We start from the raw sequence: 57671 nt of genomic DNA, 5'->3' as shown, positions 1-57671 counted from the left end.
GGTACCTTACCATGCCATTTTCATGGTTCCTTATCACGGCGGGAAATTATTTTGTACTGTACTTCGGAGGAAAAGGTGTTCTCGGTGAGACCATGAGTCTGGGTCAGCTGGTACAGTTCACTACATATGTTTCCATGCTTTACGGTCCGCTAAGCTGGTTCATATATATTCCAAGAACTTTTGCGGATGCATCAGTTTCGGCGGGAAAAATATTCGAGATACTTGACGAGCGTTCGGAAATTATGGACAAGGAAGATTCGCAGGAGATAGATATAAACGGCGATATCGAATTCAGGGACGTAAGCTTCGGCTATAAAGCCTATGACCCTGTTCTGAAAGAGATATCCTGCAAGATCAAAAAGGGTGAAATGATAGGCATCGTGGGACATTCGGGTGTGGGAAAATCCACCATGATAAACCTTATCATGCGCCTGTATGACTGCACCGAAGGCGAGATAAGCATTGACGGTGTGCCGATAAAAAATATCGCCCAGAACAGTCTGCGTTCGCAGATAGGTGTGGTATTGCAGGAAACTTTCCTGTTTGACGGCAGTGTTTACGACAACATAGCTTACGCCGACCCGACGGCATCTTTCGAGGATATAATCCGTGCAGCCAAGACGGCGAACGCTCACGATTTTATAGTGAAACTACCCGATGGATACAATACAAAAGTCGGAAACAAGGGCTTTCAGCTTTCGGGCGGTGAGCGCCAGCGTATAGCCATCGCAAGGGCTATACTCCGCGACCCGAGGATAATGATACTCGATGAAGCGACAGCTTCGCTTGATACCGGAACAGAAAAACAGATACAGCAGGCACTGGATCGTCTGACCGAGGGCAGAACGACTATCGCCATAGCACACAGGCTTTCAACGCTTTCAAGCGCGGATAGACTTTTTGTACTTGACAAGGGCAGACTTGCTGAAACGGGTACTCACAAAGAGCTTATGAGCCAAAAGGGAGTATACTACAAACTGGTAATGGCACAGCGCGAGACAACAAAGATGAGATCTGCTGTGTAAATAAAAAGCGACCGACGGCACTTTAACGCCGTTGATCGCTTTTTTCTGTATTTCAATGAAGAATGGCCACGTGTTCAGGAGGGTATATGAACTCAAACATATTGTCACATATCTTTTCACCCTTGCTGTCGATCACTGTAAATTCATTTCTGGAGATCTGTACAAATGCGTAGCCATCTGAATAGAATGGTGATGCATACTCGTAGATACCGGGAATATCTGTCTCACCCTTATAATTTATGTAACCGTAGTTACCGTTTAGCTCGTATACCAGATGCTTTTTATCTTCACCGAACATTAACATGTCATACTGGGGTTCAATGATGGTCTTGCCCTTTTTATCGATGACACCGTAAATATCATCATTATCACGTTTGGAATATGTGCTGACGATCGCTACTCCGTTATGGAAGTTTCTTGCGGATTCGTACTGAGGAGATACTACGTATTCGCCCTTTTTGTTGATATATCCGTATTTTATGGAATTCTTGCCTTCAATACCCACAGAAGCAAGGCCTTCAACAAAGGCACCCGCTTTGTCAAACTGGAGATTGATTATACATTCGCCTTTCTTGTTTATGTAGCCGTGCTTCTTACCGATACCTACTGCCGCGATACCGTCAGTGAAATAATCTGCGCTGTCGTACTGAGTTTCAAGAACTGTCTTGCCCCTGCTGTTTATATAGATGTAATTGCCTGTTATGGTCTTCAGGGGGATAGTCTTCCAGTCCACCTTATCCTTATCACTGCCCCATTCTTCATTGTAAAAAGGACAGATGTTAATGAAATCCGGTTCGTCAAATCTTGTATCGTTGATACTCTTGCCCTTTTTATTGCACAGCGTCCAGAAATCGCCGCTGGTATCTTCTATAAGGAACATATCATATCCGATAAAGTAAACAGTTTCTTTCTTGTACTGTGGGTTGATGATATATTTTCCTTTTTTGTCGATGAAACCTACGTGATTGCCTAAAAAAACTTCTGCTATGCCGTCTTTGAAATCTGAGGCTCCGTCGTACTGCATATCTATGACGACCTCGCCCTTTTTGTTGATGAAGCCTGTAAGTTCATCACCTTCTTTTTCTACGCTGACACAGGCAAGACCTTCGGAGAATCCATAGGCACGGTCGTACTGGGGAGCAATAGCTATCTCTCCCTTTTCATTGATGTAGCCGTATTTATCATCGCTTTGGAATGGAAGAAGACCATCATTGAAAAGAGTCCTTTTGTGAGAACCGGCCGATGAGATAAGTGATACAACACCGATGATGGCTGCTGCCGCAACAACTGCCGCACCTGCAATTATGCCTATCTTCTTTTTATCAAATGGCTTTTTAACGGCTGCAACACCTGCCGCCTTAGGAACAGGTGCCTGCTGTGTGAATGCATCCTGTATAGGTGTCTCCTGAATTGGTGCCTGTGGTATAGGCGTATCCTGTATAGGTGCCTGCGGTTCAGGCTGCTGAGATATCACAGGCTGAACGGTTGTCCCACCTGCAAGCTTAGTGCCGCAGCTGGGGCAAAAGCTGAGACCATCAGCTACCTGATGACCGCAATTTGAACAAAACATAGTAAAGATCCTCCTGTCAGATGAACTTGTAGTTTAACAAAAAATTTTATTGTGGCAGAGCAGATACATAATAATGTTAACATCTTCCACAATAATTCTACATCATTATATCATATCCCACCATGTATGTCAAGAAATTTAAGTTAACGAAGTAAATTAAGTAATATTTACAGCGAAAGCATAAAATATCACAAGGAATACTCGATGGGAATTATTGGAAATGTATGTATACAATCGCTTTATACGGTCATTATTCGCGTATTTGCTTAATAATCTCTTTACTTTTGAGGAAAAGTATGTTATTATATAAAGGACACTAAGTTAACACTGAAAGGATGATCGTTTCTTTTATGGACATTGCTTTGATAGCCTTGCTGCTGATACTTTCGGCAGTATGCTCGGCTACCGAGACCGCCTTTTCCTCGTGTAACAGGATAAGGCTGAAAAAAATGGCAGACGGCGGCAGCAAAAGTGCGGCTAAGGCGCTGTACATATGCGAGAACTTCGATAAGGCGCTGACGGCTATACTCATCGGAAACAATGTGGTGAATATTGCTTCATCGGCACTGGCGACTGTGTTTTTCACCGAAAAGTTCGGTTCGGGCAGCGTTGGTATCGCAACGGCGGTAATGACGGTGCTGGTACTTATCTTCGGTGAGATACTGCCGAAAAGTCTGGCTAAGGAGAATGCGGAGAGTTTCTCTGTGCTGATGGCTGCTCCCCTTGCAGCTTTCATGTTCATAACTACCCCGCTGATATGGCTGTTTACAGGTATAAAAAAGGGTGCCGTCAAGCTGGTGGGTTCTAACAACGAATCCCCATCTGTTACCGAGGAAGAGCTGAAATACATCATCGAGGAGATCGAGGACGAGGGCGTGCTGGAAGAACAGGAATCCGACCTTGTGCGTTCTGCGTTGGACTTCGATGAGATAACCATAAGCAGTATTTTCGTGCCCCGTGTTAGTATAGAGGCAGTAGAACTTGAAGACGATATCGAGGATATAAAGGAGCTTTTCTTTAAGACGAGATATTCAAGACTGCCTGTATACGAGAAGGACATCGACCATATCATCGGTGTGATACATCAGGCGGATTTCTTTGAGATGTATGTATCTAAGGGCAAAAAAGACATCACGAAAATACTTGGCGAGCCTATATACATCACAGAGAGCAAAAAGATATCCGAGACACTTAAACTTATGCAGAAAGAAAAGGTGCATATGGCGGTGGTTGTCGATCAGTACGGCGGTACTGCGGGCATATGCACACTTGAAGATATCATCGAGGAACTCGTCGGGGAGATATACGACGAGAGCGATGAGGAGGACACTTCTTTTGTAAAGCTTTCGGATAATTCCTGTGAAGTATCGGCTGAACTTTCCATCTCGGATTTTCTGGAAAGATGGGAGCTTGACGAGAATGCCATCGAAACGGAAAGACATTCTGTGGGTGGCTGGATAATGGAGCTTCTTGACAGGATACCCGAGGAGGGCGAAAGGATATTCTCGCCTCCCTTTGAGATGGAGATACATATGCAGGACGAACAGAAGATAGGTCGGGTAAAAATAACATTTACGGAGGAAAAATAAATGCCTGTCAGGATAAAACGCCCCGAGCTGAAACCTCGGGAAAAGAGCTTTTGTGTGAGCACGCTGGTGTGCATGGTAGTATCGTTTTTATTCACGGTGGAGCTGTTCACGATGCTGAACAGGATAGTGGATACGGGAAGCAAGGTTATGACCTGCGGAGTTTTCGCGGGGTATCTGCTGTTTTTTGCAATGTGCATAGTATGTCTGTGCAAAGGAGCGATGGCTTACAAATATGAGGACAGCATGAGCGCTCTGGGAAAAAGCCTGATATACACGGTACTGGCGGTGATATGTCTGATAAATCTGAGGTTTGCACTATCCATATTATTTTCGGCTTTCGGTGCGGACAAGATAACCGAAAAGATCATCGGCACGGATCAGAAATCCTTCGTTCAGGCGCAGTACACCCCTTGGATGGCTATGCTGGCAGGACTTCTGCTGGCTGACGTTATTGGTATCTTCAGCACACTGAAGCTTGTTAAAAATCAGAAGAGATAAAAGTATCAGCCCTGCGGACGTAAAAGTCAGCAGGGCTTTTGATATGTCAGATCATAAATTGTGATGAATATCAAAAAATGTTCACATTATCCTGCGGCTGTTGTTTAAAAAATTTAAATGTATTTGCAACAATAGCGTTTCTCTTGACTTTTTGAAATATAAATGTTAAAATTTTCTTGTAAGTGCAGAATATCTGCGAAAAAACAAGGAGGTCAAGAAAATGAAAAAGTTTGTTGCAATGATAATGGTTGCAGTAATGTGCTGCTTTATGCTGACAAGCTGCGGCGACAGCAAGTATGTAGGCACATGGAAGTCCGAAGCAGAAGCAGTCGGCATGACCATCACACTGGAAAAGGATCACACTGCTAAGATGGCATTCGGCGGTGAGTCTTCAGACGACGACAAGATCGAATGGGAAGTCAAGGACAAGAAGATAATCCTCAAGGACGCTTCCGGCGATGACGACACTACAATGGAATTCGACATTGTTGACAGCAAGACTATCTCCCTTTCCGAATCTGGCGTGACCGTAAACTTCAAGAAGCAGTAATAATTGCATATACCAAAAGCCTTTCGCAGGACGAAAGGCTTTTTTATTATGCATAAAAAAACGCCCGCGGAGGGTTATTCTCTGCGGGCATTGACCGGTCATTTTTATTATTTTACCTGACGTAAAACGGTTACGAGTTCACGGATTAACCGAACATCACATCAGCTTATTATTCATAATATAATGCGAGTTATATGAGTATGGTCTGGTCTCACCGTAGGTTGCACAAACGAAATACCAGTCGCCGTCGGTGCCGTAGTTGTAGGAATCCATGACGTAGTCCTTGCCGTTTATGGTAACTTCACACCAGAAGTGCTGCCACTTGTTGCCGAGAGATGAACCGCGCCAGCCCTGTACCACTCTTGCATCATAGCCCAGATATCTCATAACGGCACATATTGTGGAATTATACTGTATGCACTGACCTACCTTGTAGTTGAAGCAGTTATCAACATGGCTCCTGTTCCATATAGTGCTGTATGCGGGGCCGTGGTTGCCATCGGCATATGAGATCTTCTTGTTGAGCCACTGAACGGTGTAATCCAGAAATTCTCCATCTGTCATATCTGAGGTATAGTGAGTATCCACAAAGCGCTTGATGGTTGCCATATCAGTATCGCTTATGGTTATGAGGGTCTTTTTCTCGGTATCCCCCTGACGGTTGCACTCGTAGTAGGTATTCTTTTTGGAAGAAACAGTGGCTTTATCAAGTCGGTCGATAAGGTACTGGCTGCTCCTCTTGTAACCGAAATCGGGTTCGGGAGCAGGGATAGCCTTGGTATTGACATTAGCAGCGGATGACCAACTGCTGTATACGGTACTGCCGTTATCTGCTTTTACAAAAGCCCTTACCCTGACGGAATACTTTGTATCGGCTTTGAGTCCTGTGATATCAAGTGAGGTGGAAGCAGAAGAAGTGACCTTCTTAGGAGTGCTCCATGAGCCGCCGCTTTTCATGTAGCTGACTTCGTAGCCGCTGCATTTTACTCTATCCCAGGAAACCGTAAAAGAAGTGGTATCGGCTGAGGTATCAACAATAATCGGAGCCGAGGGCTTGGTGCAGGCTGATATCTCGCCGCTCCTGTTGCTCATGATACGCTTGCTGCCCGACTTTTTAAAAGCAACCACATAGTACTTAAATGATGCAGATGCAGTGACCTTTTTATCGGTATATGAAGATGCTGCCGCTGAGGCGGTGCCTATCCTTACCCATGTGGGGGCAGAGGAGGACCATCTGTATATATAGTATCCCGTTGCTCCGTCTGCTTTATCCCAGTTTATGGTTATCGACTTGGCAGTGGAAGTATATACCGATCTCGCAGTGGGGGCTTTTGATGAAGATATATCATAAGCTGCGGGTGCAGAGGTCTGTACCGCCGCAGACACAGGCATTGCCGACAAGGTGCTTCCGACGGTAACAGCAGCCATAACAAGGGCTGCGGCTTTGGTCTTAAAACTCATTGTTTCATCACTCCGTTTAAAATTAATTGACTTAGTACACAAATATAGTCTATAATATACAACTTTTCCAGAGATTTGTCAAGCACTTTTTGTGAACATATATCGGAGACGGGATATTGTGTAAGATGGAACTTAGTAAAATTTGGAGAATCGTGATGCAAAAAATGCAAGCCATAGTGGTTTAATGGGGATTCTTCGTGAGCAGAGACAGTAATTTTGCAGGAAAAAATAAGAAATATTTCAAGAAATGTCATTTTACCCCTTGAAAAATCAGAGAAAGTGTATTATAATAGATACAGATCAATTTTTAAGAAAGAAGGATCACTATGGAAATCAAAATCGAACTGACCAAAACTCCTAAGGCTAAGCCTACTGACGAGACTAAGCTTGGTTTCGGTCACATATTCACAGACCATATGTTCGTTATGAACTATGATGCCGGCGAGGGTTGGCACGATGCACGCATCGTTCCTTTTGACAACATCTCACTCTCTCCTTCCGCAATGTGCCTGCACTATGGTCAGGAGATATTTGAGGGTCTTAAAGCTTACAGAACTGCTGACGGCAGTGTTCAGCTGTTCAGACCTGACGAAAACTACAAGAGAATGAACGTATCTGCTGAGAGAATGGTAATCCCTCAGATCGACGAGGAATTCATGGTAGAAGCTACCAAGAAGCTGGTCGAGATCGAGAAGGACTGGGTACCTCACACCGATGGTGCTTCACTGTACATCAGACCTTTCATTTTCGCCACCGATCCTTATGTTGGCGTAAGACCCGCAGATCACTATCTGTTCATCATAATCCTTTCGCCTTCCGGCGCTTACTACTCCACAGGTCTGAACCCTGTTAAGATCTATGTTGAGCAGAAGTACGTAAGAGCGGTTCGTGGCGGTACAGGTTTTGCTAAGACTGCTGCTAACTACGCTATCTCCCTGAAGGGTCAGGATGAGGCTCACAATCAGGACTACGAGCAGGTTCTGTGGCTGGATGGCGTTGAGCAGAAGTACATCGAAGAAGTTGGTTCAATGAATATATTCTTCGTTATCGACGGCGAGGTAGTTACACCTAAGCTGACAGGTTCGGTACTGCCTGGCATCACAAGAAAGAGTGCGCTGGAAGTATGTAAGAGCAAGGGTATCCCCTGTAGCGAGAGACGCATTACCATCGAGGAAGTTGCCAAGGCTTACGACGAGGGCAAGCTGGACGAAGTATTCGGCACAGGTACTGCTGCTGTTATCTCCCCTGTTGGCCACCTGAAGTGGGGCGACAAGGTAATGACTATCAACGACAACAAGATAGGCAAGATCTCCCAGATGCTGTATGATACCATGACAGGTATCCAGTGGGGCAAGATCCCCGATACTTTCGGCTGGACCGTTAAGATCGACTGATAATAAACTGAGCGCTTCACTTTTGTGGAGCGCTTTTTATGATATACAATATCAGCCCTCGCGGAGAAAACTCTGCAGGGGCTGTTGGTTTTACTTTATATCGAATACTATTGTTGCCAGCACGAAGAACATAAGGGTGGAACAGGTATCCACGATAGTTGTGATAAGGGGTGCTGCCATTATGGCGGGGTCGAGTTTGAGCTTTTTCGCCGCCATGGGGAGCATTGCCGCTATCAGCTTGGAGAGTATAACCGTAAGAAGTATCGCGCCGCTTACAGTGAACGCCAGCTTATAGCAGTTAACGGTAGTATCGTTATGGTAAACAAGTATTATCCTGCCTGCGTTGACTATTGAAAGTATAATTCCGCAGACGATGGCTATGCGGAATTCCTTGAATATCACCTTGAAGAAATCACGCATATTTATCTCCCCCAGAGCCATACCTCTGATAACGAGGGTGGAGGTCTGGGAACCGCAGTTACCGCCTGTGCCGCTGAGCATTGAAAGGAATGACACCAGCACGGGTACTGCCGCGAAAGCTTCCTGATAATGGTTTACCACCGCGCCTGTAAGGGTAGCGGAAAGCATCAGCACCAGAAGCCACATTATCCTGTTTTTGGCATGGGCGAAAACAGAGGTCTTGAAATATGATTCTTCACTGGGAGCAACGGCTGCCATCTTCGAGAAGTCCTCTGTGGTCTCCTCTTCGATAACGTCCATGGCGTCATCGTAGGTGATGATACCAACAAGTCGCATATCCTTATCCACAACGGGCATGGCTGCAAAGTCGTACTTAGCCATTTTTGAAGCCACAAGCTCTCTGTCCTCAAGAGTGCTCACGGTGATGATATTGGTCTCCATGATATCCTCTATCTTATCGTTCTCATCGGCTGTGATGAGATCGAGGAGGGAAAGAACGCCTATAAGTACACGGCTCTCGGTAACATACAGGGTGTAGACCGTTTCCTTCACAACGCCCACATGGCGTATCCATTCAAAAGCTTCCTTAACGGTATACTCCTTTTTCAGGTAGACATACTCGGTAGTCATTACCGAGCCTGCGCTGTCCTTGGGGTATTTAAGTATCTGGTTTATCTGTTTACGGGTCTCGGTATCAGCCGACCTGATTATCCTCGCCACCACATTGGCGGGCATTTCTTCGATAATATCAACGGTATCATCTACGTAGAGGTCGTCGATGACCTCCTGAAGCTCCTTATCGGAGAAAGCATTGATGAGCATCATCTGCATATCGCTGTCCATATAGGCGAAAACATCGGCGGCGATATCTTTGTTTAAAAGCCTGAAAAGCACGATAAGGTCGCGTTTATCGGCTTCATGGTCATCATGGAACCGCTGGAGCAGAGAAGCCACATCGGCTTCGTTCATCTCAATGAATATCCCGCGGATACTCTTGAAATCACGTTCTGTCAGCAGCTGCAAAACTTTTTCATACATATCTATCCCTCCAAAATGTCAAGGGCTACCATGCACGATCATGCTGCTGCCATGAGTCAGATCATATAAACTGCACAGGCGGAAAACGCCTTATCACGGCAGCACAGCACGTTCGGCAATTATCGGCATCGTCCACTTGTACACACTCCTTCATTAATAATAGTATCCCCTTCCATTTCGGAGGGGTAATGCTGCTTATCGCACATACATATTTATTATACGCTGATATTTTATTTTTGTCAATGATATATGGAAAATTGTACCGAAATTTTAACCATTTGGAGCTGCAAATACGGTTCGAAGAGGGTATTAAGGGCGGGAATAGTGCGTATTATCGGGCTGATACGCTTTTGTAACAAGTATGAAAAAATATTGGGAGATAAGTTACAATTTGTATAAAAATTTCAGGTGTGAAGTCTTGTACTTTTTTATGGATTATGCTATAATATTAAAGAATGTAGAGTTCATTTACTTTTTTGCAAAGGGTGTGGAATATGCTTCAGTCAATACAAGAGACCTTGAATTCTATATGGGGCGTGTTTCTCAATATACGTATAAACGATATTGTTGACATAATCATACTTTATTTTCTTATATACAACGGCATCAAGCTTATCCGTGAGACAAGGGCACAGCAGCTGACAAAGGGTATCGCGGTGCTGCTTGGAAGCTATGCGGTGGCTTACCTGTTCAATCTCAACACTATGCGCTTTCTGCTGAAACTGTGTTTTCAGTGGGGCTTTCTGGCACTTATCATACTTTTCCAGCCCGAGCTTCGGCGTATGCTGGAAAAAGTGGGACGTACAAAGATAGCAGAGCTGAGTTTCCTTAATCCGCAGGACGCGACCTCGGATGAGATGAAATGGAGCGGTGCGATAGAAGCTATATGCGACGCGGCACAGAATCTGTCATCGAGCAAGACGGGTGCGCTGATAATATGTGAACGCAAGACAAAACTGGGTGAGCAGATAGCTACGGGCACAGTACTCAACTGTACGCCGTCTGTTGCTGTATTCGGAAATATCTTTTACCCCAATACTCCGCTGCATGACGGCGCGGTGATAGTCAGGGACGGTATAATACTTGCGGCAGGCTGTTTTCTGCCAAGGCCGCAGAAAGACGAGCTGATAAACAAGCAGCTGGGTTCAAGACACAGAGCTGCTATCGGCATGAGCGAGAATTCGGACGCACTGGTAATAGTTGTATCCGAGGAGACAGGTGCTATATCGGTGGCTGAGAACGGCGAGCTTACAAGGGGATACACCAAAGAATCCCTGAAAAAGCTGCTGACTTCCTCGCTGATAACCGATAAGGAAAGCAGCTCGGGCAAAGAAAAATCTTTAGCAGGAAGGGTGTTCTCAAGATGGAAGAAGTAAAAGATAACGCCAAGAACACTCCGATATCCAAGAAGATCAAGAACATCAAAGACAAGGGCACAGACTTTTCGCTGAGGATACTGGCTTTCATTATCGCGGTGATAAGCTGGTTCATAATGTCAATAACCCAGTTCCCGACCATAAACAAGACTATAACGGGTGTTCATGTTGATTTCAATATGAACGGCACCATAGCTGAGGATAAAGGTCTGGAGGCTCTGAATTACAAGGATATTACCGTAGATGTGGAAATAAAAGGCATGAACTATGAGATAGGAACGTATACGGAAAATGATCTTATCGCTACGGTGAATCTTAAAGATGTGACAAAAGAAGGCATGTATACGCTGGATATCGACGTGAAAAGCAATCATCCCGCGGACAGATGTACGATAGTGTCGGTATCGCCAGATACCATTGATGTAGATTTTGACAGGATAACTCAGAAGACTATCGAGGTAACTGCGGAAGCTCCGCTGGTTTCGGCGGAAGAAGGCTATACTCTTAACAAGACCTCGGTGACACCTGAGGAAATAACTATCAGCGGTCCCAAAAACGAGCTTGACAAGATAGACAGAGTATCGGCAAGGATATCGAAATCCAAAAAGCTTTCGGAAGATAAATCTATGCAGGCGGAGGAACTGGTATTCTACGATGCTGACAGCAACAAGCTGGACAGCTCGAAATTCACTGCAGGAAGTGCTTCGGATTACAATGTAAAGTTCGAGATCTTCAAAAAGAAAGTGCTTAACCTGAAGGTGAATATCACTGGTGTGCCTGAGGGATTTGATACATCTTCGATACCGATGAAGCTCTCTGATGACAAGGTAGCGGTGATAACGCCGCATCTTGACGATCCCGACGAGGAGGATATAGTACTTGGTGATATTCCACTGAGCAGTATCGACCTCAAAAGAAAATTCTCCTTTAAGATACCTCAGAAGAACAAAGGTGAAGTCAATATGAGCGGCAGTGATTCAATAACCGTCAGCTTCGACAAAGAGGGTTACAGCTCTGCAACATTCACCCTAGATTCGGAGAACATAGACCTTGTAGGTACTCCAGCCGTATTCACCAGCGAGATAGAGAATGAAAAGCTGCCGAATGTGGTGCTTTACGGCCCGACCGAAGTGATAGAGAGCCTGACAGACGATGATATCCACGCAAAAGTATCACTCAGTGATATCAAGGAAGTCGGTTCATATACCAAGGAAGCAACTGTATACGCAGAGGGCAAAAAGAACGTCTGGTGCTTCGGTACAAACGAGGTGCAGATCACTGTATCCAAACCGAAAACAAACGAAAGCAGTTCTGCAGACTCTGCGATCTCATAATAAAATGATAAACAGCGGTTCGGCGCGGAAAATGTCGAGCCGCTTTTTTGGAGGTACAAAAATGCCTGTTATAGTAAATATGATAAGTTCCGCACCGGGAACAGATGAGAAAAGTGTAATTGAAACGGCACGAAAAAAGCTCGGGGTATCGCCTGCTGAAATACACGGCGCCCATATATACAAGACTTCTCTCGATGCGAGAAAGAGAAATAATATACACTATGTACATTCGGTGATATTCACCCTTGGAAGCAGTGAAGCAGAAAGACGTGTGGCGGAAAAGAACGCAGCATTTATCTATGCTGCGCCTGCGGGATTCGACCCTGTGATATCGAAGAACAAAGTCAGGGGACGTGTGGTCATCGCAGGTTTCGGTCCTGCAGGAATGTTCTGCGGACTGGCGCTGGCTGAACAGGGATATCGTCCCCTTATACTTGAACGGGGCGAGTGCATTGAAGACCGTGTGGCTTCGGTGGAAAGTTTCATGAGCACGGGAATACTCAATGAAGAATCCAACATACAATTCGGTGAGGGCGGTGCAGGAACATTCTCGGACGGAAAACTCACAACGAGGATAAAAGACCCACTTTGCAGATACGTGCTGGAGAGAATGGTGAACTTTGGAGCTCCCGAGGAGATACTCACAAAGGCTAAGCCCCACATCGGCACGGACAGGCTGAGGGGAGTTGTAAAGGCGATAAGGGAACGCATTATCGAGCTTGGGGGAGAGATAAGGTTCGGTACAGAGCTTAACGATATCGAACTGGATGGCAGGCGTGCCGAGGCTGTAAAATTTACGGAGGGACGAGAAGAAGTCTCCGCTGTTGTACTGGCGATAGGACATTCGGCAAGAAATACATTCGAGATGCTTCACAGGAAAGGGATATTCCTTGAAGCTAAGCCGTTCTCGGTTGGTGCGAGGATAGAGCACAGACAGACGGAGGTTGACAGAAGCCTGTACGGAGAGTATGCGGGAAGTCCCATGCTGCCAAAGGGCGAATATCAGCTTTCTCACCGCGACAAAAGCGGTCGGGCGGCGTACACTTTTTGTATGTGCCCGGGTGGTACGGTAGTGCCAGCTGCTTCGGAAACTAGCGGTACTGTCACCAACGGTATGAGCGTATTCGCCCGAGACGGCGTGAATGCAAATTCGGCGCTGGTGGTATCGGTAACACCAGAAGATTTCGGCAGTAAGCCCCTTGACGGTATGTACTTTGCTCGGGAAATAGAGCAGAAAGCTTACAAGGCTGCGGGCAGTTACAAGGCTTGCGCTTCAAGCGTAAAGGGATTTCTTGATGGCAAAGCAGACCTAGATACGGACATAGAACCAAGCTATTCTCTCGGAGTGACAGCAGTGGATTACGAGAAAATTTTCCCTAAGCAGGTGACAGAAATGATGCGCACGGGGCTGAAAGTTTTTTCAAGAAAGATGAAATGCTTCGGGGACGGAAAAGCACTTCTCTGTGCACCCGAAACGAGGACGAGTTCACCAGTGAGGATAACAAGGGACAAAGACAAAATGACTTCCCTTTCCTGTGAAAATCTTTACCCCTGCGGTGAGGGTGCTGGCTATGCAGGAGGAATAATGAGTGCGGCAGTAGACGGATTGAACACAGCACTGAAGATAATGGCTGAGATAGCGCCATGATATACGGAGGAAGCATGACACCGAAAGAATATCTGGAAATACTGCACACCGCAGAAAAGTTGAAAGACACCACAAGGCACTGTACGACCTCAGGAAGACGTACCGAAAGTGTGGCAGAACACAGCTGGCGGCTAGCGCTGATGGCGATACTCCTTCGCGGAGAATTTTCCGAAGCCGACATAAACAAGCTGACTGCAATGTGCATTATACACGACCTTGGGGAATGTTTCACAGGTGACATACCCACATTCAGCAAAACTGACAAAGACCGTGAGACCGAAGACAGACTTCTGAATAAATGGGTAGGTTCTCTGCCCGCGGAAATTTCTTCTTATTTCAAGGCACTGTATCGGGAGATGGAAGAACAGAAAACGATAGAAGCAAAACTGTTCAAGGCACTTGACAAGCTTGAAGCCCTGATACAGCACAATGAATCACCGCTGGATACATGGTCTGAAAATGAGCGTGAGTTAAATCTGACTTACGGTACAGATACTGTGGCTTTCTCGGAATGGCTGACAGAACTCCGAAAAGTGATACTTGACGAAACACTGGATAAACTCGGAAAATAAAAACGGCGGGGCTACACGCTCCGCCGTTGATTTTTATGAAATTATTCCACAAGACCTTTTTCTTTCAAAACCTTCTTGATAGCCGCATATGTCTCATCGCTGAGGATATGTTCAACACGGCAGGCGTCTTTGGAAGCGGTAGCTTCGCTTACGCCCAATGATACGAACAGCTTGGAAAACAGCTTATGACGCTCATACATTTTTGCAGCTATCTCCATACCTTTATCTGTAAGTGTGATGTAGCCATCCTTATCAACGAGGATATATCCGTTCTCACGAAGATTCTTCATGGCTATGCTGACGCTGGGCTTGGAAAATTCAAGTTCGTTGACTATATCGATGCTTCTTACATCGCCTTTGCGCTCACTGATCATGAGTATGCTTTCAAGATAATTCTCGGCAGATTCCTGTATTTTCAAAGCTGCACCTCCGTTGTAATTAATTATACTATATTATAACACATTTTTTTAAATATTGCAAGTGGTACAAAAGAAATATTTGGCAGAAGATTATAGCCGTCATTTTTTTTGTACTGCGCTCTTCCGATTTTTGTTAGAAATCATTATAGCACAGCGGTTAAGAAATGTCAATAAAAATACCATAGTACTTCTGACAAATGATCGGAAATACTATGGCTTGAAATTTGGATTTTCAGTTTCTGCTGAGTGCACCGATGAACATTTTTGCTGAACGTATCAGCATAGTCACACCCATAACTGCGCAAACCGAACCTATGGCGATGGAATGTTTCAGGATAACATAGATGCCTGCGGCTATCACAAATATGCTTACTGCTATGCAGAGCATGAAAAACATTGCACGGAGGATAATCCTTACCGGACGGGGTACATATCTGCTGTTAAGAAAACCGATAACAAATTCTTCTGCTATATCTATAATGAAATCCATAATGTTGTTCTCCTTTATCTATTATCAGATAAGGCTGCTGTAATAAGCGCTCAGCTTTGCAGCGGCTTTTTTTATGAGCTGTTCAGCTTTGTCATGAGCGTTTATATCTGCAAAAATACCTTGTGTTGAAAGTTCCTGTGCCTTTTTGGCAAGTTCTACTGCCCGCTGAAAAGCTGCTATGTCGTCATTCTCTGTAAGCTGTTCCGCAAGATGCAGGCAAGCACGGGCTTTCAGTGCTGTAAACTCATCGATGTAGCCGTGGGGCGGCTCCGCTTTTACTATCTCCTCATAAACGCCTGCTGCGTAGAGGTTACGAAGTTCGATATAACTCACCATACCTGTATCTGCGGCAGGTGAGGTATCGTAGGCTTCAAGCTGTATATCAAGCACTTTGCAGAGATATTCAAGGGTCTTTACCGACGGCATCGCACTGCCGCTCTCTATCTGGCTCAGCATATTTCTTGTTATGAAATCGCCTACTACCTCGTTCTGTGTCATCTTTTTTGCGAGGCGGGCTTCCTTTATAATACGGCCTATATTCTTTGCGTCCATTTGTTAGCCTCCTTTACGTGTCAATTCTGTTTACGTATACTATACCACACTTTTTATAAAATTGCAAGAGTTTCACAGAAATTTAACATTTAGATTTACATTGATAGAATGAGATATTTACTTTATGCGGATATGTCATTTACCTAAAAGGTAAATCAGAATTGATTTTTCTATATTATAAAGGTATTATATATTATAATACTACGATTCTGTAAAAATTTTTTTGAAAAACCTCTTGACAAAGTAAAAGTTTTGGTGTATACTAAGGTAAATTAAATTTACAAGACAAATTTACCTGCGTAAAAGGAGGCGGGAAATATGATGGAAAGATTTGATATATGGTGGAACGGGCTCAGCGGACTGCTGAAAGTACTTTACTGCATCGCCTTTCCTTCAACAATGTTACTTATACTTCAAACCCTGCTGGCAATGTTCGGAATGCACCACGGTGCTCACGACGTAAGCGATACCTCGGGACTGGATATGCACACCGATGTGGGAGGACACAACTTCGATATCGGCCATGACATCGGCGGACATCACGGATTTGATATCCACCACGATGTTAGCGGCGGACACGGCGATATCGACGCACACCACAGCGGCGACTTCCACGATCATTCTATCAACGATAACGTTACGGACACCTCGATGCACTTCTTCACTTTACAGACGATAGTTGCATTCCTTACAGTGTTCAGCTGGTCATCGATAGTTCTGGTAGGTTCAAGAGTACCCAGTCTTGCGGCTCTTCCGGTAGGAATACTGCTTGGTATCGGTACGATGGCACTGGTAGCAAAGATGGTACAGCTTTCCATGAGACTTGCAGAGAACGGAACTGTTGACCTGAGAAACGCAATTGGCGAGAGTGCAACGGTATATATCCCCTGCCCGCCGAAAAATCAGGGAATGGGAAAGATAACCATGACGCTGCAGGGGCAGATGATGGAGCTTGGTGCTTTCAATGAGGGCGAAGAAATGCTGAAAACAGGAACCAAGGTAGTTGTGGTAGATGTACGCGGTGACGATGTGGTAGTAGAAAAAGATGCTTGATAGATCTCCGTGGTAAAGATAGAAAAAAAGTCAAAATGACACGGGAAATAAATAAAAAACTATAAGACAAGAGAAGAGACAAAAAGAATAAAAGAGACAAAAATATCCATGTGTAGAACAGAAGAAAGAAGACAACAGGACGTATAAAAAACAAAAGAAAGAGACATAAAAAAAGAGACAATAACTTATGTGTAGGACAGAAGAAGGAAGACAACAGGACGTATAAAAATACAAAAGAAAGAGACATAAAAAAGAGACAATAACTTATGTGTAGGACAAAAGAAGGCAGACAACAAGACGGCTTTTGGTTAAGGCAAAAAAAGAGAGAAGAGGTAATTTGAATGAGAACAAAAGCAAAAGCCGCACTGATATCCGCAGCAGCCATTGTGGGTGTTGCAGGTGGGATATGGTTTTCATGGTGCAGCGGAATCAATTACGAGAGAAGATACAAAAAGCTGTTCGACAAGACATTTAAAGGTGACTACAAGATAACCGTTACCGAAAGCGGGTTTTATACCAATAAGGAAGCTCCGATAAAGCTACCTGTCAGATACAAAATATATGATATAGAATATAAAGACAAAAACGGGAACGTGAGAAATACAGAACTTGACAGCAGAGCAAGCTATTACTATTCTTCATTTGACGATCAAAGCATGATCGAGTACATAAAAAAACGTATACAAATATGCCGACATGGAAATGATGGCATTTCTTGATACTGAAATGATGGATATTGTAAAAGCAGATATGTGCCAAAACATCATGCCTAAGTATTTTGATCTCAAGTCTGATTCCGATTTCACTTTTACATCAACAGGTGACGGATATAGTATTTTCCTTATTCCTTCTGATACAGCTGCGGACCATATACATATAGGAGAATCTTATTACAACGATGACAAAGTCAAGGAATATATATCACCGGATAATTGCCTTATCTTGTCTGATATGGACATGAAAACATTTGCAAACACTAAAACTGCTTATATATCGTTATCTTTACAAATTACCGATGAGAGCAAGTTTGATATGAAAGACGAGTATCTAAAAAAAGTTGAAGCTATGATCGATGAATACTCAGCTGCTTCTGACTTTGGCGGAAATTACCACTATATTGTACGCAGAACAAGTGACGGAGATACCGAATTGAAAGATCTTGATGCAACTGAAGTATATGTCATAAACGGTGAAAAAATAACATTTGATCCGAATGAAGAACGTCCATATTCAAGATTCAAAGAAGCGATAGCTGAAAAAGCCGGATATGACATATCCGAAAAATAAAGGAGAAGAACATGAAAAACATACTTCAAAAGTCCGTATACCGATATGAATCGGACGGCAAGCAGTTCACGGGAACATACCGATGTTATCGCCCATTCCCGAAAGAAAGATAAAGAAGATCAGAACAAAGAAAAAAGACAACATCTCACACAAAACAAATTCTTTGACAGATAAAGGAGAATAACTATGGGAACCGAGTCGATCATTATTATTTGCGTTATAGTTGCGGTACTTTTCGCAGCACTTATGGCTATACTTTCAAGATACAGAAAATGCCCCTCTGACAAGGTGCTTGTCATCTACGGTAAAGTTGGTACAGACAAGAACGGTCAGGCAAGGAGTGCCAGATGTATCCACGGCGGTGCGGCATTCATCATGCCTGTAATACAGTCCTATGAGTACATGGACCTGACACCTATATCCATAAACGTTGACCTGAAAAATGCGCTTTCAAAGCAGAATATCCGTATCGATGTTCCTTCAAGATTCACTGTTGGTATCTCTACCGAACCCGGCATCATGCAGAACGCCGCTGAAAGACTTCTCGGTCTGAAGCTGATGGAGATACAGGAACTGGCTAAGGATATCATCTTCGGTCAGCTGAGACTTATCATCGCTACAATGGATATCGAAGAGATCAACTCCGACAGAGACAAGTTCCTGCTGGCAGTATCCAACAACGTTGAGATCGAGCTGAAAAAGATCGGTCTTAAACTGATAAACGTTAACGTTACCGATATCACAGACGAATCCGGATATCTGGAAGCTCTCGGTAAAGAGGCTGCCGCTAAGGCTATCAACGACGCTAAGAAGAGCGTTGCAGAGAAGCACAGAGACGGTGAGATCGGTCAGTCACACGCACAGAAAGAGCAGAGGATCGAAGTTGCAGCTGCAAACGCTGACGCTATCAAGGGTGAGAACGATGCTAAGGTAGCCGTTGCACAGTCCGAGGCTGAGAGAAGAGAAAGAGAAGCAGAATCTCTGCGTAAAGCTACCGCTGCCGAGGCAGTTCAGGCTGCAAAGGCTAAGCAGGAGGCTTACATCGCTCAGCAGGAAGCAGAGCTTACAAGAGCAGAGCTGGAAAAGGCTACCCAGAAGGCTGACGTTATCGTTAAGGCTGAGATCAGCAAGCAGCAGGCTGAGATCCAGGCTGAGGCACAGGCTGAAGTTACAAGACGCAAGGCAAAGGGTGAAGCTGACGCTATCTTCGCTAAGATGGAAGCTGAGGCTAAGGGTAATCAGGAAATACTCACCAAGCAGGCAGAAGGTCTGAAGCAGATAGTTGCTGCTGCAGGCGGCGATGCAGATGCAGCTGTAAGACTTATCATCGCTGACAAGATGGAGCAACTGATAGCTATTCAGGTAGAAGCTATCAAGAACATCAAGATCGACAAGATCACTGTTTGGGACAGCGGCGCTAACGGCGGACAGGGCGGCGGTTCTACCGCTAACTTCCTCAGCGGTCTGATGAAGAGCGTACCCCCTCTGAACGATCTGTTCGAGCAGGCTGGTATGTCACTGCCCGAGTTCCTTGGCAAGGACATGAAGGACGCTCTGGAGAAGTCCCGCGAGGAAGCTATCCAGAGAGTTGCAGAGGAAGAGACAAAGAAGCTCAGCGCCAACGACGTTGAGATAATCGAGCAGTAATTTGCAAAAACACCAAATCACCTCAATAATACGACTTCTGTCGGGTATGGCTCATGCTGTACCCGACAGATACATTATTTCTGATGATCTTGCAAAGGAGAACAAAATGGTCATAAACATAAAAAAATATTTGTCGGCAGCAGCCGCACTTATGCTTACAATGACTGTACCTTCAAGCTGCAATAAAACTTCAAAGTCTCAAAACACTGATAATCTTTCAAGTCAGACGGTGGAAAGTTCCGATGTCGCACAAAACAGCGAGTACAAATTTGAGACAAAGACACATCAGCTTGAGATAGACGGCAGTTTTTATCAGGTATACAACAAGCAGATCAAATTCAATTATCTTGACAAACCATATGAGGAATGGCTTTCATATGTAAGCCCATATGATGAATATGTGCCTATGTTATACAGTGATGACAGCGGATATTACACTGCTCTGGATACTGTGGCTTTTGCTATACGCTACGCCTATGAGAACGGGATCGAGGAACTGGAATTCCCTGTCGAATATGATTCTGCCCTTATTGATCTGGGCTGGCAGTATGCAGGGCTCTCATTTCCCGATGTGCCAATGACGGCAGGTGGCTGTGAATACAAACTTACAGAGAATGGTTATTACCGATTGAAGCTTTCGGATTCGGTGCTGAAATCCGCTTCTCACACGGATGAAGTAATTGCCGCCGCCAGAGAAATAGTTGAAAGCATACCGCCCGAATGCACCACTGATGCGGATAAAGCTTATTATCTTTATGACTGGGTATGCACAAATGTTGCCTACGACGAATACCATGTAAACAGTACCGGTATGGTGAACAACGAACCACAGTCTGTTTACGGCGCCATAGTAAAAAAGAGAGCCGTATGTGATGGTATCGCTAGTGCAATACAGCTTCTGTTCAATATGGCGGATATAGACTGCGGCAAGGTCGATGCAGATGCGATAAGTGCAGATGAATCAGGCCATGTGTGGAATTTTGCCTACATCGGAGATGAGGTCTGGGATTTCGATGCAACATGGGATCTGAGAAACTATTGCGAAACAGAAGGCAATGAACTTACTTCTTTTGAAAATCCGGAATATTACAAATGGTTCGGAACTACACGCAGTACAAAACTTGGAATGACCAATCTTAATGATAACTGCATATACTTCATGCCGCCCACGAAAAAAAAGTTTTCTGCAGATTCTCCCGCGGCAAAGTGTGCGGATATACTGGTGAACATCACCGATGAAAGCGATGACATAGAATATATTTACGACGGAAAATCACACAAGTCGGTTGAAAACGAAAAGCTGAAAGATCTTATCAGCAAAAATGGTAATGCTGTTTTAAAATTCAATGACCCTTACCTTCTTGAAGGTTTTGACCATGAACTTGAACTCTATCGCGACCCAATCTACGAAGGAAAAGAAAACTCCGAGCTGGTTTATGAACTCGATCTTGAAAACTGTCTGCTTGAACTCAGGTAACCAAATAGCTCCCGTATGCGCTGTATTGCGTACGGGAGCTAATAATTTTTCATGTTTTATCTTTTAATTATTATGAATCCGTGTAAAATCGACTAATATATTTATCTTAAACGTTTTCTTGAAAAACTATATTTCAGGAGCAAGTTTCATATCATCATATTTTCTTTTAACTAAAATCAAAATCGATGCAATGATAAATATATTTAACAATCGATTTTCGCGATATACAGGGCGAATTCGGTTACAAAGTTTGTAACAATTTTAGCATCGATAATCCCGAATATAAATTTCTGACACTAAGATGGGCAAAATGTCAAATGCACTTATAAAAATTCGTGAAAAATGCCCACAAATATATAAGAACATATTTTCCTACACTATATATTGTATTTGAGGAATTATATCGCATCTATATAGCCTGTAATTATTTTGTAACCAATGAACAACGCAATTAAATTTAACCAAATATGCCCTACGTTAATAAACACAAAGGTTGACAATGTTATTATTTTACTATATAATATGAATACAACAAAACAAACAGTACGAGTTAAGAACAATAATAAAAATATGTCTCTTTTGTTCACCCGGAGGTGAGTTCGTTGATACTTAAAAGAACAGCGGCTGTGCTCATGGCAGTTGCTATGATGTTTGGAACAGCAGCAGCGACAGGAAGCAATATCATCAATGCTGCAGCAGCACAGGACAGCAACGGTGTATGTTCGTACACATATATAGACGTCAGAAAAGACGCAGATAAAAATTCAGCTGCCAAAGGCTGGCTCGACGGCGGAGATGCAGTAAGCATACTCGGAGAGAAATACGACAGCAACGGCACGCTTTGGTACAAGATACAATTTGAACTTCTTGTGGGATATGTTCCCGCAGATTCTATATCTGTAAGCGGTTCTCAGTCAGCTGATAACAGCAGCGATTTTGAAAGCTATCTGGATTCTCAGGCTTTTCCCGAGAGTTACAGGATTTATCTCAGAGATCTGCATAAGCAGCACCCTAACTGGATATTCAAGGCTCAGCACGTTGGTATCGACTGGGATACAGCAGTTAGCGAGGAGACCGTAGTCGGCAGAAACCTTGTACACAATGGTGCTCCCGATTCATGGAAATCCAGAGCAAAAGGTGCTTACGACCCTAACACTGACAGCTGGTATCAGCTGGATACAGGTTGGGTAGCGGCTTCTGACGGTATAATAAAGTATTATCTCGACCCCAGAAATTTCCTGAGTGAGAATTACATATTCATGTTTGAAAATCTTTCGTATGACCCATCGGTACATACCAGGGACGGCGTTGAGGCTATACTCCGCGGTACTTTCATGGACGGCGGATATACTTGTCCCGACACAGGTGAGTGGTTCTCATATGCAGATACCTTTATGGAGGCTGCTGAAGTATCAGGAGTTTCGCCTTACCATCTGGCTTCAAGATGCCGCAATGAACAGGGCGTTTACGGCGCACCTCAGTCGCTTGGTACAGTTGCGGGATATGAAAACTACTTCAATTTCTTCGATGTAGGTGCTTATGCTACATCTTCGATGACAGCAGGTCAGATGGCTGCAAGATATGCAACTAACTACAACGACAGCTATATGCTGCCTTGGACAAACCAGTATAGGTCCATAGTGGGCGGTTCGATATTCCTTGGCAACGGTTATATCACCAAGGATCAGGATACTCTTTATCTTCAGAAATTTGATATGACCGACGGCGGCAACGGATATTTCGCACACCAGTACATGACCTGTGTATTCGGACAAGCCAATGAAGCTGTCAGCCTTCTGAAGGCATACAGTGACGAAGTGCTTGATTCCGCAATGGAATTCAAGATACCCGTATACAACAATATGCCATCCACACGCTGCCCCAAGCCTGATTCAGAATCGGACAACAACGATTATCTCAGTTCTCTGAGTATTTCAGGTGTAACCATCAGCCCTGCTTTTAACAGCTATACTGACTCCTACACCGCTAAGGTATCAGCTGACACTGACAGCATTAATGTTTCAGCTGAAGCCAGCAGCAGCACTTCGGATGTATACGGTACCGGTGAGATCGCTCTTAAAGACGGCAAAAACACTATCGAGATCTCATGCGTTTCACCTGCAGGAACTACCCGAGTTTACAAGATCACGGTCAGCAAGGCTTCCAAATCAAAAAAGACTGCTGTTAATAAAACAACATTAAAATACGATATCAATGGCGACGGCAAAGTTAATATTACAGATATCGTAGTTGTAATGGCTCATATTTCAGGCAAAAAGCTTATGCTTTCTGCTAATGAAAAGAATGCCGATATCGACGGCAACGGCCGGGTAAATGTCACCGATGCTATGTTGGTGATCAGATTCGTTAAATGCAAGATATAATTATCTTTGCGAAGTATAGTTTTATAGACCGCCTCGTCAGGAAACTGTCGAGACGGTCGCTTTTTTGTTGGATATGACAAATTTCACTTGACATTTAGGCAAATTAATATTATAATTATAATAACCGATTTCATACTGCGGTATAGATTATTTTTACGGCAACGCCCCTCAGGCTTGTCGGGTCAGGAGGATATATGCTGATATGCAATAAATGCGGAAAAACAAGCAAGCGCGGAAAATTCTGCGTGTACTGCGGCGGTGAGCTTTCCGAGTTTTTTAAGCTGAAGACTGCCGAAAACAACAATGCACCCAAGGGTACTTGCCCTCAATGCGGAAAGGAATACACCACGGGTGGATTCTGTGTATTCTGCGGTACAAAGCTTGATAACGATACATACACAGAAGTCGAAGCTGTTATTGAGACTGCGCCTGTTGTTGAAACAGCTGTGGCGGAAGATCCTGTTATCGAAACTGCCCCGATCGTCGAACCCGAGCCTGTTAATATGCCCGAGAATGAGCCTGTTGCCGAGAATAATCCAGTTATTGATAATACTCCTGTTGCTGAAACTTCTGCCGAGGAGGAAAACCGGCTGAAATGCAGCGAATGCGGAAAGCTGCACAGCAAGGGCAAATTCTGCGTGGCTTGCGGAGGTGCTCTTGTTCCTGCCGATGCACCTGTTGTTGAGACGGAAAACGGTAAGCTTGCCTGTGCAGTATGCGGCAAGATACATGATGGAGGAAAGTTCTGCACTGCCTGCGGCGGTGAGCTGAAACCTGTCGGCACAGCTGATGAAACATCTGCTAACGCACCCTCACTGACTAAAGAACCTGAACCCGCTCCTGTTATTGAAAGTATTACAGCTACTGAAACTCCTGCAGGCGGACTTAAATGCGAGGTTTGCGGCAAGCCCCATGATAAAGGCAAGTTCTGCACGGCTTGCGGTGGAAAGCTTGTTCCTGCGGTAAATGATAACGCTCCTGCGGCTGTAGTTGAAAGTGCTCCCGCACCTGCGGTTGAGAGTGCTCCTGCTGCCGAAACCCCAGCGACGGGACTTGTTTGCGAAGTCTGCGGCAAGCCCCATGATAAAGGTAAATTCTGCACCGCTTGCGGTGGAAAGCTTGTTCCTGCGGTAAATGATAACGCTCTTGCTGCTGTAGTTGAAAGTGCTCCTGCACCTGTGCCTGAGAGTGCTCCTGTGGCAGAATGGCTGAAATGCGCAGTCTGCGGCAAACTTCACGACAAAGGCAAGTTCTGCACTGCTTGCGGAGGTCAACTCGTTTCTGCAAGCGCGGCATCTGAAACAGTTTCGGCTATACCCACGCCAGTGGCGCCTGTGACTTCAGTGATACCTACACCTGTATCCGCTCCCCTGCCAAACGAGCCAGCAGCACCTGTTTCTGCTCCCATTGATGCGAGTGCAGAATCATCAGGCAAACTGGTTTGCAAGGTTTGCGGCAAGATACTTGACAAAGGCAAGTTCTGCACTGCCTGCGGCGGTGAACTTGTTCCTATGGGAAGTCAGCCAGCACCTGATCCTGAAAACAGCGGTCTTGTATGCCCTATCTGCGGCAAAACATTTGAGCGCGGTAAATTCTGCACAGTTTGCGGTTCAACACTCGTTTCCCAGACAGCTGCACCATCTGCACCTGTAGACGACGGCAAACTGCACTGCGTACAGTGCGGAGCAGTATTCGATCACGGAAAGTTCTGCACATCATGCGGCGGTCAGCTGGTGACTTCGGATAAGCTGAATGTGTGATATCCCATCAATACAATCAAAGATAAGGTTCGGTTATGACAAACAGACAATGCGGAAAACTCAATATAGGCGGATATGAGTTTCAGGTAAAGGACTGCGACTCGACAAAGCTGTATATATTCGATAACGATGAAGACATCGACGAGGAAAGAGATTTCATATCCAAAACTATCTCAATGGATGTATGTTTTGAAAAGGGTCAGTTCGGTAACGAAGAAGCATCTCCAAAGCTGGTCATCAATGAAATTCCCACGGGTAAAGCTGATATCCGTGATACTATCGGCATGGAGTTTGAAGTGGGAAGTGTTGAAGAATCCATCGAGCGTGAGGACACTTTATATGTGTTTGAGCACGAACCGCTTATAAACTACAAGCTGAAGGTCATCGGTATTGAAGATGGTCTGATGCATCTTAAGATAAGCGGAACTGCTGTTACGGACGGATATTCCACCCCTGTACAGACTGCGGGATTTGATGGAGAGTTCAGACTTAATATTTAAAATAGTTCTATAATAATGTATAAAAAGGCACTTCTGACAATATATGTCAAAAGTGCCTTTTGTAGTTATTTTTTGCATTTATCGATAAGTGTTTCGATAACGAATTCTGCGAAATCACCATCGCCTTTGAAAACGCTTCTGTTTGGGTTTTCAAGGAGCGAGTCGAGAGCTTCGGGAATGATGGCTAAGTCTGCGGCTTCAAGCATGGGCAGGTCGATGGTGCTGTCACCTGCCGCGAAAATGAAAGCATCCTTTTCACCCTGTGCAAGACGCTTCAAGGCTTTTCCCTTGTTTATTTCAGGGGGCAGGAAGTATATCTTTCTGCCTGAAAGCATAACGTCAAGTTCGGTGAGAGTACTGTATCTGTCCATAAATTCTCCCACATATTCGGGTTTTGCGCAGGATATGTAGAGGTACATCTCATCGACTATCCTAACCACATTCAGTTTCTCATTGCCGTCAAGTTCGGCACGAAGTTTTTCCATCAGCGGCATGAGTTCATCGGCGTAGTGCTTTTCACTCATGCGCCATTTCTCGTTTTGAATACCCTTTTCGATGAGTATTGCGCCGTTGGTAGTTATTGCCCTGCTGTAACAGCCCTCTGGCAATTGTATCCTTTCAAACTGCGCCACGGAACGAGTCGTAAGCGGGACAAGCTCAACATTATCCGGTAGAGAGGACAGCTGTGCATGAACTTTTGCGCTCATGAAACCCTGCTCGGCACCATTGAGCATCTCAACGCAGATATCGCCCTCCCGCTTGTGCTTATAGGAATGTATCAGAGTATTGTCGAGGTCGCTTGCAAGTAATATCTTTCTCATATCAGTTATCCGCCATCGTCTTGATAAGCCCGCAGGCACGGTAATGTTTCAGCGGGTACTCCACAAGCTCACAGCCCTTTTCCTCGGCAAGCTGATAAAGATGTCCAAGATGTTCTTTATCATCAAGACTGTGTACCAGCATTTTCCATGGCATACGGCGCAGAAGCACTCTTGTGGCTTCGCCAATGCTGGGCTTGACCAGATTTATATCAGAGATACCGAAATCGCGGCAGATGCTTTTTACCTCCTCCATAGTGTTTTCTGCTGTGTCGGCGGCATTGTCGGTGAGGTCATAGTCCTCAAAGCTGAAATGCTCCTCCACTGTGTTTATAAATTTATAGGTGAGGTCTTTGTTGGCAAGTTCCTTGTAGAAGACCGCACCGTGAAAGTCCTTTTCGCCTATGATATCACTTCTCAGGAAAGTTCTGCTGAGAAGTCCAGATACTGTTGAATTAAGGCAGCTGCCGGCGATGAGAAAATCATCGTGAGTACCGCATTTTTCGGAGATAAATGCGGGGTCAGAAAGCACACCGAGACCTGCACTCACCTGCGGATAATCTTTCATGGCTTCTTCAAGCTGACGGGTGATAGCGCCCTTACCTGTCCAGCCGTCAATGAACTGGATATACTGCGGTTTGTGGCGGGCGAGTATATAGTCCATGGCATTTTTGTCGATACCTCTGCCGCGGATTATTGAGATAGTATAGTGAGCGACGTTTGTGCCGTACTTTCTGTCCATATAGTGTTTCAGCAATACGCCGATGGACGTACCTGCCCTTGCAAGGGAAACAAGGACTGCATTTTCACCTTTATCTTTGTATATAAGCTGACCGAGCCTGCCTACGGCTTCGGCGGTAATTCCGCTGTACATATCAAGAGCGGTATAGAATGACTTCATATACTGCTCCGAGGGTTCGTACTCTATTGGCAGCATCTCGCAGTAGTGCCTGCCGCCTTGTATGAGTTTTTCTCTTTCCTCAGTGCTCTGGGGCTTTACCTGACCTGTGATATCTTTCAGGAGTATTGTAACATCTTCATTTTTATAGGAACCGAACATCAGTTATATCCTTTCTACGATTATCTCTTTGCAGCCGTAATGTCTGAACAGCGAACCAAGTTCATTTACTGCGTCCATATTTTCCGGAGCAGAATCCGTCACAATGAGTACGGAATCATACTTTTTAAGGTCATACAGGAAAGTCTGTCTTCCCTTTTCGTAGAAGCTTTGAAGCTTGTAGCCATTGAATATTGGGTAGCCCTCGGCTTCGCAGATACCTATGGGACTGCGGGTAGTTGCATGGAACTTCACGCTATTGTATGCGCCGCTGTTTTCAAGCTTTTCGGCTATTATAAGCCCTGCATACATACACTCCTCAGTGCCGATGACGGCTATACTTTTGCCCGAGGGTATCATGGTGCTGTCGGCTGTACTTATCATATCATGGCGTGCAAGGATACTATCGATATACTCCCCTATCACAACGCCTGTTCTGGGCGAAGTATCGCCGTCCTCTTTCAGCAGATAGGCTGCCTTTATCAGGTCGTCGCTGTTGTCCACAGCAGGCAGGTCGGAAGCACCCCGAATCTCGAACTTATTGACAGTCTCGGTATAATCCACGTTGTCTATCTTTAAAAGCTGACGGCAGATCATGCCGTGCATTTCAAGGCGGCGGACGTTTTCCTCACTCATGCGGTCGATAATGGAAGCCGCTACTATCTGCTTATCACACAGCTGAGGAAATTCCTCCCTGAGCTGTTCTATCATGTTTACAAGAGTCTTCCCTGTGGAAAATTCATCGTCAACGAAAATGACAGTATCCGTGTTATCGAGAGCGGCAGAAAAGCCATCAGCAGAAAGCTTCTGCTCGGTAGCGTGGCTGTGTTCCTCCTGAAATTCTATCCATTTGCTGACCTCGGGTACTTCCTCGCGTGTGGTCTGGATATAAACGCAGTCACTGCCCATATACTCTGCAACAGCTGCGCCGATAGCGGTAGCTGTTTCAGCAAAGCCCACTACCAGCTTGGTCTGCGGAAATTCTCTTTTCAGCTTTGCGCCGAGTGTGCGCAACATGGTAAGGCAATCCTTGGGACTTACAGGGATATGCTTGCCTTGCAGTGGGTCAACCAGAAGATAGGTGCGCTTGGTATTGTGAAAGCGCTTAGCAAGGCGCATAAGCTGAGGAAGTGTGTATTCTTCCTCGGCAGCTGATACGTTCATAACCGAGCTGCCTTTGATGACACAGGTCAGTTCACTTTCAAAGCTGGTTCTGTTCTCTGAGGTGAGCTTGTTTTTCATATTGCTTTCTCCTTTATAATATATTCTGTATGTCTTTTAAAATGCCCGCGGATCCCGTGAGCATTATAAAAAGCACCCTGTATCATACCATAAACACGGCTCGCACAAAACGTGTGAGCCGTGTACAGTTTATATGATATTTGCTTATTCAGCTGTTTTTGCAGGACCCGAAACAGTCTTTCTGATAAGGTCAACGGGTATCATGGTAAGTGCCATGAGCACTACTACTACCCAGCCTGCGATGCCGAAAGGTACGCAGCTGAACATCTTGCCGAGCCACTGGAAAGGTGCCAGAGGTATAAGGCCGCAGTTAACGATAACTGCCTGTACAGCAATGATAGCACACATAACTCTCAGGAAGCCGGGGTTCAGGTTCAGACCCTTGAAGATACCGTACTTCTGATCTCTTACATTGAAACCGTTTGCAAGTGCGCTGACGATGAACAGTACAAAGTAGCCTGTTTTCAGCTTATCAATGTTGCCGTCAAAGAAATTCTGGCAGAACAGACCCTTGGAGAGATCCTTCATAACATCGCCCACGCTGTTGCCTGCTGAGGGGATAAGGAAGAACAGGAAGCTCATGATAGTCAGCCATGCGCCCATAACACCGATCTGTACAGCCATAGGCTTGCTGATGATGCTCTCGTCTCTTCTTCTGGGCTTTTCGAGCATATACTTTTCAAGTGCAGGCTCGTTACCCAGCATGATAGCACCCAGACCGTCCATAACGAGGTTAACGAACAGCAGGTGTGTAACCTTCAGAGGTTCTTCGATACCGAAGAAAGGTCCGAAAGCGGATACCAGTACAGCTGCCACGTTGATGACCAGCTGGAACTTACAGAATTTAAGGATATTGTTGTAGATGGTTCTGCCGTAGAGGATAGCATCCTTGATGGACTTGAAGTTATCATCGAGGATAACGATCTCGCCTGCTTCCTTGGCAGCTTCGGTACCGCTGCCCATTGCAAAGCCGACATCTGCCTTTTTAAGAGCAGGGCTGTCGTTTACGCCGTCGCCTGTCATACCTACGACCAGGTTCATTTCCTGACAGATCCTTACCATTCTGGACTTATCGGTAGGCAGTGCTCTTGCGATAACGCGGATATCTCTCACTATCTTCTTTACTTCGTCATCGGACATCTTATTGAGTTCAGCAGATGACAGTGCAATATCCTTATCGCTCTTGATAAGACCTGCATCCTTAGCGATAGCCTTGGCAGTTTCAAGACGGTCACCCGTTATCATTACGACCTGGATACCAGCCTCCTGAACTTCGTGGATAGCTTCCTTAGCCTCGGCACGAACATCATCACGTATACCGACAAGACCGATGATAACTACATCGTCGTTGATCTCGTTCTCAACCATAGGCTTTTCGGAGTAACCAAAACTCAGTACACGCATTGCCTTGTTAGCAAGTGCATCGATCTTTTCGTTCAGCTTGTCCATGTCGATATCCTTGATATTGCCGTCGGCATCAAGGTACTTTTTAGCCTTTGCGAGAAGTCTTTCGGGAGCGCCCTTATAGAAGGTCTTACCCAGATTATCTATTCTCGACTGACTGAACTTGTTAGCAGAATTGAAGCCCTGATATGTGGTAACTTCGTATTCCTTGTTCTCTTTCAGCGCATTGAAATCAGCCTCGCCGATGAAGTGCATCAAAGCCTGATCTGTGAAGTTACCGCCGATGACATTGTGGTTGCCATCGAACAGTGACTGTGTGTTCTTACCGATTGAGATATCCAGCAGTTCCTTGACTTTCTTGCAACCTGCAAGTTTTTCATTAGGGATAACTTCGCCGTCAGCTGTGAAGAACTCAACAACTTCAAGCTTACCCTTGGTGATAGTACCTGTCTTATCGGAGAACAGAACGTTCAGAGAACCAGCGGTCTCGATACCGACAGCCTTACGTACAAGTACGTTATGGTCAAGCATCTTGCTGGTGTTCTGCATAAGAACGAGGGATATCATCAGCGGCAGGCCCTCGGGGACTGCACAGACAACGATGATGATAGCGATGGATACGCCTTCAACGATCTTCTTGATAACAGAAGAAGCGCCAAGTGCGAAGAAGTCAGCAGGACCGCCTGCCTTGATGATGAAGTAGATAATATAAACGACAGCGATGATGATAGCAGAAACATAACCGAATATCGATATCTGGTTAGCCAGCTTTGCAAGCTTAACTTTCAGAGGTGAATCGGGTTCTTCCTCATTCATTTCCTCTGCCATCTTACCCATCATTGTCTTGAGACCTACCTGTCTTACATCGAGGTAGCCCTCGCCATCGATACATACAGCACCTCTGAACAGTGAATGTTCATCAACGAAGGTATCACCTGTGATGTCGGTAGGCATCTCAAAGCCGCCCTCAGCTGCGGTCTTCTTACATTCCTCAGCCTCACCGTTAAGTGCGGAGTTATCCACCTTGATATTACCATGTACCAGAACACCGTCCGCGGGTATCTTATCACCCGACTGTAAAAGAATCAGGTCGCCCTGTACAACGTCATCGACCTCGATAACATTTGTAGCACCGTCACGGATAGCTTTACACTTATCCTTTTCGGAATTTTCTTTCAGTTCGATATACTTCTGGTCACTTGCAACGTTTGTCTTTGCCGAAACGAATGCAACTATCAGCACTGCAACTATCGTACCGATAGGCTCATATGGTTCAGCAAGTCCTGCGATAGCCATTACTATCATCAGTGCTGCGATAGCAAGGAGTATCTTAATCATCGGGTCTCCGAAAGTTTCAAGGAACTCTTTCAGAAACGTGGTAGGCTCTGCCTCTGGTATGGCATTTGAGCCGTTTTTCGCGCGTGATTCTTCGACCTGTTGTGAGGTCAAACCTTTTAGATCCATAGTTCAATAAACTCCCTTACAACTTGATCCAACGAAAACGTTAGAAATATTTGTCAGAAAATAAGGAGAAACCGCGGCGCCGCCGCAGTTCTCCCGTTTTCACGATTTGAATGGGGCTGTGTTATCACATACCTGCGTATCTTCTGGCAAGATCAGCGATACTGCCGTCATTGGTACCCTGACCGATCGCATTGAACTTCCATTCATTGCCGTGTCTGTATATCTCACCGAATACCATAGCAGTTATGCCCGGGTAACTCTCGGTAAGATTGTACCTGCATATCTCGTTGTTGTTCCTGCCGTCTACCAGCCTGATGAATGCATTTCTGATCATGCCGAAATGCTGGTTCTTCTGTATAGCATGGTAGATATTTACAGCTAAAACTATCCTGTCATACTGCGGAGGCACCTGTGAAAGATCAACAACGATCTGCTCATCATCGCCGTCACCTGCACCTGTCAGATTGTCGCCCATATGGACTATCGATCCTGTTGCATGACGCAGATTGCCGTAGTAAATGATATCGTTCTTATTCATGAGCTTTCCGCCCTGAAGAACAAAAGCCGATGCATCACAGTCGATGGTATCACCGCCCGTACTCTGCATATTTCCGGAGGTGTTTCCTCCGAAAAGGTTGGAGAAGAATCCGCCCTGCTTCTGCTGTGCAGGTGCAGGCGCAGCCTCATCCCAGCCCAGACCGACTATTACTTTAGAAAGTCCCGCACTTTCCTTGGAAAGGCTGACTTTTTGTCCTTTTTGAAGATTTATAGACATTATCAGGTCGCTCCTTATTCAGCGTCGATGCCATAGTGACCGCAGAGTGCAGCCAGACCGCCCTGGAAGCCGCTGCCGATAGCGTTGAACTTCCACTCGCCGTTATTTCTGTAAAGTTCGCCTACAACGATAGCTGTCTCGATGGAGAAGTCCTCGCCGAGGTCATATCTAACGATCTCCTCACCTGTTGCCTGATCAACAACACGGATGAAGGAGTTGGATACCTGACCGAAGTTCTGTCTTCTGTTATCAGCATCATATATAGTAACTGTGAATGCGATCTTGGAGATATTCTCAGGCATCAGGCTGAGGTCGATCATGATCTGCTCATCATCGCCGTCTCCGCCGCCTGTCAGGTTATCGCCCATATGTTTAACAGCGCCGCTTGAATGCTCCAGGTTGCCGTAGAAAATGAACTCTCTTTCGGAAGGGCATCTTCCGCTGTCATCTGCCATGAAGCAGGCTGCATCCAGGTCGAAATCTGCACCTGAATCGAACGCATTAACGTCCCAGCCAAGACCGATCATAATATTTTTCAGTCCGGGATTTCCCTTTGTCAAGCTAACTTTCTGTCCTTTGCTAAGATTGATAGGCATAATTTTGTCCTCCTCATAAATACATTTTGGCTTTGTGCCTTTCTTTTGGTGTGGGGCTTTCGCCCCTTTATCTTTCTGTAATTGCATTATAACAGATTTTTAACTGCTTGTCCAGCTACGAAAGTTGGAAGTTCCGCAACGGACAGTTGCAAATTACAGATAAGGTACGTAAAAAGTGATTTACTTTCTCTTATCAGGAACGTCGTAGTGTGCCTTGAAGTCCTGCTTGATAGCTTCAAGCCTTACCTTGTCTTCCTGACGCTTCTTTCTTGCCTCAGCCTCGATGCCTCTGGTCTCCTCGATACCGTTCATGATAGTCTTCCATGTGGTCTCGAGAGTCTCGATCTGTATCGAGCTGCCTGAAGCAAGTCTTGCTGTCATCTTGGACTGCTCGACTGTATTGTGGGCATTCTTTATCAGCATCTCGTTGGTCTTCTGGTCAAGTGCTGCCATAGACTCAGCCTGTATCTTCTGTCTCTTCAGCAGTATAGCCTGAGCCAGAGCCTGCTTGAATATAGGCAGGGTGATGATGAATGCGGAATTGATCTTTCTAACGAGGTTGTAGTTAGAGAACTCCATGGTCTTCAGCATAGGTATAGACTGCATAGCAACGTTCTCGGCTGTTCTCAGGTCCTGTACTCTCTGTTCAAGCATCATTAGTGCCTGATTGAGGGACTGGAGTTCGAACTGAATGGAGTTGTCGCCTGTCTTTTCAAGCTCATCCTGCTTCTGTGCTATGTAAGCTTCCAGCTCACGGCAGCCCTGCTCACCTGCAAGGATATACTTCACAAGGTCGTGATAGAAGTTGACATTAGCGTCAAACATTGTATTCAGCTTTCTGTTGGACTGCTTTATCTCATCCTCGTATTTTCTCAGCTGAACATAGATCTTATCTACCTCGTCACCCATGGTGTGGTACTTTGCGAGTATCTTATCCAGCTGCTTTCTTGCGTTGTTGAAGATCTTCTTGAAGAAAGAAGGATCATCTTTTATCTCGTCAACATCGAACTTCGACATGATATTCGCCAGTACCTGCATCAGCTGACTGGTCTCGTCTATCTGTGTCATATTCATGCTGTTGAGCACCTGGTCGGAAGCCTTTGCTATCTCATCGGCAGCCTCAGCGCCGAATGTTACGATAGAATCAAGGTTATCCAGTTCGATAGTGCTTACCAGAGCGTCTACCTCGGGTGAGTTTACCAGTTCGGTAGTCATCTGTTCTCTGTCTGCAACGATATCATACTTTTCTACTACCGAAAGCTCGGTCTCCTGCTGTACAGGAGCTGCTGCAACGGTAGGCATAGCGTCTGTTGTCGGTGCTGCTGCGGGTGCAGGCTGGGGAGCAGCCTTTGTGAAATCAAGTCCCATAGTTATTTACCTCTCTTAAATATTCTGTCTCGCCATGAAGTTGGCTGTTTTTTAACTACAAATCTTCTCAGATCGGGCACGTTAAGGTCATAAACGTACTGCCCTATCTGATGTTCTTCCATCACGGTCGTGTTGAAGAATTTCTCAACGCTCTGATATCCTGTGGGAACGAAGAATACTATATCGAAGCCTATCAGGTTCAGGAATGCGATTATGATGGAATCTTCAAGTGATATCATCCTTTCGCCGGGATTTATATATACCAGCTTGGGATTCGACTTTGTAAAATCAAAGCTCTGTATCTTTCTGACCATATCCATATTAAGGTTCATTATGGTCGCTACTATCGTATACTCTGTGCCGTTTTCAAAAGTACCCTTTATCATACGGCTGTCGATGAGGAGCTGTAATTTATCCAGCATATGGTCCTGTATCTCATCACGCAGGAATCCGTATCGGTAGCTTGGGTGGTTCTTAATGACCCGTCTTTGCAGCATACCTCTTTTCAGGAACTCCGTGCTGTAACTCTTCATTTCGTTATAGCTGTCTGTGCTAATATAAGGTGCCTGTGTTATAAGGAAGGTATCGGGAGTAAGCAGCTGTTTTATGCTGCCCCAGTACTGTTCAAGGTCGCCGTCCTTTACGCCCGAGACCTTTGCAAATATGACAGGCATATTCACAACATCTTCAACTGTACTGAAATTCGGACGGTATTTGAGTTCCTCTTTCCACAGGAGAGATATCTCCTCATACATTGTTTTGAGCGTTACGGCATTCGCCTTGGAATACTGCCTGTTTCGGTAGATACCCGAATCCTGATACATAAGTGTATCAAGCTCTCGCTCGGCATGATAGGCGAGCGTCGGCATCTGTAACTGCGTAGTCTCCGACGGGAATTTCTTCACATCAAGAGTTTCGGCACAGTTCTGCTCGAACAGCAGTTTATCGTTAAGGCAGCATTTTTTATCTGCATTCAGGTCAGGAACAAGTATCAGAACATCCACAGGCAGCCTTGCCAGATATCTCAGGAACATAGCTTCATGCTCGTTCTTGCACCCGCCCATAAGTATAAAGCAGGAAAGCTCGGGCATACGCCAGTTCGCAAAAAGCTGCGTCATATAGCGTTTCAGCCAACAAATGATGTATACCGCTTTATTGGTCAGCCTGTTGAGATTGCTGCTGTCGGCAGCACATTCCCCAAGCATAATATCCACAAAGCTCTTCACCATTACCCTTTGCAGTTCGATATTGTTGCCATAGCGTATCTGCAAAGCAAGGTCGGCTATCATCTGCTCTGGCTGGTTATAGTATTTTCTCGGAACGCCATTTATCTCATCAGGGGTAGGCAGAGGTATTCCCTCGTCTATCACTACCACCTGTCTGCCGTTCTTTTTAAGTTCAAGCTGCATCTGGTAGAGGTCGTTGAGGTAAGTCAGCTTATCCCAGACACCGTTTATCCTTGTGAAGATATTATAGAACATCTTCGGATCGGTGCCTCTCTCATTCGCGGGGCGCTTGAAATCGGCGATATGCTCCTCATCGCCGCTCATCCACGCGTTGGTGCAGTTGGTAAATCTCGGTTCAGCACCGTATAGTCTTTGCCTGTTCGCCTCAGCCTGCTGCATCTGGCGCATACCTTTAAGGCTGAAACCTTCGGGGAAAGCTCCAAGCCCTGCGATATCCAGCTTGTGGGAAGTTTTCGACATCGGATCGAGTTTCAGGTACTCGTCATCGCCGTTATACTGCAAAAGCACCACATCGCACCCTGCATTTGAAAGCACGGTTATCAGCAGAAGTTCATAGTTGCTGATATCGCCCTCATAGAGTATCTTCGGCACTTTGCTCTCACCCAGCTGAGCTGTCACACGCTCAAACTTATAGTAAAGCCAGCACATGAATTTGATATAGCAGTTTTTGAGCATATTTTCATTCTTGCCCTGACTTCGCAGTTCATTCAAGGTATTATAAATTGAACCTGCCACGGCGCCGCGCTGATAATCGCTCATTCGGGGAAGCCATTTTTTCAGCTTCATTGTCAGGAAATTCAGATCCATCTTGAAATCCATGCCCATCATTTCTTCAAAATAGGCAAGGTTCTTGTTATCGGGATTAGGTATCCTGCCCTCGATGATGACACCGCTCGTCCGTGCGGCTTCGTAATATTTTTTCAGAAATTCCGCTACCTGCTCATTGTATCCGCAGACGCGGTAAAAATAAACTCCTTTTTCGGGTCTTGCGCTAAGTTCCTTGAAGTAGTCATCAAGCCCGACCAATCTCTTATGTTCAAACATTCAGACATACCCTTATTTATCCGCCGAACACGCCTGTTTTTTCGGCTTTTGGCGGAGCATTTTTTCTTTTGGAAAACACCTTTTTTCAGGTATTATTTTCCTCATATATTATACCTCATTCACCAAATAAAAGTCAAGAGTTATTAATAGTTTTGACTTCAATTCGGTAATTTAGATATATCGACTCAATATTTGTTAGTCATTTCTCCCAAAGTGCATATGATGATATTGTGAAAATCGACAGGGAGGGTATAATTACCGTTTTGGTTCATCATATCGTGTTTGCCGACATTTAAAAATAGCGAATATTGAATAATTAAAAACGAATAATATAGTTGTCTCCTGCGGCGATAATATTTTGTTTGTGTTGCGAAAAGGCACTCCTGTCTTTTGGGACAAAAGTGCCTGTTTTATAGCTTTAGTTGAATTCAAAGCCCTCTTCGCGTATACCGTCTATCATATCACCAAGTATCTCTGCATTGGTAGCGGATACCGAATGAAGCAGATATATCGCACCGGGGTGGGCGGCGTTTTTCAGTTTTTCGATTGATTCCGCAGGGTCGGGCTGATCGTCAACGTCCCAATCGGCGTAGGCAAAACTCCACAGCATGGTCTGATAGCCGCAATCGGAAGTCACAGCCAGAGACTGTTCGGAAAATTCACCCATAGGCGGACGGAACAATTTCATATCAATCCCGAAATTCTTAATGATATACTCATGCAGTCCCATTATCTCACTGCGGGCGACATCCGGCGCAAGCGTTGGCATCGAATAATGATTTACCGAATGGTTCGCTATGGTATGGCCCTCATCTATCATACGGCGCACAAGTTCGGGGTTACGTTCGGCGTAGTCCTTTACCAGAAAGAACACAGCCTTGACGTTCTTCTCTTTCAGCGTATCCAGAATTTTTGCAGTATAGCCGTTTTCGTAACCCTGATCGAAAGTCAGGGTGATCTTATCGGTATCCTCATTCAGCGCTTTTGCGTAGTATTTCCCGTAAGTCTTGTTAAAAACAAGCGCCCCGATGGTACGATTCTTTTCGTCAACCTGAACGCCCTGTCCGTAGCCGTGTTTTTCTGCCGAAAGCACAGAATAATCCTTCGCCGCCTGAGTTGACATCATCACAGGTTCAGCTTCGACAGTAGTTGTATCGTGAATATCATCCTTTTTGCCTGACTTCCCTGCTATGCCGCAGGCAGTCAGCACACCCGCCGTGAAAACAGCGGCAAGTCTTGCCAATATGAGCTTGTTCATGCACATTCCTCCTTTTTCACAGTATCTGCAAAAGCGGAGAATACATACACAAAAAGAGGACGGAAAAATTTTCCGTCCTCTTTGACAGCTTATTCAGTCCTGAAGATAATTCTTCACCAACGCCTGAAGAAGTTCATCTCTGTCGATATGGCGGATCAGACTTCTGGCATTGTTATATGTGGTTATGTAGGTCGGATCCTCAGAAAGGATATAACCTACTATCTGATTTACAGGATTATAGCCCTTTTCTTTCAGCGCGTCGTATACTTCCGTCAATGTCTTTTTAAGTTCGGATTCCTTATCACGCTGAAGTGAAAATTCCATTGTTCTGTCGTTCATATGATTCATCTCCTTGCTATACAGGATCACATCGCTGCACTCTGGCGGACGTATATGTTCCTTTTTAATATTATACTCTATTTTTTGGAAAATAACAAGGGGTATAATGAATTTTATCAAATTTGCACAAATTTCGCAATAGAATTTTTACAATTAATATTTATCTCAGTTCTGCGCCGATAGCAGAAAGCTCCTTGATAGCCTTTTCCATTGCCTTATCAGCCTGATCGTCAGTCAGTGTGCCTTCGAGCGATCTCATGGAGATGGAGTAAGATACGGACTTCTTACCTGCTTCGATCTGCTCGCCTCTGTATACATCGAAGAGAGTAACGCTCTCGAGGATACTGCCGACAGCCTTCTTGATAGCCTTTTCAAGTTCAGCTGCGGGAAGTTCTTCGTCGCATACAACCGAGAGGTCTCTTGTAGAAGCGGGGAACTTAGGCAGAGGCTTGTAGGTCTTTGTATCGCAGGAAAGCTCCATCAGCTCGGGGATATTTATCTTGCCGATGTAAGTTCTTGCTTCGATACCGTAGTTCTCCATGACCTTGGGATGAAGCTCACCGATGATACCCACCTGCTTGCCATCGACCTTGATAACAGCGCATCTGCCCGGGTGGAAAGCGCTTACCTCAGCGAACTCGCAGTTCTCATCAGGTCTTTCATACTCAGCTTCAGGAGCGCCTACTGCATTCAGCAGACCGTCAGCCATACCCTTGATGGTATAGAAATCAGCAGAACCGTCGGTAGTATCATAGAAACCGAAGCCAAGTCTTACAGGCTCGTTGGGGAGTACCTCGCCCTCAACGGGGATATACTCGTTACCCATCTCAAATACATAGCACTCGGGGTTGCGGTAGCTGAAATTTCTTGCAACTACTTCCAGAACAGAGGGAACGATCGTTGTTCTCATAACGCTGGTGTCCTCGCCGAGAGGATTCATGATAGTAACGGTATTTCTCAGCTTGCTGTCAGCATGGAGAGCTATCTTGTCAAAATACTTGGGTGAGATGAAAGAGAATGTCTCTATCTCGTTAAGACCCATGGAAAGCATAGCTGCCTTGACCTTGCGCTCGTAATTCTGCTTGGGAGTGCGCTGTGCGTTGGCAACACCTCTGATTATGGTGTCGGGAATGCTGTTGTAGCCGTAGATACGTGCAACTTCCTCAGCGATATCTGCCTTGCAGCCGATGTCAACTCTGAACCAGGGAGCGTATACTCTGCCGTCTTTAACGGTGAATTCAAGCTTATTAAGTATGCTTATCATCTCAGCTTCAGGGATATCGGTGCCGAGGAAATTGTTTATCCAGTCAGCGCTGAACTCAACATTAAGGGGAGTTTCGTTCTGGTAATTCTCATCGATAACAGTCTTTACGACCTCACCTGCGCCCAGTTCTTCAACCAGCTGGCAAGCACGCATCAGAGCTTCATAGCACTCGTGGGGATCAAGACCCTTGTCGTATCTTGAAGAAGCATCTGTTCTCATGCGGAGCTTCTTGGCAGTAGTCGCAATGCTTGCGCCGTCAAAGCAAGCAGACTCAAATACAACGGTGGTGGTATCGTCCATGATACCGCTGTACTCACCGCCCATAACACCTGCTACGGCTACGGGCTTCTTAGCGTCGGCGATGACCAGCATTTCCTCGGAAAGCTCTCTCTCAATGCCATCGAGAGTTGTTATCTTTTCGCCCTGCTTTGCATTGCGTACATTTATCTCTGCACCCTCAACGTATCTCAGGTCGAAAGCGTGCATGGGTCTGCCGTATTCCAGCATTACGTAGTTTGTGATATCAACGAAATTGTTGATGGGACGAACACCGCTGGCACGGAGTCTTTCTCTCATCCATCTGGGAGAAGGACCTATCTTTACGTTCTTTACAATAGCGCCGATGTATCTCTTACAGAGATCGGTGTTGTGTATCTTAACTTTCAGCATTTCATTAATATCGCCGTCAATGCCCTTGAATTCAGGCTTCTTGACTTTCAGCTCCTTGCCGAAAGTAGCGGCAGTCTCTCTTGCAAGACCGATAACGGACATACAATCGGGACGATTGGAGGTTATCTCGAACTCAACAGTGGTATCATTGAATCCGATAGCCTCGCGGATATCCTTGCCGACTGTCTTATCGCAGTCATCACCCAGTATGAATATGCCATCCTCGATAGCATAGGGGAAATCGTGTACCGAAAGTCCCAGTTCGCCCAGCGAGCAGAGCATACCGTTAGAAGCCTCGCCTCTCAGCTTGCCCTTTGTGATCTTTACGGTCTTGCCCTCGTGAAGTACAGTTGACTTGTGCTTTGCAACGGGAACGAAATCGTCCTTCTTTACGTTCTGTGCGCCTGTAACTATCTGTACCAGTGCACCCTCGCCGACATCAAGCTGGCAAATGAACATATGGTCGGAATTGGGGTGAGGAACTATCTCCTTTACCTGACCTACCACAACGTTCTCCAGATAATCGCCTTCTTCGTTATAGCACTCAACTTTTGAGCCTGAAAGGGTTATACCCGAAACAAAATCCTTTATAGGCATATCGCAGTCAACATAATCTGCGAGCCATCTCATTGAAAGATCCATTTATTTAAAACCTCCGTTATTAATCAATATTACCAGCTTATCAGAACTGCTCCAGGAACCTCATATCGTTCTCATAAAGCAGACGCATATCATTTATGCTGTAACGACCCATTGTGATTCTTTCAAGACCGATGCCGAAGGCGAAACCGCTGTATACCTCGGGATCGATGCCGCATTCTTCAAGCACCTTGGGGTGTACCATACCGGAACCAAGAAGCTCAACCCAGCCTTCCTGCTTGCACATGGAACAGCCCTTGCCGTGACAGTTGAAGCACATAAGATCGACCTCAGCTGAAGGCTCGGTGTAAGGGAAGTGGTGGGGTCTGAATCTTACCTGAGTTTCCTCACCATAAAGACGCTTCATCAACAGTTCGAGAGTACCCTTGAGGTCAGCCATAGTGATGCCCTTGTCGATAACAAGACCCTCGATCTGATGGAACAGAGGTGAATGAGTAGCGTCAACAGCATCAGAACGGTAAACTCTGCCGGGGGAGATTATACGGATAGGAGGCTTTCTGTTCTCCATAGTCCTTATCTGTACGGAGGAGGTCTGTGTTCTCAGCAGAACGTTCTCATTGATATAGAAAGTATCCTGAGTATCTCTTGCAGGGTGATGCTTGGGCATATTCAGTGCCTCAAAGCAGTAGTGGTCAGTCTCAACCTCGGGGCCTTCAACGATATCAAAGCCCATGCCGAGGAATACTTCCTCGACCTGTTCGAGGGTTACCTGCAAGGGGTGTGCCCTGCCTATCTTGGTCTTCTTGCCGGGGAGTGTAACGTCAAGTCTTTCAGCTTTAAGACGAAGTTCCTCAGCCTTGCTTTTCAGCTCTTCCTTACGTGCATTGAGAGCTTCCTCGATATCGCTTCTCACCTTGTTTGCCAGCTGACCGATAACAGGTCTTTCCTCAGCAGAAAGCTTGCCCATCTGCTTGAGTATAGCAGTCAGCTCACCCTTTTTGCCGAGGAACCTTACGCGGAAATCCTCCAGCAGCTTGATGTCGCTGATACCCGAAAGTTCGGATTTAGCGCGTTCTTCGATACTGGTTAACTGTTCTTTCATAATTTATCCTCCTAAAATAATACTTTACTTATCTCATGGCTTACGTACTGTTTTAAGTATGTAAGTATCGTTATAAACAACTTTTCCGCCATGCGCCTGCACAGCTTCGTAAACACCCTCAAAAAACGGCGTGCGATAGGGTTCTTCAAGCGTTATGTGATCGCTGTGGGTGCCTATGTACTGAATGTACTCATCAGCCGTATATTCACGCCTGCCCTTGAAATACCTGGTTTCAAGCTCGGTAAAGCCGTAGTTCACCGCATTGTCGTAAACGAACCCGCCCTTGTAGCTGGTCGGCGGTTTGAAGTATTTGTCATAGACTTTCTGAATATCCGCAAAAAGCGCAGGGTCTGGGGTCTCATAATCCCCGTGAAGATACATCATCGCCAGTATACCACCGCTTTTAAGCAGTTCAAAAGTCTTGCCGAAAGCGACTTTCTCGGGTATCCACTGTATAGTCGCCGCAGAGTAGATAAAGTCAAACTTTTCACCATTAAAATAGTGGGTGATGAAGTCATCATTTATCAGCCTGTAATTACCGCGTCCGCCATACTTTTTACGCAGTATCTCCGAGAAATTTTTGCCCAGCTCGATGGCGGTATAGTCACAGCCCGTATCAAGTATCGGGTCGGTAGCCTGCCCCGTCCCGGGACCCAGTTCCAACACTTTTGTGTTCCTGCCGATATGCGCCTTATCGATTATATGCGCAAACAGTTCATCACTGTAATGTATGCGCCACTTATCAAACTGCTCGGGTATAGTATCAAAACAAAGCCTGTATTCCATACGCCCCCCTTAAACAAAAAAACGGTCTTGTCCAAAAAACAGGACAAGACCGACTAAGACGAATCTTGTATATAGTCAAACTTAAAGTCTGACCGTGACCACCCTGGGGAACCAACATTCCCCTTTCCCGTAACGCAGGCACAGCGTCCGCACTTACAAGCCTAAGCCTTCGGCGCAGCCACTCACAAGTGAACTTCGGCACTCCGCGAAATAAACCGCTTTCAGCACCACAATGGGCGGTTCTCTCTGAAATCCGTGTTGAGTACGTACTCTCTTGGTCATAGTGTTTGATGTGATATAAATTTTACAAATTATATGATATCATATTTTTTCGGAGATTTCAAGGGGTTTACAGAAATTTTACATTCATCTGTATTCTTTGCAGATCATCCCACAAGTCATGGTTCACTGTTTCTTCTCATTCTCCACATGGAGAAAATTGTTATATACAAACACCAGCACCGCCATTGTAATAATTATCACATATCCCACAAAGCTCCATTTATCGGGGAACTGGTTCAGGAATATCACACCTAGGATAGTAGAGAATATCAACTGTGAATAGTCATATACCGATATCTCTTTCGCAGGGGCATGGGAGTATGCCGCGGTTATGGAAAACTGTCCGCCTGCCGCCGAAACGCCTGCGCCCAGCAGCATAAGGAACTGCACCAGCGTCATGGGCTTGTACTGTATTATAAGGAAAGGCAGTGCGAAAAGGCTTGAAAATGCCGAGAAATACGCAACTATCACAGGACCTTTAACGCCGTGCTGTCCTAAATATCGTACACAAGTATAAGCAAGGCCTGCACCCATACCTCCTAAAAATCCGCATATTGCAGGGAAAAGCTCAACATTCGAGAAGCTTGGCTTGATGATAAAAAGACTTCCGATGAACGCGCCCGCCACCGTCAGCGCCTGAAACGGGGTCAGCTTCTCTTTCAGGAATATGAATGAGAATACTATCACAAAAAAAGGCGACATCTTGTTCAGCATCAGCGCATCTGAAAGGTTCATTTTGCCCAGTGCGTAGAAATTTCCCACCATGCCTATGGTTCCGCCGAAGGCTCGTACGAACAGCACAGCATGGTTCTTTTTGTCGCCTATCTCGAATTTCGTACCGCTTTTTTTCAGCGATACGATGGCTATGAACAGCGCGAAAAAGTTTCTGAAAAACACTTTCTGCATTGTGGGCAGGTCACCCGATGCCGATACGAAAAGCCCCATCAGCGCAAAGCAGAACGCCGAAAGTACTATATAAAATACTGCCTTGTATTTACTTTTTACCATTGCTGTCACTCTTTCCGCGGGAAGTCATATACTCATGTTCCTTTGCAAGTTCACTCGCAAGTGCTGAAACTGTCCAGTCTCTGTTATGGGGTGTGACTATCGCTTTCAGCGGGATATCACAGCCTTTTTCGCGCAGCATAGTCACTGCCTTGCTGAGTTCTTTGCCATCCAGACCCGAGAATATCAGCAGTTCCTCTGAAACCTCTGCTTTCGCTCCGCTTTCAGTATATCCCGAAAGTCCGCATACGAAACCGATCTTCTCTCCGCCGCAGTCCGATCCTGCCAATTTGAATGACCCGTTAAAAGCCGCCATAACTCCACTGACTATATCGGCTTTCTCTTTCGGGATATTAACTCCCACCGCGCATTTCTGTATCGGCGAGTTTATCCTTGCTTTCATTTTACCACTTCCTATAAACCGTGCTTATGGAGCTGATCCCACTCCATGTCTTCCTTACTGTAATAATCATCATCGTCGGTGATGACGTTGTAATTTTTCTTCGGATAATTGATCTCATCGTGAAGTTTATCGATCAGCGTAAGTTTAGCCTTGGTATCGATAAATTTCAGAACCGCTAAGTTATCATTTAGCTGATATGGACTTTCGACACCCTTTTTATCGACCTTTGCAAACTGTGACTTAACGCACTTTTTCAGCTTGAAACACATATTGCCCCTGCCGTCCTGAGATGAACGCTCCACCTCATTGTAATAGAGGGTGACTTTCAGCATATCTCCCATAAGACCAAGCTTTTGCAGATGCTCGAGCCTATCGGGATAGATACGGGTGTAAAGTCGGGTGTCACGAGAGAGTGTGTAGTATCTGTACAAAATAATTCCCACCGCCGCATTGCCTGCCGCAAGCAGGATAAGCAATATCTTTATGATAATGAACTTTACAAGCAGCGAAAGAGCGAATATCACTCCCGCAAGAATGAGATTTCTGTACATTTGTTTGGACATTTTTCTGTGTTCAGCCAGATCATTCAGCGCCTTTGCCTGCTTCTCCGTCCGAGAAAGCTTAGGCGGGAACACATATAAAGGCTCATCCTTCAAGTTCATCACCTCTCTTTTCCAAAAATTTATTATACCATATCCCTTCCGAAAAATCAACCCTGCCCGGGATCAGAAAGCTGTATTATTCCGACGAAATATGGGATCATAGGTATGATTTTCTGTTAACTGCTCATTCACTCTGCCATTTGTCTCACCTGTGAAAAAAACACATTTTTTAAGAATGATAATAACCTGAAAACCAGTAATTCTCGGGAAATTGTATTTCTACGTCGGTATTTTTTACATTTTGTTCATGGAACGGCTTTCTGTGTATGATATAATATTGGTTGACTTTGAATAAAGTCGATGATTCAACCAAACAGAAATGGGGGAAATACATGACATATATTTCAAGGAAATTCTGTGCTGCCGTTGCAGCTGCAGCGCTTGTGTTCCCGCAGGGAGCTTTGTGCGCATTTGCTGACAGTGCAGAGGAACAGACTATCTCTGCGGTTGAGAGCTATGCAAACGGCGATGCTGACGATGTTGTCACATCGGATGACGAAAGCACGACCGACGGAGAATCCACTGCAGAAGAAGACTTCGCAAAGGGCGATGTCAACAACGATGGCAAGATCAATATCACTGATGCGACACTGGTTGCGGCTCACATCAAATCAAAGAAGATGCTGAGTGTAAATGGTCAGAAAGCAGCAGATGTCAGCGAAAACGGCATAATAAATATCGCCGATCTCAGTTCATTGCTGGCACATATCAAAGGCATAAGAGCCATGAACTGGCTGGAGCTGTTGGAAACTGTTGATGAAAGCAGCATAGTTCCCGCAACGACGAAATTTACCAAGCTTGATAATATCATATCACTGCGCGGTGATGTCACGGTAAACTGGACAGCTGTTGAGGGCGCAGACGGTTACGATATCGTAATAACAGGCGAAAACAAGACCGAAAAACGTCAGACCCGATATAATAAGCTCACTATCGATGAACTGAAATGGGCTGATGATGATATCATTTCCGTAAAGGTGATGCCCTTTACATACTACAATACCGCAAGCAAACGCGGCGTTAAAAGTTTCTCAGACGGATACGAATGCAAATTGCGTGTCAAGCCTGCAAACGTGACAGGGCTGAAAGCTGTGTCCGAGCGCAACTACGTAAAGCTGACATGGAAAGCTGCCGCTGATGCAGATGTTTACAACGTCTATTATAAGGTTGACGGCAAGGAACACTACTACGGTCAATACTCCGAGCGCAGCTTGAAGATCAAAGTATCTCCCGAAAAGGATTACGAATTCAGGGTGCTGGCAGTGAACACTTTCGGCAAGAGCTATGAAAATGCCGATAAGTCGCCTAAAGTCAAAGTACACACTCTTCCCTACTACGCAAAAGCCGCAGCTGTACTCGATAAAGTAGGCTGGGATCTTCAAAAGGCATTCAACTGGTGCGTAATGCCTTACTCATACTATATCAACGGCGAATGGCTTCCCAGAGACGGTTCTCCCGGAATGGAATGGTATGCTGACAAAGGATTTGACGCACACGAGGGCAACTGCTACGTTATGGCAGCCTGCTTCTGTGAAATGGCTAAAATGCTGGGCTTTGACGCTCATCAGATATCCAGCTGCACACTTAGCCGCGGAACATCCATCGACCATTCATGGGTCGAGATAAACAACTTTGGCGGCAGCGGCAAGACCTATATATTCGACCCCGATTTCCAGTGTGAAAATAAAAAAGGCCAGAGCGGTTTCAAAATAACCTACGGCGATAAAGGCACATGGAAATATGACATAAACGGCACAGTAAAACGTGTTATAATGAGTTGATAAAACGGAGGAAAATAAAATGAATATTACACTTATGAAGAAAGCATCTATCCTTGCAGTAATAGCTGTTACTGCACTTAGCACGAGCGCCTGCGGCGATACCAAAAAGAACGACGAGTCCAAAAAAGATACCACTTCTTCAGCTGCCGCTGTGGAGGTGATCACATCAGATGAGGAAGAAAAGGCTCCCGTTGAGAGCAAGGCTGAGGCAGATTCCAAGGCCGAGGAAAAGCTTGAAATGATGAGAGCCGAGATATCCAACAACACAGGCATCGACCTTTATGTGATACAGATACTCGACAAGGACGGAAAGTGTATCGCTGACCTGCTTAAAGACGGTGCTTTTCTTTCCACAGGCTTTGCCCAGTCCTTTGAAATACCTTCGGGCGAAGCTCTGACAGTAAGATACGGCTCCGATGAGAATACTGTTTACGATGTTGAGAAAGTAAACACAAGCATCTGCTCCACCATCAGGCTCGGTCTCAATATCAACGAACCTTCCGTAGAGTGCCTGACAAAAGACGGCGAGTCACTGACCGTAGCAGGCAAGCCTGCTGAGGGCATAAGCAATGAAAACGAGCCCGTTGTAACAACAGAGCCCTACTATGAAGAGCCTGATGTAGATAATAACAATAACTACAACGAAGAGCCTGTATATAATTACGAAGAGCCCGCAGTCTACGACGAGCAGCCTTCCTATGATAATCAGGATCAGGGTGGCTGTGTAGGCGACGATGCCGAAGTATTCTGATTATGAACAATGACACCGAAAATAAAAGCAGGATACTGTATTTCAGCCGGATAAAAGCGCTTGCCTGCATAGCAGTTGTCGTGCTGCACGGCTGCTATATAACAGGCGCCACTTTTGCGAGAAACGATCGTGAGCGAATGACAGCATTGTTCACAGTGCGCAACCTGATGTACTGGGCTGTTCCTGCTTTCATGATGGTGAGCGGTGCGCTGATGCTGGACGCTAAGCGAAAGATCGATCTCAAAAAGATCTTCGGGAAATATATGCCGCGTATGGTGATAGCCCTGTTTGCTTTTGCCGAGATATTCGCAGTGTACGATCACGCAGTCTATCAGAAGGATTTCAGACCCGCGCACCTGCTTGAGGGCGTGCGCCATGCGGTGTTTGATACCTTCACTGAAAACGGCATGAGCTGGTCACACACATGGTATCTTTACCTGATGATAGCTTTTTATCTCATGTTGCCGATCTACCGAATTATAACAAAATCGGCTGACAAAAAAGAACTGCTGTATCTGCTGGGACTGCTGTTTGTAGCAAATTCCGTGATAACGACGGCTAAGACACTTATCGGCAGTGGTACACTGATTTTCTACATATTCGCAGGCAGTATCTTCCCACTGTATTTCTTTATGGGATATGCCATTCACAGCGAAAAACTGAAGATCGGACGGATACTCAGCGTTATATTCATACTCATAGGCGCGGCAGGAATGATCTTCCTGACCTACTACCGCCTGCACACCGCAGATGCTGATACCGCCAAACGTGTGAAAAATATCGCAGATCAGTACTTTGCAGTACACACCGTGCTTGCCGCGGCAGGAGTATTCTCACTGTTCAAGTCTTTCGACAACGGCAAGGAGATACCTTTCCTCGATAAAGCGGCGGCTGAGATCGACAAGTGCTCATTCGGGATATACCTGATACACATGATCGTGTACAAGCACATCTTTGTAGTTATGAAGTTTGACCCCTTTGCACACGGCAGCACAGGTACGCTGATTCTGATGATGCTCATAGCTTTTGCAGTGTCTTATGCGATAACAAGAGTACTGAAATTTGTACCGTTAGTAAAAGAAATAATATAACACAAAACGGAGGATAGCTAAATGAACTGTCCTCCGTTTTTATTATATTTATCGGTTTATACTACTTGCCAAGTTCGTCCATCTGCTTTATCAGATCACCAAAAAGTGCGAGAGCATCGGTCACGGGTTTAGTGGTAGACATATCAACGCCCGCATTTTTCAGCAGTGTTATCGGGTCAGCCGAGCAGCCGCCCATGAGGAAGCCTTCAATATAATCCTTAACAGCTGGTGCACCCTCTTTCAGTATACGTTGTGAAAGCGCTATCGCCGCAGAATAGCCGGTCGCGTACTGGTATACATAGAAATCATAGTAGAAGTGCGGTATCCGTGCCCATTCCATCTTGATATCCTCATCGAGAACGATACCGTCACCGAAGTACAGCTTGTTCAGGTCGCCGTAGATCTCACAAAGCTTATCAGCTGTAAGGGTATCGCCCGAAGCGCATATCTCACTGCATTTCAGCTCGAATTCAGCGAACATTGTCTGCCTGTAAAGAGTGGTGCGGAACTGTTCAAGGAAGTAGTTTATGAGATATGCCTTTTCCTTCTTGTCATCCGTGTGTGCAAGGAGATACTGCATCAGCAGAGCCTCGTTGCAGGTAGAAGCAACCTCAGCCACGAATATAACATAATCGCTGTATACCACAGGCTGATTTTTGTTTGAGAGATAGGAATGTATAGCGTGACCCATCTCGTGCGCCAGCGTGAACATACAGTCGAGGGTGTCCTTGTGGTTTAACAGTACAAAAGGATGTACTCTTGCACCTGCGGAGTACGCACCGCTTGTCTTGTTCTCGTTCTCATATACGTCTATCCAGCGGTTTTCAAAGCCCTCTTTCAGTATGGCGATATAGTCCTCGCCCATAGGTGCAAGTGCTTTCAGTACAGTCTCCTTAGCCTCTTCAAAGGTGACTTTCATGGTAAAGTCGGATACTATCGGGGTGTAGAGATCGTAGAAATGCAGTTCGTCAACACCGAGAAGCTTTTTGCGCAGTGCGACATAATCGTACATATAGTTCATATTATCGTGAACTGCCTTGATAAGGTTGTGATACACCTCCACAGGCACCTCATTTGCCGAAAGCGAACCTTCCAGCGCAGAGTTATAATTTCTCGCCTTTGAATAGAATTCCAGCGCTTTCATCTGTGAATCGAGGGTAGCCGCGCAGGTGTTACGGAATTTGCCGTAGCCCTTGTATATGGAAGTAAATGCAGACTTTCTCAGTTCCCTGTCAGCGTCCTTTACCAGCGGTATATAACTGCCGTGGGTCACCTGATGAGTCTTGCCCTCGCTGTCAACAGCGTCCTCAAATTTAAGATCGGCATCTGAGAACATAGAGTATATCTTATCTGCTGAATTTCCCATCTCGCCCGCCAGCGCAATGATCCTTTCCTCCGCTTCGGAAAGTACATGGTCTTTCCTGCGGCGTATGCGTTCAAGCTGACGGCGGTACAGTTCAAGCCCGCTGTTCTGCTTATAGAAGCCTTTCAGCACATCATCGGGGATCGAGATAAGCTCGGGACTTTCAAAACTGCTCGCTGCATTCAACGCAACAAACACGTTCATCATCTGACCCACATAGCCCTGATACTTTGCAACAGCCGTATCCTCATCAGACTTGCGCTGGGCATAGTTCACGATCGAGTCAGCTGCTACCGATATATCGTCGCTCAGCTTTAAAAACTCAAGCAAGGTATCGGCGCTTTCGCCAAGTCTGCCCTTGTATGCAGCTACCTTTTCGGGGAGCTTTTTGAAGTCCTCAAGCGCCTTTTCCCACGCTTCATCTGTCGGGAAAATATCCTCTATCGCCCAGGTGTTTTCCTTAGCGACTTCACTTCTCTTGGGTATTCTTTCTTCGCTCATTTGTTATCCTCCATTCGGAAAAATTAGTAACATTAGTATTATACCATGTTCTTCTGTAAAATACAAGCATTTTATTAAAATTGGTTATCCATAACTAACCAAGACTTTACAGCACAAACAGCATGCTTCGCCAATGCCGCGCCACAAGATATACAACCGTTATTATTTATCCGGATTTAATTTAACTATTATTTTAACAAGTTTCACAAAGTTTTAAATAGAGCTTTTGGATAATTCTTGACAAATGTTTCTGTGAATGTTATAATATAGTTAATAAGTATCAAGCGTATTATTATTTAGCTTGATAAATATTGAAGAAGGAGGAACTCGAATGGACAAGTTTCATACGAATGTAGCAATTTTTAACGCAAACGTTGATGGTATGTAGAAAGGTCAGGTGTAATATTATGAAAAAGAATTTATCAAATAATATGAAGAGAGCAGCAGCAGGTCTTTGTGTAGTTATGATGTTAAGCGGCGCGGTCCCTGTAGGCGTTATCGGCGGTGTTGCGGCAATAAATGCCAGCGCTGACACCCGTACTGTATACACCCCACCCGTTGTATCTTATCTGAAGGGAAATAAGGCAGTCAAGCTCAGCTGGAACGAAATAGAAGGCGCTGAAAGATACGCTATAGCAGGCTACGTCAACGGCGAGTGGAAAATGCTCGACAGAACAACGGATACTACCTATATACTGAGTGGTCTGGCTGCAAATACAGAGTACAGGGTAGCTGTCATTCCAATGCTGAACGGAAAATACGTCAAGGATTTCTCCAACAGCATAGTTGTTACACCCAAGCCTGTTTACCCCAAACTCTCCTCTATCCAATACAACAAGACCTATCATCAGTTCAGGTTGAACTGGAACCAAATCCCTAATGCAGAGTGCTACGGAGTTGCTGTATTCCTTGCAGGCAAGTGGAAGATAGTTGATCAGAACATTCCGGCGAATACCACTACCTATACTTCCCCAAAACTCAGACCAGGCAAGACCTACAAGATGATGATCGGTGCCAAGGTAAACGGCAAGTGGGATCTCACCAATGTTAACAGCAGATCCTTCACCGTTACTATCAAGTGACCTGCTTTATACTCCTTAATTAATATACTTAACACAAACAACAGCCGCACCACTTGGGTACGGCTGTTTGCTTTTGAAAAAACGTGTTATTCTATTTCTTTCTTGGTTTCCCGCTCTCAAATATCAGGCAATACAATATCCCGGATATCCCTCCGGGGTCGAGCAAAAGGGGTATCAGACCGATCCACAGGTGTTTAAAGCGCAATGCTATCAGCACGCCCACAGCACACAATATCCCTCCATAGAGCGGTGCTCCCGACGGATACCGCTTTCGTTCCTCCTCGGGAAGTTTTTCGTTTTTTATGCCCATAATGATAAGATAGTAATTCAGCCCCACCATCAACGCCCCCGGCACAAAGAATATAAATCCGCAAAGTATGTACTGCAATGTGATCGACATAGTCCACCGCTCCTTTCACAAAAGCGCCCTGTCGTTTTCGGCAAGGCGCTTTTTGTTGTTATCATGCACATATCCTGCACGAAGATTTTATGCAAACATACGTTTTTATTTTTAACTCAGACATATTTCTGCAAGAGTTGTACAAAAACGTACAACTTTTTGCAGAAAATCGCTGTATATAGAAGACCTTAAACGCTGATATCTCCCTCGAATACAGTAACAGCCTCACCTGTCATATAAACAGTTTCATCAGTGTAGCGTATCTTCAGGTTGCCGCCGCGCAGCATAACTGTTACTTCCTCGTTCTTAGGACAATAGCCGTTCAGGACAGCTGCAACTACAGCCGCACAAGCGCCCGTGCCGCAGGCAAATGTCTCGCCCGAACCTCTCTCCCATACACGCATCTTAAGAGTGTGGCTGTCTATTACCTTGATAAACTCTGTATTCACTCTCTCGGGGAAGATGGGATCATGCTCGAACTTGGGACCGATCTTCTCGATCTCCATATCGTCTATGTTGTTCATAAATACGATGCAGTGAGGATTGCCCATGGATACGCAGGTAACATTCTTCTTCTCACCTGCTATCTCAACTTCCCTGTTTACGACCATGCCGTTCTCGTCAGCAGGCAGTGTGCAGGGTATCTTCACAGGGTCGAGGATAGCAGCACCCATGTCAACAGTAGCGCCGTTAACTTCGCCGTAATGTCTGCTGAGCTTTACCTTGATGATGCCTGACAGTGTCTCGATGGTCATAAGGTCGCGGTCAACCAGACCGTTATCTCTCATGAACTTAGCCACGCATCTTATGCCGTTGCCGCACATCTTGCCCTCCGAACCGTCGAGGTTGAACATCCTCATACGTCCGTCAGCAACCTTTGAACGGCATACCAGTATAACACCGTCGCCGCCGATACCGAAATGTCTGTCGGAAAGGTTCAGCGCAAAGCCCTCGGGGTTATCTATCATACGGTCAAAGCAGTTGAAGTATACATAGTCGTTGCCGCAGCCGTGCATCTTGGTGAAGTGCAGAGTGGTCTTTTCGCGACGCATATTGTTTATATCAACTATCTCTGTGTTGCTCTCGTTGTACTTGCTCCTGATGGAGGAAGCGATAGCGTTTGCAGTATCGATAGAAGTCAGGCAGGGAATATTCCACTCGACTGTCTTTCTTCTTATCTTAACTGAATCACGTGAAGGTATACGACCCTTTGAAGATGTTGAGATAACGTAGTTCACCTTGCCGCTCTCGATAAGTGTAAGGGTGTTCTCGTCGCTCTCGTGTATCTTCTTAACAGCCTCAGCCTTGATACCGTGGTCATGCAGTACTCTTGCAGTACCCTCGGTAGCATAGATCTTGAAGCCCAGGTCAGCGAACATCTTGGCAGTCTGAGGTATCTCCTTTTTATCGGAATCACGTACAGTAATGAACACGCCGCCCTTCTGCTCCAGCTTGTAGCCTGCAGCTGTCAGACCCTTGTACAGAGATTCTTCCAGCGAGCTTGATACTGCCAGTACCTCACCTGTAGACTTCATCTCGGGTCCAAGGTGGTTATCAACGCCTATAAGCTTTTCAAAGCTGAATACAGGCACCTTAACAGCTACATAAGGCGAATTGGGGTGCAGACCTACACCGTAGCCCATATCGCGGAGCTTTTCGCCCAGCATAGCCTTTGTAGCAAGGTCTACCATAGGCACGCCAGTAACCTTTGAAATATAAGGAATGGTTCTTGAAGAACGTGGGTTTACTTCAATTACATAAAGTTCATCTTCGTAGATCAGGTACTGTATATTTACAAGACCCTTTGTTTTCAGGGAGAGAGCCAGTCTCTTCGAGCAGTCAACTACCTTGTCTATCAGTCTGTCGGATACGTTCCATGCAGGGTATACTGCTATGGAGTCGCCCGAGTGTATACCTGTTCTCTCGATATGCTCCATGATACCGGGGATAAGTATCTCCTCGCCGTCGCAGATAGCATCTATCTCCAGCTCGATACCCATGAGGTACTTATCTATAAGTACGGGGTTCTCGATGCCCTGGTCGAGTATGATAGCCATATATTCCTTGATATCAGCCTCGTTGAAAGCGATTATCATGTTCTGACCGCCCAGCACGTAGGAAGGTCTCATAAGTACAGGATAGCCTATCTTGTCAGCTACTTCCAGTGCCTCGTCGCAGGTCATTACAGTAAAGCCCTCAGGACGCTTGATATGCAGGTCTTCCAGCAGTTCATCAAAACGCTCTCTGTCCTCTGCCGCATCTATGGAATCAGGCGGTGTTCCCAGTATCTTCACACCGTTCTCATTCAGGTGCTTTGTCAGCTTGATAGCGGTCTGTCCACCGAAAGCTACAACTACGCCAACGGGCTTCTCAACGCGGATTATATTCATAACATCCTCGTTGGTCAGCGGCTCGAAGTACAGTCTGTCAGCTGTATCAAAGTCGGTGGAAACTGTCTCGGGGTTGTTGTTTACGATAACAACGTCATAGCCGTGCTCTTTCAGCGCCCATACACAGTGTACGGAAGCATAGTCGAACTCGATGCCCTGACCGATACGGATAGGACCCGAACCGAAAACTATGACAGTATCCTTCTTCTGCTTCTGCTCAGCGATGAACTCGGCAGCTTCGTCCTCCTCATCGTAGGTGGAATAGAAATAAGGTGTATTAGCAGCGAACTCGGCAGCGCAGGTATCGACCATCTTGAATACTGCGTGTGCAGGTTCAGTCACCTTTTCACCGGATATACGCTCTATAACCTTGTCGGGATAGCCCATCTTCTTGGCTTCAAGGTAGGTTTCCTTTGAAACATTGCCCTTAGCCAGCTCTTTTTCCATATCTATAAGCTTGCAGAGCTTGTTAAGGAACCACTCGTCTATCATGGTGATGGAGTGTATCTCATCAACGGTCACGCCGCGGCGGAGTGCTTCGTATACCACGAACATTCTCTCGTCGCTGGGTTCATGCAGCTTAGATCTTATCTCATCATCGGAGAATTCCAGCATCTTAGGCGAGATAAGGCAGTCATGACCTATCTCGGCACCGCGTACAGCCTTCATTATAGCCTGCTCAAATGTAGTACCGATAGCCATAACTTCGCCTGTAGCCTTCATCTGAGTGCCCAGTTCACGCTTAGCGTATACAAACTTATCGAAAGGCCACTTGGGCAGCTTTACTACAACGTAGTCAAGTGCAGGCTCGAAGCAGGCATAGGTCTTGCCTGTTACGGCATTCTTTATCTCGTCCAGAGTATAACCTATTGCTATCTGCGCTGCAACCTTTGCTATGGGGTAGCCCGTAGCCTTGGAAGCCAGTGCGGAAGAACGTGAAACTCTGGGGTTAACTTCTATTACAGCATACTCGAAAGTCTCGGGGTTCAGTGCGAACTGACAGTTACAGCCGCCCTCTACTTTCAGTGTGTCGATTATCTTCAGCGCAGCGGAACGCAGCATCTGATACTCCTTATCAGCCAGAGTAACAGCAGGGGCTATAACTATGGAGTCACCTGTATGTACGCCAACAGGGTCGAAGTTCTCCATGGAACATACAGTTATAACGTTGCCCTTTGAGTCACGCATTACCTCGAACTCTATCTCTTTCCAGCCCGCGATGCACTTCTCTACCAGTACCTGTGTGATAGGCGAGAGGTACAGACCGTTTCTGGTTATCTCGATGAGTTCTTCTTCATTATTAACGATACCGCCGCCTGTGCCGCCCAGTGTGAATGCTGGTCTGATGATAAGCGGGAAGCCTATGCCCTCCTCCTTGGAGAATGCAACAGCATCTTCAACGGTGTTTACTACCTTTGAAGGTATGCAGGGCTGACCGATGGACTCCATCGTATCCTTGAACAGCTGTCTGTCCTCGGCTTTGTCGATGGTCTCGGGATTAGCACCCAGCAGCTTTACATTATACTTATCCAGGAAGCCTTCCTTTGCCAGCTGCATCGAAAGCGTCAGACCTGTCTGTCCGCCCAGTGTGGAAAGCAGGCTGTCGGGTCTTTCCTTTATTATTACCCTCTTGACAGTCTCAAGTGTCAGAGGTTCTATATATATCTTATCCGCCATAGCGTTGTCGGTCATTATGGTAGCGGGGTTGGAGTTTATCAGTATTACCTCAAGACCCTGCTGCTTCAGCGCACGGCAAGCCTGTGTGCCCGCATAGTCGAACTCGGCTGCCTGACCTATAACGATAGGTCCCGAGCCTATGACCAGAACGCGGCGTATCTCTTTATTCAAAGGCATTTTTATCTATCCTTTCTGTCAGACATTTTCAGATTCGGGAGAATTTTTGTACTCGTCTATCAACTCGCAGAAGCGGTCAAAGAGGAAGCCCGTATCCAGAGGACCTCCGCAAGCTTCGGGGTGGAACTGCACTGAGAAAGCAGGTTCATCGGTATAACGCACGCCCTCGCAGGTGTTGTCGTTGGCATTTACGAAGCTTTCCTCAGCCCCTGCGGGCAGGGTATCGCTTACAACTGCGTAACCGTGGTTCTGTGAAGTGATATATACTCTACCGGTAGCTACTTCCTTGCAAGGCTGGTTAGCACCTCTGTGACCGTATTTCAGCTTCTCGGTCTTTGCGCCGTGTGCAAGTGCCAGCAGCTGGTGACCAAGGCAGATACCAAAAGTAGGTATTTTAAGCTCACCTATCTTTTTGAGTTCTTCTATTATCTCAACGTTCTCCGCAGGATCTCCGGGGCCGTTCGACAGCATTATACCGTCGGGAGCAAGCTCTTTTATCCTGTCGATCTTGGTGTATGCGGGAACTACCGTTACCTCGCAGCCCCTGTTCACAAGACATCTTCCGATGTTAGCCTTTGCACCGAAATCGTACAGAACAACACGTCGCTTAGCTTCACCATCGGGTGAGAAAGTCTCTTCCTTATCGCAGGTGGTGTTCTTTACCGCCTCTACTATTTTATAGTTCTTTACTTCCTCAGGTACTGTGCCGTCGGTGGATGTAACTATCTTTCCGTTCATTACACCGTGCTCTCTTACTATCCTTGTCAGACGTCTGGTATCTATACCATACATACCAACAATGCCGTTATTACGCAAAAAAATGTCAAGATCACCCTCGCATCTGAAATTGCTGGGCTCTTGACACCATTGTCTTACGATATATGCTTTTACATGGGGACGGCTGCTTTCAAAATCCTGGGGGATAACTCCGTAATTTCCGATCAGAGGGAATGTCTGAACAACGATCTGTCCATAATAGCTGGGATCGGTAAGGGTCTCAAGATAGCCCGTCATAGCGGTAGTGAATAC

At 45.6% G+C, this 57671-nt stretch carries 47 protein-coding genes (2 of these 47 only partly in view); 21 read left to right on the top strand and 26 right to left on the bottom strand.

Features of this window, described 5'->3' with window-relative positions; translation table 11 throughout:
• Positions 1–1025, top strand: the end of a protein-coding gene (locus N773_RS0101470; RefSeq protein WP_242840338.1) for an ABC transporter ATP-binding protein. The gene continues 1144 nt to the left of window position 1, outside the view; only the last 1025 of its 2169 coding nucleotides appear in the window; the start codon falls outside the window, past its left edge; its stop codon occupies positions 1023–1025.
• Between the two features lie 52 nt (positions 1026–1077).
• On the opposite strand, the gene N773_RS0101465 is transcribed toward N773_RS0101470, so the two are convergent.
• Positions 1078–2595 carry a WG repeat-containing protein gene (locus N773_RS0101465; RefSeq protein WP_024856109.1) on the bottom strand — a complete coding sequence of 506 codons (1518 nt, stop codon included), beginning with the start codon at positions 2593–2595 and terminating at the stop codon, positions 1078–1080.
• A 350-nt stretch (positions 2596–2945) separates the two neighbouring features.
• Between N773_RS0101465 and N773_RS0101460 the strand changes: the two genes are divergently transcribed.
• The 3 genes from N773_RS0101460 to N773_RS0101450 all read left to right on the top strand — a co-directional run bounded on the left by N773_RS0101460 (position 2946) and on the right by N773_RS0101450 (position 5232).
• Positions 2946–4184, top strand: coding sequence for a hemolysin family protein (locus tag N773_RS0101460; protein ID WP_024856108.1), 1239 nt, complete (start codon positions 2946–2948; stop codon positions 4182–4184).
• On the top strand, positions 4185–4682 hold the full coding sequence (locus tag N773_RS0101455; RefSeq protein ID WP_024856107.1) for a hypothetical protein: 498 nt from the start codon (positions 4185–4187) through the stop codon (positions 4680–4682).
• A 220-nt stretch (positions 4683–4902) separates the two neighbouring features.
• The gene (locus N773_RS0101450) at positions 4903–5232 is read left to right on the top strand and encodes a hypothetical protein (RefSeq protein WP_024856106.1); all 330 of its coding nucleotides are present in this window, start codon (positions 4903–4905) and stop codon (positions 5230–5232) included.
• Between the two features lie 156 nt (positions 5233–5388).
• Here the strand turns inward: N773_RS0101450 and N773_RS0101445 are convergent, their stop codons facing one another.
• Complete coding sequence (locus N773_RS0101445; protein WP_024856105.1) at positions 5389–6693, bottom strand: fibronectin type III domain-containing protein; 1305 nt, start codon at positions 6691–6693, stop codon at positions 5389–5391.
• A 326-nt stretch (positions 6694–7019) separates the two neighbouring features.
• Here N773_RS0101445 and N773_RS0101440 point away from each other — a divergent pair, with 326 nt between their 5' ends.
• On the top strand, positions 7020–8087 hold the full coding sequence (locus N773_RS0101440) for a branched-chain amino acid aminotransferase (RefSeq protein WP_024856104.1): 1068 nt from the start codon (positions 7020–7022) through the stop codon (positions 8085–8087).
• A gap of 90 nt (positions 8088–8177) precedes the next feature.
• Here N773_RS0101440 and mgtE read toward each other — a convergent pair whose 3' ends face one another.
• Positions 8178–9545 carry a magnesium transporter gene (gene mgtE, locus N773_RS0101435; protein WP_024856103.1) on the bottom strand — a complete coding sequence of 456 codons (1368 nt, stop codon included), beginning with the start codon at positions 9543–9545 and terminating at the stop codon, positions 8178–8180.
• Between the two features lie 494 nt (positions 9546–10039).
• Between mgtE and cdaA the strand changes: the two genes are divergently transcribed.
• The 4 genes from cdaA to N773_RS0101410 all read left to right on the top strand — a co-directional run bounded on the left by cdaA (position 10040) and on the right by N773_RS0101410 (position 14475).
• Positions 10040–10921 carry a diadenylate cyclase CdaA gene (cdaA, locus tag N773_RS0101425; RefSeq protein ID WP_024856102.1) on the top strand — a complete coding sequence of 294 codons (882 nt, stop codon included), beginning with the start codon at positions 10040–10042 and terminating at the stop codon, positions 10919–10921.
• Positions 10909–12255: a CdaR family protein gene (locus N773_RS0101420; protein ID WP_024856101.1), complete on the top strand. Its 1347-nt coding sequence runs from the start codon at positions 10909–10911 to the stop codon at positions 12253–12255. Before cdaA ends, N773_RS0101420 begins: the two co-directional genes overlap by 13 nt.
• Positions 12256–12316: 61 nt before the next feature.
• Complete coding sequence (locus N773_RS0101415) at positions 12317–13903, top strand: NAD(P)/FAD-dependent oxidoreductase (protein WP_024856100.1); 1587 nt, start codon at positions 12317–12319, stop codon at positions 13901–13903.
• A 14-nt stretch (positions 13904–13917) separates the two neighbouring features.
• A complete protein-coding gene (locus N773_RS0101410) occupies positions 13918–14475 on the top strand; it encodes an HD domain-containing protein (RefSeq protein WP_024856099.1) in 558 nt (185 codons plus the stop codon).
• Positions 14476–14516: 41 nt separating this feature from the next.
• Here N773_RS0101410 and N773_RS0101405 read toward each other — a convergent pair whose 3' ends face one another.
• The 3 genes from N773_RS0101405 to N773_RS0101395 all read right to left on the bottom strand — a co-directional run bounded on the left by N773_RS0101405 (position 14517) and on the right by N773_RS0101395 (position 15936).
• Positions 14517–14894 carry a metal-dependent transcriptional regulator gene (locus N773_RS0101405; RefSeq protein ID WP_024856098.1) on the bottom strand — a complete coding sequence of 126 codons (378 nt, stop codon included), beginning with the start codon at positions 14892–14894 and terminating at the stop codon, positions 14517–14519.
• Positions 14895–15126: 232 nt separating this feature from the next.
• The gene (locus N773_RS0101400) at positions 15127–15384 is read right to left on the bottom strand and encodes a hypothetical protein (protein ID WP_024856097.1); all 258 of its coding nucleotides are present in this window, start codon (positions 15382–15384) and stop codon (positions 15127–15129) included.
• Between the two features lie 24 nt (positions 15385–15408).
• Positions 15409–15936: a helix-turn-helix domain-containing protein gene (locus tag N773_RS0101395; RefSeq protein WP_024856096.1), complete on the bottom strand. Its 528-nt coding sequence runs from the start codon at positions 15934–15936 to the stop codon at positions 15409–15411.
• A gap of 318 nt (positions 15937–16254) precedes the next feature.
• On the opposite strand from N773_RS0101395, the gene N773_RS0101390 reads away from it, so the two are divergent.
• The 8 genes from N773_RS0101390 to N773_RS0101355 all read left to right on the top strand — a co-directional run bounded on the left by N773_RS0101390 (position 16255) and on the right by N773_RS0101355 (position 26044).
• Positions 16255–16989 carry a hypothetical protein gene (locus N773_RS0101390; RefSeq protein ID WP_024856095.1) on the top strand — a complete coding sequence of 245 codons (735 nt, stop codon included), beginning with the start codon at positions 16255–16257 and terminating at the stop codon, positions 16987–16989.
• 341 nt (positions 16990–17330) lie between these two features.
• A complete protein-coding gene (locus N773_RS22830) occupies positions 17331–17708 on the top strand; it encodes a hypothetical protein (RefSeq protein WP_043537724.1) in 378 nt (125 codons plus the stop codon).
• Entirely contained in the window at positions 17692–18276 is a 585-nt protein-coding gene (locus N773_RS22825) for a hypothetical protein (RefSeq protein WP_242840337.1), read from the top strand. The genes N773_RS22830 and N773_RS22825 overlap by 17 nt, the downstream gene beginning before the upstream one ends.
• A 186-nt stretch (positions 18277–18462) precedes the next feature.
• On the top strand, positions 18463–19923 hold the full coding sequence (locus N773_RS0101375) for a flotillin family protein (RefSeq protein ID WP_024856094.1): 1461 nt from the start codon (positions 18463–18465) through the stop codon (positions 19921–19923).
• Positions 19924–19969: 46 nt separating this feature from the next.
• Positions 19970–21400, top strand: a complete 1431-nt coding sequence (locus tag N773_RS0101370) for a transglutaminase domain-containing protein (RefSeq protein ID WP_080678275.1) — start codon at positions 19970–19972, stop codon at positions 21398–21400.
• A 602-nt stretch (positions 21401–22002) separates the two neighbouring features.
• Positions 22003–23784, top strand: a complete 1782-nt coding sequence (locus N773_RS0101365; protein ID WP_024856092.1) for a dockerin type I domain-containing protein — start codon at positions 22003–22005, stop codon at positions 23782–23784.
• Positions 23785–23978: 194 nt separating this feature from the next.
• Positions 23979–25544 carry a hypothetical protein gene (locus N773_RS0101360; RefSeq protein ID WP_024856091.1) on the top strand — a complete coding sequence of 522 codons (1566 nt, stop codon included), beginning with the start codon at positions 23979–23981 and terminating at the stop codon, positions 25542–25544.
• Between the two features lie 35 nt (positions 25545–25579).
• A complete protein-coding gene (locus N773_RS0101355; protein WP_024856090.1) occupies positions 25580–26044 on the top strand; it encodes a hypothetical protein in 465 nt (154 codons plus the stop codon).
• A 65-nt stretch (positions 26045–26109) separates the two neighbouring features.
• On the opposite strand, the gene N773_RS0101350 is transcribed toward N773_RS0101355, so the two are convergent.
• From N773_RS0101350 to N773_RS0101270, 16 genes are all read right to left on the bottom strand, one after another.
• On the bottom strand, positions 26110–26865 hold the full coding sequence (locus N773_RS0101350) for an HAD hydrolase family protein (protein WP_024856089.1): 756 nt from the start codon (positions 26863–26865) through the stop codon (positions 26110–26112).
• A gap of 1 nt (position 26866) precedes the next feature.
• Positions 26867–27922 carry a cysteine protease StiP family protein gene (locus tag N773_RS0101345; protein WP_024856088.1) on the bottom strand — a complete coding sequence of 352 codons (1056 nt, stop codon included), beginning with the start codon at positions 27920–27922 and terminating at the stop codon, positions 26867–26869.
• Between the two features lie 3 nt (positions 27923–27925).
• Positions 27926–29161 (bottom strand): phosphoribosyltransferase domain-containing protein, encoded by a 1236-nt coding sequence (locus N773_RS0101340; RefSeq protein WP_024856087.1) that lies wholly within the window; start codon positions 29159–29161, stop codon positions 27926–27928.
• A gap of 144 nt (positions 29162–29305) precedes the next feature.
• The gene (locus tag N773_RS0101335; RefSeq protein WP_024856086.1) at positions 29306–32029 is read right to left on the bottom strand and encodes a calcium-translocating P-type ATPase, PMCA-type; all 2724 of its coding nucleotides are present in this window, start codon (positions 32027–32029) and stop codon (positions 29306–29308) included.
• Between the two features lie 124 nt (positions 32030–32153).
• Positions 32154–32804: a TerD family protein gene (locus N773_RS0101330; protein WP_024856085.1), complete on the bottom strand. Its 651-nt coding sequence runs from the start codon at positions 32802–32804 to the stop codon at positions 32154–32156.
• 14 nt (positions 32805–32818) lie between these two features.
• Positions 32819–33400, bottom strand: coding sequence for a TerD family protein (locus N773_RS0101325; RefSeq protein ID WP_024856084.1), 582 nt, complete (start codon positions 33398–33400; stop codon positions 32819–32821).
• Positions 33401–33580: 180 nt separating this feature from the next.
• The gene (locus N773_RS0101320; protein WP_024856083.1) at positions 33581–34768 is read right to left on the bottom strand and encodes a toxic anion resistance protein; all 1188 of its coding nucleotides are present in this window, start codon (positions 34766–34768) and stop codon (positions 33581–33583) included.
• Positions 34769–34770: 2 nt separating this feature from the next.
• A complete protein-coding gene (locus N773_RS0101315; protein WP_024856082.1) occupies positions 34771–37059 on the bottom strand; it encodes a YceG family protein in 2289 nt (762 codons plus the stop codon).
• A 418-nt stretch (positions 37060–37477) separates the two neighbouring features.
• Positions 37478–38317, bottom strand: coding sequence for a polysaccharide deacetylase family protein (locus N773_RS0101305; protein WP_024856081.1), 840 nt, complete (start codon positions 38315–38317; stop codon positions 37478–37480).
• A gap of 93 nt (positions 38318–38410) precedes the next feature.
• The gene (locus N773_RS0101300; protein ID WP_013498984.1) at positions 38411–38656 is read right to left on the bottom strand and encodes an IreB family regulatory phosphoprotein; all 246 of its coding nucleotides are present in this window, start codon (positions 38654–38656) and stop codon (positions 38411–38413) included.
• A 160-nt stretch (positions 38657–38816) separates the two neighbouring features.
• The gene (gene pheT / locus N773_RS0101295; RefSeq protein ID WP_024856080.1) at positions 38817–41231 is read right to left on the bottom strand and encodes a phenylalanine--tRNA ligase subunit beta; all 2415 of its coding nucleotides are present in this window, start codon (positions 41229–41231) and stop codon (positions 38817–38819) included.
• Positions 41232–41271: 40 nt separating this feature from the next.
• On the bottom strand, positions 41272–42291 hold the full coding sequence (gene pheS, locus N773_RS0101290) for a phenylalanine--tRNA ligase subunit alpha (RefSeq protein ID WP_024856079.1): 1020 nt from the start codon (positions 42289–42291) through the stop codon (positions 41272–41274).
• Between the two features lie 33 nt (positions 42292–42324).
• Positions 42325–43077, bottom strand: coding sequence for a class I SAM-dependent methyltransferase (locus tag N773_RS0101285; protein WP_024856078.1), 753 nt, complete (start codon positions 43075–43077; stop codon positions 42325–42327).
• 405 nt (positions 43078–43482) lie between these two features.
• Complete coding sequence (locus N773_RS0101280; protein WP_024856077.1) at positions 43483–44367, bottom strand: DMT family transporter; 885 nt, start codon at positions 44365–44367, stop codon at positions 43483–43485.
• Positions 44354–44767 (bottom strand): DUF3783 domain-containing protein, encoded by a 414-nt coding sequence (locus N773_RS0101275; protein WP_024856076.1) that lies wholly within the window; start codon positions 44765–44767, stop codon positions 44354–44356. The genes N773_RS0101280 and N773_RS0101275 overlap by 14 nt, the downstream gene beginning before the upstream one ends.
• Positions 44768–44778: 11 nt before the next feature.
• Positions 44779–45429 carry a hypothetical protein gene (locus N773_RS0101270; protein WP_242840336.1) on the bottom strand — a complete coding sequence of 217 codons (651 nt, stop codon included), beginning with the start codon at positions 45427–45429 and terminating at the stop codon, positions 44779–44781.
• A 332-nt stretch (positions 45430–45761) separates the two neighbouring features.
• Here N773_RS0101270 and N773_RS20960 point away from each other — a divergent pair, with 332 nt between their 5' ends.
• The 3 genes from N773_RS20960 to N773_RS0101255 are packed head-to-tail and all read left to right on the top strand — an operon-like array spanning position 45762 to position 49052.
• Complete coding sequence (locus tag N773_RS20960) at positions 45762–47210, top strand: dockerin type I domain-containing protein (RefSeq protein ID WP_024856074.1); 1449 nt, start codon at positions 45762–45764, stop codon at positions 47208–47210.
• A 19-nt stretch (positions 47211–47229) separates the two neighbouring features.
• Positions 47230–47961 carry a hypothetical protein gene (locus N773_RS0101260; RefSeq protein WP_024856073.1) on the top strand — a complete coding sequence of 244 codons (732 nt, stop codon included), beginning with the start codon at positions 47230–47232 and terminating at the stop codon, positions 47959–47961.
• A gap of 2 nt (positions 47962–47963) precedes the next feature.
• Positions 47964–49052, top strand: a complete 1089-nt coding sequence (locus tag N773_RS0101255) for an acyltransferase (protein WP_024856072.1) — start codon at positions 47964–47966, stop codon at positions 49050–49052.
• Between the two features lie 61 nt (positions 49053–49113).
• Here N773_RS0101255 and pepF read toward each other — a convergent pair whose 3' ends face one another.
• Complete coding sequence (gene pepF / locus N773_RS0101250) at positions 49114–50916, bottom strand: oligoendopeptidase F (RefSeq protein ID WP_024856071.1); 1803 nt, start codon at positions 50914–50916, stop codon at positions 49114–49116.
• 407 nt (positions 50917–51323) lie between these two features.
• On the opposite strand from pepF, the gene N773_RS0101245 reads away from it, so the two are divergent.
• Entirely contained in the window at positions 51324–51998 is a 675-nt protein-coding gene (locus N773_RS0101245) for a fibronectin type III domain-containing protein (RefSeq protein WP_024856070.1), read from the top strand.
• A 91-nt stretch (positions 51999–52089) separates the two neighbouring features.
• On the opposite strand, the gene N773_RS0101240 is transcribed toward N773_RS0101245, so the two are convergent.
• The 3 genes from N773_RS0101240 to N773_RS0101230 all read right to left on the bottom strand — a co-directional run.
• Positions 52090–52398 carry a hypothetical protein gene (locus N773_RS0101240; protein WP_024856069.1) on the bottom strand — a complete coding sequence of 103 codons (309 nt, stop codon included), beginning with the start codon at positions 52396–52398 and terminating at the stop codon, positions 52090–52092.
• Between the two features lie 188 nt (positions 52399–52586).
• Positions 52587–56642 (bottom strand): carbamoyl-phosphate synthase large subunit, encoded by a 4056-nt coding sequence (gene carB, locus N773_RS19510; protein ID WP_024856068.1) that lies wholly within the window; start codon positions 56640–56642, stop codon positions 52587–52589.
• An 18-nt stretch (positions 56643–56660) separates the two neighbouring features.
• Positions 56661–57671, bottom strand: partial view of a carbamoyl phosphate synthase small subunit gene (locus N773_RS0101230; RefSeq protein ID WP_037287015.1) — the 3' portion only. It continues 108 nt past the right edge of the window; only the last 1011 of its 1119 coding nucleotides appear in the window; its start codon lies beyond the right edge, outside the window; the stop codon is at positions 56661–56663.

Origin of the sequence: Ruminococcus albus AD2013 (assembly GCF_000526775.1) — a bacterium.
Taxonomy (GTDB): domain Bacteria; phylum Bacillota; class Clostridia; order Oscillospirales; family Ruminococcaceae; genus Hominimerdicola; species Hominimerdicola alba_A.
Note: the sequence above shows the minus strand (reverse complement) of the source record. Positions and strands in the feature narration are given on the sequence as shown.

Coding starts and splice junctions, on each gene's coding strand:
- N773_RS0101465 (WP_024856109.1), bottom strand. CDS start 2,595: ATGTTTTGTTCAAATTGCGGTCATCAGGTAGCTGATGGTCTCAGCTTT.
- N773_RS0101460 (WP_024856108.1), top strand. CDS start 2,946: ATGGACATTGCTTTGATAGCCTTGCTGCTGATACTTTCGGCAGTATGC.
- N773_RS0101455 (WP_024856107.1), top strand. CDS start 4,185: ATGCCTGTCAGGATAAAACGCCCCGAGCTGAAACCTCGGGAAAAGAGC.
- N773_RS0101450 (WP_024856106.1), top strand. CDS start 4,903: ATGAAAAAGTTTGTTGCAATGATAATGGTTGCAGTAATGTGCTGCTTT.
- N773_RS0101445 (WP_024856105.1), bottom strand. CDS start 6,693: ATGAGTTTTAAGACCAAAGCCGCAGCCCTTGTTATGGCTGCTGTTACC.
- N773_RS0101440 (WP_024856104.1), top strand. CDS start 7,020: ATGGAAATCAAAATCGAACTGACCAAAACTCCTAAGGCTAAGCCTACT.
- mgtE (WP_024856103.1), bottom strand. CDS start 9,545: ATGTATGAAAAAGTTTTGCAGCTGCTGACAGAACGTGATTTCAAGAGT.
- cdaA (WP_024856102.1), top strand. CDS start 10,040: ATGCTTCAGTCAATACAAGAGACCTTGAATTCTATATGGGGCGTGTTT.
- N773_RS0101420 (WP_024856101.1), top strand. CDS start 10,909: ATGGAAGAAGTAAAAGATAACGCCAAGAACACTCCGATATCCAAGAAG.
- N773_RS0101415 (WP_024856100.1), top strand. CDS start 12,317: ATGCCTGTTATAGTAAATATGATAAGTTCCGCACCGGGAACAGATGAG.
- N773_RS0101410 (WP_024856099.1), top strand. CDS start 13,918: ATGACACCGAAAGAATATCTGGAAATACTGCACACCGCAGAAAAGTTG.
- N773_RS0101400 (WP_024856097.1), bottom strand. CDS start 15,384: ATGGATTTCATTATAGATATAGCAGAAGAATTTGTTATCGGTTTTCTT.
- N773_RS0101395 (WP_024856096.1), bottom strand. CDS start 15,936: ATGGACGCAAAGAATATAGGCCGTATTATAAAGGAAGCCCGCCTCGCA.
- N773_RS0101390 (WP_024856095.1), top strand. CDS start 16,255: ATGATGGAAAGATTTGATATATGGTGGAACGGGCTCAGCGGACTGCTG.
- N773_RS22830 (WP_043537724.1), top strand. CDS start 17,331: ATGAGAACAAAAGCAAAAGCCGCACTGATATCCGCAGCAGCCATTGTG.
- N773_RS22825 (WP_242840337.1), top strand. CDS start 17,692: ATGATGGCATTTCTTGATACTGAAATGATGGATATTGTAAAAGCAGAT.
- N773_RS0101375 (WP_024856094.1), top strand. CDS start 18,463: ATGGGAACCGAGTCGATCATTATTATTTGCGTTATAGTTGCGGTACTT.
- N773_RS0101370 (WP_080678275.1), top strand. CDS start 19,970: ATGGCTCATGCTGTACCCGACAGATACATTATTTCTGATGATCTTGCA.
- N773_RS0101360 (WP_024856091.1), top strand. CDS start 23,979: ATGCTGATATGCAATAAATGCGGAAAAACAAGCAAGCGCGGAAAATTC.
- N773_RS0101355 (WP_024856090.1), top strand. CDS start 25,580: ATGACAAACAGACAATGCGGAAAACTCAATATAGGCGGATATGAGTTT.
- N773_RS0101350 (WP_024856089.1), bottom strand. CDS start 26,865: ATGAGAAAGATATTACTTGCAAGCGACCTCGACAATACTCTGATACAT.
- N773_RS0101345 (WP_024856088.1), bottom strand. CDS start 27,922: ATGTTCGGTTCCTATAAAAATGAAGATGTTACAATACTCCTGAAAGAT.
- N773_RS0101340 (WP_024856087.1), bottom strand. CDS start 29,161: ATGAAAAACAAGCTCACCTCAGAGAACAGAACCAGCTTTGAAAGTGAA.
- N773_RS0101335 (WP_024856086.1), bottom strand. CDS start 32,029: ATGGATCTAAAAGGTTTGACCTCACAACAGGTCGAAGAATCACGCGCG.
- N773_RS0101330 (WP_024856085.1), bottom strand. CDS start 32,804: ATGTCTATAAATCTTCAAAAAGGACAAAAAGTCAGCCTTTCCAAGGAA.
- N773_RS0101325 (WP_024856084.1), bottom strand. CDS start 33,400: ATGCCTATCAATCTTAGCAAAGGACAGAAAGTTAGCTTGACAAAGGGA.
- N773_RS0101320 (WP_024856083.1), bottom strand. CDS start 34,768: ATGGGACTTGATTTCACAAAGGCTGCTCCCCAGCCTGCACCCGCAGCA.
- N773_RS0101315 (WP_024856082.1), bottom strand. CDS start 37,059: ATGTTTGAACATAAGAGATTGGTCGGGCTTGATGACTACTTCAAGGAA.
- N773_RS0101305 (WP_024856081.1), bottom strand. CDS start 38,317: ATGAACAAGCTCATATTGGCAAGACTTGCCGCTGTTTTCACGGCGGGT.
- N773_RS0101300 (WP_013498984.1), bottom strand. CDS start 38,656: ATGAACGACAGAACAATGGAATTTTCACTTCAGCGTGATAAGGAATCC.
- pheT (WP_024856080.1), bottom strand. CDS start 41,231: ATGGATCTTTCAATGAGATGGCTCGCAGATTATGTTGACTGCGATATG.
- pheS (WP_024856079.1), bottom strand. CDS start 42,291: ATGAAAGAACAGTTAACCAGTATCGAAGAACGCGCTAAATCCGAACTT.
- N773_RS0101285 (WP_024856078.1), bottom strand. CDS start 43,077: ATGGAATACAGGCTTTGTTTTGATACTATACCCGAGCAGTTTGATAAG.
- N773_RS0101280 (WP_024856077.1), bottom strand. CDS start 44,367: ATGGTAAAAAGTAAATACAAGGCAGTATTTTATATAGTACTTTCGGCG.
- N773_RS0101275 (WP_024856076.1), bottom strand. CDS start 44,767: ATGAAAGCAAGGATAAACTCGCCGATACAGAAATGCGCGGTGGGAGTT.
- N773_RS0101270 (WP_242840336.1), bottom strand. CDS start 45,429: ATGAACTTGAAGGATGAGCCTTTATATGTGTTCCCGCCTAAGCTTTCT.
- N773_RS20960 (WP_024856074.1), top strand. CDS start 45,762: ATGACATATATTTCAAGGAAATTCTGTGCTGCCGTTGCAGCTGCAGCG.
- N773_RS0101260 (WP_024856073.1), top strand. CDS start 47,230: ATGAATATTACACTTATGAAGAAAGCATCTATCCTTGCAGTAATAGCT.
- N773_RS0101255 (WP_024856072.1), top strand. CDS start 47,964: ATGAACAATGACACCGAAAATAAAAGCAGGATACTGTATTTCAGCCGG.
- pepF (WP_024856071.1), bottom strand. CDS start 50,916: ATGAGCGAAGAAAGAATACCCAAGAGAAGTGAAGTCGCTAAGGAAAAC.
- N773_RS0101245 (WP_024856070.1), top strand. CDS start 51,324: ATGAAAAAGAATTTATCAAATAATATGAAGAGAGCAGCAGCAGGTCTT.
- N773_RS0101240 (WP_024856069.1), bottom strand. CDS start 52,398: ATGTCGATCACATTGCAGTACATACTTTGCGGATTTATATTCTTTGTG.
- carB (WP_024856068.1), bottom strand. CDS start 56,642: ATGCCTTTGAATAAAGAGATACGCCGCGTTCTGGTCATAGGCTCGGGA.